We start from the raw sequence: 57671 nt of genomic DNA on the forward strand, positions 1-57671 counted from the left end.
GAATGTTATTTTTATTATTTATGATTATTTTGAATTGTCAGACTGGAATAAATCATGGCTGATTCAAACTTATCGAATCCAGGAAGAACAGATTTGTGTGCTTCCGTACAATTCACGAATTGGATGGCTCAGCGAGAAAGGACGATTAAAGCAGTACCTGAAAAGCCCCTGTGGAAATGGGATTTCAGAGTATTGCAGTGAGTTTTATTGGTCTTTCAAAGAAGCCTGCAGAAAAATTTATCAGGCACTGACAAGATCTTCCGGCAGCTTCATGTAGATTTTAATAATGCGGTTTTTATCTTTCATGGAAACCTGAAGGAAAACGCCGTTGGGGGCAGTAACAGATTCCCGCAGCTTTGGCAGATGATCCAGCAGACCGATCATATACCCTGCGATGGAGTCATAGTCATCAGATTCAAAATTTACTCCCAGCATATCGCTTAAATCTTCCAAATTCATAGAGCCTTCCACCAGATATTCTGCGGGAGATATTTTTACAACAGGATTGTCATCTTCCTCATCGTATTCATCCTGAATATCTCCTACAATTTCTTCTAACAGATCTTCCATTGTAATAAGGCCGGAGGTAACCCCGTATTCATCTAGAACAATAGCAATATTAATAGAAGAGCTTCTCATTTCTACAAGCAATTCAGCAGTATTTTTCTGCTCGTAAGTAAAATATGGTTTTCTCAGTATATTCCGCAGAGAGAATGCGTCTTTGTCTTCACATAAAAGAAGATCTTTGACATTTAAAATTCCTGTGATGTCATCAGGACTTTCTTCATAAACCGGAATTCTGGTGAATTTATCCTGGCGGAAAATTGCAAGCAGCTCCTCATATGAACTGTCTGCCTGGGCAAAGGTCATATCAATTTTAGGTACCATGATTTCCCTTGCCTGAGTGTCGCCGAAATCAAACATATTGTTGATCATTTCTTTTTCTTCTGTTTCAATGACGCCGGATTCATGGCCAACATCTACGATGGTGCGCAGTTCGCTTTCTGTCATAGTTTTTTGTGCTTCATCCGCCTGAACACCCAGAAGTCTTAAAAGGCCCATAGCCAATGCCTGAATAATAAAAATAACGGGCGTCATGATTTTCATGATAATCCATATAATTTTGGCAAACCGGAGGGAAATTTTTTCTGCACGGATAGTTGCCATTGTCTTAGGAGAAATTTCACCAAAAATCAATATTAAAACGGTCAGTATGCCGGTAGCAATACCGGCTCCTGCATTGCCAAACAGCTGAATGGCCAGTGTGGTTGCCAGAGAAGATGCAGAAATATTCACGATGTTATTTCCGATTAGAATTGCGCTGAGCATTTTTTGTGAGTTATCAGTTACTTTTAATACCATTTCCGCGCGTTTATCTCCTGCTTCGGCAAGAGAACGCATACGTATTTTATTAGAGGTTGTCAGCGCTGTTTCAGAAGATGAAAAAAATGCAGATAACGCAAGCAGTACAACCAGTATAATAAGCTGAAATAGAATGGCCGGATTCAAATAATCACCTCGTATTTAAAAATTTACATATATATCATGTACAAAAAGTAATATGTCTTTTCACTATATCGTAAAATGTAAAAAATGGCAAATGCAAAATAATTTCAATAATTGCATGAAAAGTATCATATATCCTGAAAGTCTGACATATATATAGTAACAGGAGGAATGATTATGGAAAAAACGATCAGACAGGAAGGGAAAGGTTTAAAAATTTTAAGCACGCTGTTATTGATGTACGTAATCACAGGAGTAATGCTGCTGGTGCTTGCTCTGCTTTTGTACAAGTTCCAGCTGAATGAAAAATTTGTATCAGCGGGTATTATTGCTGTATACATAATAACAGGGCTTATCGGAGGGCTTGTAATCGGAAAAAGAATGGGAAGACATAAGTTTTTATGGGGATTGTTTTCCGGGACCGTATATTTTCTGATTTTATTTGCCGGTTCTGCTGCCATGAATCATGGAGTGCCCGAAAATCTAGTAAGAATGGCTACTGTATGGGTGATGTGTGCCTGTGCCGGAATGCTGGGAGGAATGATCAGCAAAGGGGAACGTTAAGTTCAGGGTTTTTACTCTATAGGAAAGACTGTGTTGTGATAAAGCTGAAAAGTGCCGATTCCTATAGAGCAAAAAACGCTCCGCTGATGATCGCACTGCGGTGGAATGGAGTCATGCCGCAAAAGCGACCCGCCGCAGGCGGAGAATGTGCTTTGCACATTCTTTTTATGCAGAATCAATTTCAGAAAAATACTTTCTTTATAAAAAAAATTGTGTTATACTTCCAATAACTTATTTATGTATGAAAGGAGCTTTTGAATTATGAAGCATGTTAAAACATTAAATACAAAAAGATTACAGAAAACAGTAAAAAAAGGCGGATGCGGTGAATGTCAGACATCCTGTCAGTCAGCATGCAAGACTTCCTGTACAGTAGGAAATCAAAGCTGTGAGAGCCAGAAATAGCAGTGCAGAAGTAATTACATAAAACAAACAAAAGGGCCGTATGAGTGCATACGGTCTTTGTGCGTTTGGCAGAAACAATTTGAGAAAGTGAGGAACGAAAGTTTTGATTCACCAGTATAAAAACAATGGGTTTAACATTGTTTTGGATGTTAACAGCGGAGCCATTCATGTTGTGGATGATACTACCTATGACGTAATTGCTCTGTATGAAAAACATGATAAGGAAGGCATTGTCTGTAAGTTAAAGGACCGGTATCCTGAAAGGCTGATTGAAGAATGCTATGAGGAAGTAAAAGAACTGGCAGATTCACAGCAGTTGTTTACGGAAGATGAGTATGAAAATTATATCATGGATTTCAAAAAACGGCCCACGGTAGTAAAGGCACTGTGCCTGCATATTGCTCATGACTGTAATCTGGCCTGCCGGTACTGTTTTGCGGAGGAAGGCGAGTATCATGGCCGCAGAGATCTTATGAGTTTTGAAGTGGGAAAAGCCGCTTTGGACTTTTTGATTGCCAATTCCGGGAGCCGCCGGAACCTGGAAGTAGACTTCTTTGGCGGAGAGCCGCTGATGAATTTTCAGGTAGTCAAAGATCTGGTTGCCTATGGGCGGGAGCAGGAAAAAATTCATGATAAAAATTTCCGGTTTACCCTGACTACAAACGGAGTGTTGTTAAACGATGACGTTATGGAGTTTGCCAACCGTGAGATGGCCAATGTGGTTTTAAGTATTGACGGGCGTAAATCAGTACATGACTATATGCGTCCGTTTCGAAATGGTAAAGGAAGCTATGATCTGATTGTGCCTAAATTCCAGAAATTTGCAGAGAGCAGAAATCAGGACAGATATTATGTGAGAGGAACCTTTACCCATCACAACCTGGACTTTGCCGATGATGTGCTGCATTTGGCAGATCTGGGATTTCAGCAGATTTCTGTGGAGCCGGTAGTTGCCCCTGCCGATATGGATTATGCGATCCGGGAGGAAGACCTTGAAACTTTATTTCATGAGTATGATAAACTGGCCGCCGAAATGGTGCAGCGCAAAAAAGAAGGAAAAGATTTTAATTTCTTTCATTTTATGATTGATCTGGAAGGGGGGCCCTGTGTGGCCAAGCGGTTATCTGGCTGCGGTTCGGGGACAGAGTATCTGGCGGTTACTCCCTGGGGAGATCTTTATCCGTGTCATCAGTTTGTTGGAAATGAAGAATTTAAAATGGGAACGGTTTTTGAGGGAGTTAGAAATACCGAACTTAGAGACGAGTTTAAGTGCTGCAATGTCTATGCAAAAGAAAAATGCAGAAACTGTTTCGCAAAATTTTACTGCAGCGGAGGCTGCGCGGCCAATTCTTATAATTTCCATGGAAGTATTAATGACGCATATGATATCGGCTGCGAACTGCAGAAAAAACGGATAGAATGCGCGATTATGATAAAAGCCGCTATGGCGGAGTAGTTACATAGAAAGGATCAAATAATATGAAGAAAAAGAAATCAGTCATAGTATTTGTCGTATTCCTTGCAATTGTGGCAGCGCTTGGCTATTATTCCTTTGGCATTGTTAAAGGAACCATGGCAAAAGACAGCGATGCAGGAGTGAAGCTGGGCCTTGATTTGTCCGGCGGCGTCAGCATTACCTATCAGGTAGTGGGAGATGAGAAACCTTCAGCAGAGGATATGAAAGATACTGTGTACAAGCTGCAGAAACGTGTGGAGGGATACAGTACAGAGGCAGAGGCCTATCAGGTTGGAGATAACCGGATTGCTGTGGAGATTCCGGGGGTTACAGATGCCAATGATATTTTAGAAGAGCTTGGACAGCCTGGCTCACTGGAATTTCAGACCAGCGACGGTGAGGCTTTTATGACCGGTGATATGATTGCAGATGCTCAGGCCGGAACTTATCAGGATCAGACAACCGGAGCCAAAGAGTACATTGTTTCACTGAAACTGACGGATGAAGGGAAAAAGGTATTTGGCGATGTTACCAGTGCCAACATCGGCAAGACCCTGCCAATTGTATTTGACGGGGAGACTATCAGCAATCCTACTGTTCAGAGCGCTATTACAGACGGTGAAGCTCAGATTACCGGTATGGCAAATTATGAGGAGGCTGAAAATCTGGCATCCACCATTCGGATTGGTTCTCTGTCACTGGAGCTTGAGGAGCTGCAGTCAGAGGTGGTTGGTGCAAAGCTTGGTTCGGAAGCCATTTCCACAAGTATTAAAGCAGCAGCAATTGGTCTGATTGTTGTCATGATTTTTATGATTGTGTTTTATCTGATTCCGGGGCTTGCAGCAGCAATTGCGCTGTTGATCTATACAGGAATCATTCTGGCAATTCTGCATTTATATGACATTACGCTGACACTGCCTGGTATAGCAGGTATTATACTATCTATTGGTATGGCTGTGGATGCAAACGTCATTATTTTTGCCAGAGTAAAGGAAGAGATTGCCGCTGGAAAAAGTGTTTCACAGTCCGTACAGACGGGGTTCCGCAAGGCGATGTCCGCAATTTTAGACGGAAATATTACAACACTGATTGCGGCGGCGGTGCTGGGACTTAGAGGCTCTGGAACAGTAAAAGGATTTGCCAGCACATTGGCTATCGGTATTATATTCTCCATGTTTACAGCATTGTTTATTACCCGCTGGATTTTAAAAGCGCTGTATGGCATGGGATTTCAGGATAAGAAATTCTATGGTGAGAAAAAAGACCGGAAACCCATCAATTTTCTTGGCAAACGCGGTTTGTTCTTTGTGATTTCCATTGCGGTAATTGTGATTGGATTTGCAGGCATGGGATACCATAAATCAGCAGATGGCAATATCTTAAACTATAGTCTTGAGTTTGTGGGAGGTACTTCCACTACCGTTACATTTAATGAAGATTATTCCATTGAAGAAATTGACGAAAAGATTGTTCCTGTTGTGGAAGATATTACAAAAGACGCGAATATTCAGACACAGAAGGTTCAGGACAGCAATGCTGTGATTATCAAGACAAGAGATCTGTCTTTAGATGAGAGGGAAGACTTTAATAAGGCGATGTCTGAAAACTTCGGGGTAGATGAAAAAGAGATTACATCTGCTAATGTCAGCTCAACAGTCAGTGATGAGATGAAGACAGATGCCCTATGGGCGGTGGGCATTGCCACTGTATGTATGCTGATTTATATCTGGTTCCGCTTTAAAGATCTCAGATTTGCCGGCAGTGCGGTTATTGCCCTGCTTCATGATGTGCTGATTGTATTTGCCTTTTATGTGCTGTCACGGACATCCGTGGGAAATACTTTCATTGCCTGCATGTTGACCATAGTAGGTTATTCAGTAAATGCTACCATTGTTATCTTTGACCGTATTCGTGAGCATCTTAAGGTGAAAGCGGCCAGAACAAAGGGCGAGCTGAAAGAGATAGTAAATGCAAGTATTACGCAGACATTATCTAGGAGTATCAATACGTCACTGACAACATTTATTATGGTATTTGTGCTCTTTATTTTCGGAGTTTCATCTATCCGCGAATTTGCCACACCGCTGATGGTGGGTATTGTCTGCGGCGCATATGCTTCGGTATGTATTACCGGCGCTTTATGGTATGTCTTTAAGACAAGATTTGGGAAGAACAGACTGCCGGATGAGATTGTGCCGGAGAGCGGAAAGAAAAAGAAGAAAAAATAAAAAGTATGTAAAAGAAACAATACAGTATGAAAGAATAAGGTTCTGTGTGAGAAATTGCACAGAGCCTTATTTGTTGTCAGGCAGGAGCCTGTTTCATGTTGTGAAATTGCTAGATATTTTTCAACACTCCTCCTGCAACTGTTGATTGATGGTCCGGTTCTGAGTACAGTATACTATTACCAGACAACAGGTTGTCCTGTTATGGAGGATAGATATATGGCGTATATAGAGTTTGATCATGTAATAAAAGAGTATCGGACAGGGGAGACATCCATTAAAGCTCTGGATGATGCTTCTTTTACTGTAGAAAAAGGAGAGCTGGCAGTGATTCTCGGCTCTTCGGGGGCTGGAAAGACGACGGCTTTGAATATTTTAGGCGGGATGGATACTGCTACTTCAGGGCGGGTGCTGGTAGACGGGTGTAATATCGCTGAATACAGCACAAAGCAGCTGATCGGATACCGGCGGACCGATATCGGGTTTGTTTTTCAGTTTTATAATCTGGTTCCCAATCTGACGGCTCTTGAAAATGTGGAGCTGGCCTCACAGATCTGTGGGGATTCTCTGGATGCAGTAGAGACATTAAAAAAAGTAGGGCTTACCGAAAGAATGGATAACTTTCCGGCACAGCTTTCCGGAGGAGAGCAGCAGCGCGTCTCCATTGCACGGGCCATTGCCAAGAATCCAAAGATACTGCTCTGTGATGAACCTACGGGAGCCCTGGATGATACCACCGGAAAACAGATTCTGCAGCTGCTGCAGGATACCTGCAGAAAAGAAAAAATAACAGTCCTTATTATTACTCATAATTCGGCGCTGGCGCCTATGGCGGACCGGCTGATTCGTTTTAAAAGCGGAAAAATTGTAGAAATAACCTGCAATGAGCATCCGGTGCCCATTGCGGAGATTGAGTGGTGATTCCTATGAAGAAGGCATATAGGAAAGATATCTGGCGTACTGTAAAAAATGAAAAAAAGAGATTTCTTTCGATTCTGCTGATTACTATGCTGGGCGTCACTACCCTGACCGGTGTGACGGCGGCCTGTGCGGATCTTCGTTATTCTGCTGACCGGTTTTATGATACTCAGAATCTATATGACATCAGTGTGGTTTCCACACTGGGTCTGACAGAGGATGATGTAGATGTACTTTCCCGGATGGATGGGGTAAAAGCGGCGGAAGGCTCCTACAGTGAAACGGTAGATACACAGACGGATGGCCTGCACAGAAGTGCTGAAGTTAAAGTGCTAAGCAGTCAGGGGATGAATGAACCATATGTGCTGGAGGGAAGACTTCCGGTGAAAAAGGATGAGATTGCGGTTACGGAGAATTACATCAGTGAAACCGGTAAGTCAGTGGGGGATACGGTGGAATTTTCGCAGCGGGAAGTGGAGGATGCCCAAGCAGAGCCGGTATTTGAACATCTTTCATATACAATTACTGGTGTTGTCATTGATGCTGCCAATGTAAACAGTGCGGAAGGTTCAGCGTCTTTTCGGGCGTCTTCATCTGCAGATTATACTTTTTTTGTTCCCGCAGGCGCTGTCAGCAGTGAAGTTTATACAGCCGTTTATCTAACACTGTCTGATACAAAGGATTACCAGTGCTATTCGGAACAGTATCAGAATCGGGTGGATGAGGTTGTCCAAAAGATTGAAACAGAAATTAAATCTCAAAGAGAACAGGCAAGGTATGATTCTGTAACAGGCGAAGCAAATGCAAAAGCAGATGATGCCCAGCAGGAAATGGATGATGAATTTAGTAAGGCAGAAAAAGAGATCAAAGAGGCCTGGAATGAAATATCAGATGGACGCCAGGCGCTGACCCATGGTCAGGAGCAGCTTCTTTTACAGGAGGAGCAGGCAAAGGAAGCGTTTGCAAAAGCGCGCCGGAAACTGGAGGATGGACTGGCTGAAATCAGAGAAAATGAGACAAAGCTGGAACAGTCAGAAGCAGAGTTAAAGCAGGGAGAGAGCCAGTTAAAATCAGCAGAGCTAGAGCTGGAAACGGAACAGAAATCCGCTGCAGAGCAGTTTGAACAGGCTGCCGGGGAGCTTCTTTTGCAGGCCGAGCAGACAAAGCAGGCATACAATACGCTGTCTGAACAGGCCGGCCAGGCTGCCGGAATGCTGGGGCCGCTGTGGCCAAAAAAGGAATGGCAGGCGTATTTGACGGCAGTAAAAACGGGAGACGGAGAGAAAGAAAAGGAACAGTTTTTAGAAAGCCTGCAGTCCAAGACAGACCTTATGGTATATCAGCTTGAGGAACAGATAGCAGGCTTAAACCCAGAGGCTTCCGATTATCAGGAACAGTTAGAGGCTTTCAATGCGAAGAAGCAGGAGCTGGAAAAACTGCCCACGTCTATGGATGCATTGGTCTTGGGAATAGGACAGCTTCAGATGGTCTCACGACAGATTGAGGACGGCCAGAAACAGCTGGAAAAACAGCAGGAAGCGGCAGATGCACAGTTTTTTGAGGCATGGGAAACCATAAAGGAACAAAAAGCAGAGCTTGCGGATGGAAAAGCGGCGCTTAAGGAAGGCCGCCGGCAGCTTGAAGAGGGGAAGCGGCAGCTAAAAGACGGGGAAGATGAGCTTAAGATTCAGGAAGAAAAGGCGGAAGATCAGATAGCAGATGGGAAAAAGCAGCTGGAAGATAGTGAAAAGGAGCTAAAAGACGGCGAGGCAGAGTTAAAGGAGCAGGAAGCAGAGTTTTATGATAAGAAGCAGGAGGCGGAGACAGAAATTGCTGAGGCACGCAGAGAGATTGCGGATATTGATATGGCTCAGTGGTATGTGCAGGACCGCAGTTCCTTAAGCGGCTACAGCAATATTCAAAGCGACTCCGGTTCCATAGAGGCCCTTGGAACTGCATTTCCGGTAGTGTTTTTAATTGTAGCGGTATTGATCGGGCTGACAACCATTACCCGTATGGTGGAGGAAGAAAGAGGGCTTATCGGCACATATAAAGCTCTTGGATTTTCCAGTGGTGAAATCCGCCGGAAATATATTGTTTATGCGGTGGCAGCCTGTCTGCTAGGAGGCATTATCGGAGATCTGTGCGGATTTATTCTGCTGCCGAAGATCATTTTTATTATATTTGATACCATGTATCTGCTGCCGGAGTATTTCCTTCGGTTTCATCTGTTTTACGGCCTTGGAGGTCTGCTGCTGTTTTTGCTTGGAATAGCGGGAGCAGCGGTTTATGCCTGCCGGATGGAGTTAAAACAGATGCCTGCGGTGTTAATGAGACCAAAGGCGCCTCACGCAGGTTCTAAAGTATTCTTGGAGAGAATGCCGTTTTTGTGGAAGCGTTTTTCCTTTTTAAATAAAGTAACGGCGCGGAATCTGTTTCGGTATAAGAAACGTCTTGTTATGACAGTTTCCGGAATTATGGGCTGTACTGCGCTGGTGATCTGCGGGTTTACTATTAAAGATACCGTATCAGATCTTTTGCCAAAGCAGTATGAGCAGATTTATCAGTACGATCTTTTAGCCGCCGCTGCGGCGGATGATAATGAAAAACTGCTGTCCTATCTGGATTCAGAGGGAGAGGTGGAAGATTATATAAATGTGCTGACGGATTCCGTAAAAGTGAAAAATCAGCAGGGGAAAGAAGAAAAGCTCCAGCTGATTGCAGTGCCAAAGGGAGAATCTCTGGATACGTATATCAGGCTGGAAAGTCTGGCAGGTGAAAAGCTAAAGCTCAAAGACGGGGAGATTTATATTACCCAGAATGCATCCAGAGTACTTGACTTTGACCGTTCAGATACGGTTTATATTCAGACTTCCGGGCTGGAACAGGCAGGCGTGCAGGTGACCCAGATTGTTCAGAATTATCTGGGAAATACAGTTTATATGACCCAGAAGACCTATGAGGATCTGTTTGATGAATATAAACCGAACGGAGTTTTAGCGCATTTTTCAGAGGCATGTAAGGATCAGACAGCTTATACTGAGAATTTAAGCCGGTTAGACGGGATTGTATCAGCAGTCAGCACTGAGGAGATGAAAACGGATTTTTCCGCAGCATTTTATCTTGTGAATATGGTAGTTTATGTGATTTTGATTCTTGCGGCAGGACTGGCATTTGTAGTATTGTTTACGCTGTCCACAACAAATATTTCGGAGCGGATCCGGGAGCTTGCCACGATAAAAGTACTTGGTTTTTATGACAGAGAAGTGCATTCTTATGTAAACAAAGAGACATTAATACTGACGGCTATGGGAATTTGTCTTGGGCTGCCCCTGGGGCATGTACTTGGCAATGTCCTTGCAGGGGTGCTGAATATGCCGTCTATTCAGTTTGCAGCATCTATACATCCTGTCAGTTATGTAATTGCAGCAGTGGTTTCTTTTTGCTTTGCGCTGATTGTAGATCTTGTTACAAACCGGATTCTGGACCGAATTAATATGGTGGAGGCATTAAAGAGTATTGAATAACACAGAATGGTTTTATTTTGGAAGGGACAGTTTTATAATGGCAGCGGGAATCTATCTGCTGGCAGTTAATTTTGCAGGTTTTATTCTGATGGGAGCAGATAAACGCCGGGCCAGGCACGGCAGATGGAGAATTTCGGAAAAAACTTTTTTTATTGTCAGCCTGCTGTTTGGCAGTCTGGGAACCTGGGCGGGGATGTATGCATTCCGGCATAAAACAAAACATCTGAAATTTGTTATTGGCATTCCGGTTATACTGGTCCTTCAGATCTTGCTGCTTTCCTGGATTATGTGCTGAGGCAGCAGCGCAAAAGGAGAAACTGAATTGCGAATGTCTGCTTTACATTGGCTTTCAGATTGCTTATAATGAGACAGAATAGGCAAAAATAAGTAAAAATATGCGAGGCTGCCATGCAGCCGCCTGCATGAGAATAAACGGAGGAAATAACAATGTATTCACTTGAAGAAGTTAAAGCAGTGGATGTGGATGTGTACAATGCCATCCAGGATGAGATGGACAGACAGAACAGCCATATTGAATTAATTGCTTCTGAAAACTGGGTAAGTCCTGCAGTAATGGCTGCTATGGGCAGTATTATGACAAATAAATATGCGGAAGGGTATCCAGGAAAAAGATATTACGGAGGCTGCGGCTGTGTGGATGTAGTAGAGGAGCTTGCCATAGAGCGTGCGAAAAAGCTGTATGGAGCAGAGTATGTCAATGTGCAGCCACATTCCGGCGCTCAGGCAAATATGGCGGTACAGTTTTCACTGCTGAAGCCCGGAGATACCGTTATGGGTATGAATCTGGATCACGGCGGACATCTGACACACGGAAGTCCTGTGAATTTTTCAGGTGTTTATTTTAATATTGTTCCTTACGGCGTCAATGATGAAGGATTTCTTGATTACGAAGAAGTTATGAAAACTGCCATGGAATGCAGGCCAAAAATGATTATTGCTGGGGCAAGCGCATATGCAAGAACCATTGATTTTAAAAAGTTTCGTGAGATAGCCGATGCATGCGGTGCATATCTGATGGTAGATATGGCTCACATTGCGGGACTGGTTGCAGCGGGGCTGCATCCAAATCCAATGCCTTATGCGGATGTTGTGACTACTACAACACATAAGACTCTGCGGGGCCCAAGAGGCGGCATGATTCTTGCTTCCAAAGAATCTATGGAAAAGAATAATTTTAATTTCAATAAAGCTGTTTTTCCGGGGATTCAGGGAGGTCCTCTGATGCATGTTATTGCCGCAAAGGCAGTATGCTTTAAGGAGGCGTTAGACGACAGTTTTAAAGTTTATCAGCAGAATATTCTTGATAATGCCCAGGCTCTGGCAAAAGGACTGATGGACAGAGGAATTAAGATTGTTTCCGGGGGAACGGACAATCATTTGATGCTTGTAGATCTGACAACTTTTGACCTCACCGGAAAAGCAGTGGAAAAGCTGCTGGATGAAGCACATATTACTGCTAATAAAAATACAATTCCGAATGATCCAAAATCTCCGTTTGTAACAAGTGGTCTTCGTCTTGGGACACCTGCGGTAACATCCCGGGGATTAAATACGGAGGATATGGATACTGTGGCAGAGGCCATTGCCCTGGTAATTAAAGAGGGTGAAGCCGGTGTAGAAAAAGCCCAGGCTCTTGTAAAAAGTCTGACAGACAAGTATCCGTTAAAATAAGCAGGAAGGAAAAGAGCTCTGTGAAGGGAAGACAGAGTGGGAAAATATTATGATAGATATTAGATTTTTAAGAGAAAATCCCGAAATTGTAAAACAGAACATTAAAAATAAATTTCAGGACAGAAAACTGCCTCTGGTGGATGAAGTCATTGAACTGGATGAAAAAGCCCGCGCCGTACAGCAGGAAGCTGATAATCTGCGTGCCAACAGAAATAAGATCTCCAAACAGATCGGAGCTTTGATGGCTCAGGGAAAGAAAGAAGAAGCTATGGCCTTAAAGGAGCAGGTTGCTAAGGATGCCAAAAAGCTGGAAGAGCTGGAGGAGCAGGAAGCACAGCTGCAGGAAAAAATCAGACAGGATATGATGGCAATTCCAAATATCATTGACCCTTCTGTTCCAATCGGAAAAGACGACAGTGAAAATGTGGAGGTGCAAAAGTACGGGGAGCCCGTGGTTCCTGATTTTGAGATTCCGTATCATACGGAAATCATGGAAAAATTTGATGGAATTGACCTGGATGCGGCAAGAAAGGTTGCAGGAAATGGTTTCTATTATCTCCAAGGAGATATCGCAAGACTGCATTCTGCAATGACGGCCTATGCCAGAGATTTTATGATTGACCGGGGATTTACCTACTGTATCCCGCCGTTTATGATTCGAAGCAACGTGGTAACCGGTGTTATGAGCTTTGAAGAGATGGATGCCATGATGTATAAGATTGAAGGCGAGGATCTGTACCTTATCGGTACTTCTGAGCATTCCATGATCGGTAAGTTTATAGATACAATTATAGAAGAAGAAGCTCTGCCCAAAACCCTTACAAGCTATTCTCCATGTTTCAGAAAGGAAAAAGGTGCTCACGGAATTGAGGAGAGAGGTGTATACCGGATTCATCAGTTTGAAAAACAGGAGATGATCGTTGTATGTAAGCCTGAGGAATCACCCATGTGGTTTGATAAGCTGTGGCAGAATACAGTAGATTTGTTCCGCTCTCTGGATATTCCGGTACGTACGCTGGAATGCTGTTCCGGAGATCTGGCAGACCTGAAAGTAAAATCAATTGATGTGGAAGCATGGTCGCCCCGCCAGAAAAAATATTTTGAAGTGGGAAGCTGTTCCAATCTTGGAGATGCTCAGGCAAGACGTCTGAAAATCCGTGTTAAAGGAAAAGGCGGGAAATATTTTGCACATACACTGAACAATACCGTTGTAGCTCCTCCAAGAATGCTGATTGCCTTTTTGGAAAACAACCTGAATGAAGACGGTACTGTGAATATCCCGGAAGCGCTTCAGCCGTATATGGGCGGAAAAACAAAAATTCAGTAGTACAGTAAGAAAAAGAAAAAACACGCCGGAATGCAGGGCATTTGGGCGTGTTTTTTTACTCCATAGGAAATACTGTGTTGTGATAAAGCTGAAAAGTACCGATTCCTATAGAGCAAAAAAACGCTCCGCTGAGGATCGCACTGCGGCGGAATGGAATCATGTCGCAAAAGCGACCCGCCGCAGGCGGAGAATGTGCTTTGCACATTCTTTTATACCAAATGCAAGATATTCGTTATATATTAAATCCCCTGCCAATCAGATTTTTGTTATAATAGACAATAATACAAAAATAAAACTGGAAGGGCAGGCTGATCAGATTTACCGGTTGTCAGGATAGTCAGAAGAAGCAGAAAGAAGGAGGGTACAGGATGTTTCGATTAATAGATATGGAACATTGGGAGCGGAGAGAGCATTATCAGTATTATGATGAAAAATTAAAATGTGTGTACAGTATTACGGCTGATCTGGATGTGACTGCATTACAAAAGAAGGTGAAAGAAAAACATCTGAAGTTCTATCCCGCTTTTGTGTACTGCGCGGCAAGAGCTGTAAATGCAGCCAGAGAATTCCGGATGGGTACGGATGCAGAAGGCAATCCGGGATTCTGGGATGTGATGCATCCTAGTTACACGATTTTTCATGAAGATGATCATACCTTTTCTGATTTGTGGACCTTTTATGACGAATCCTTTTCTGCTTTTTATCAGTCAATGACAGCGGATATGGCTTTGTATGGAAAGAAAAAAGGGGTTAAGGTAAAAGCAGGGCAGCCACAGAATTTTTTCTGCATTTCCTGTGTCCCGTGGCTGAATTATTCCGGTTATCATACAGCCTGCGTAGATTCGCGGCCGAATTTATTTCCCATTCTGACCTTTGGCCGGTATCAGGAAGAGGGCGGGCGTATGAAAATGCCTTTTACGGTAACGATTGCCCACGCAGCGGCTGACGGCTATCATACATCAAAGTTTATACAGGATCTGCAAAAGATCATTGATGAGGCAGTTTTCTGACAGAGAGGAAATGATATATGGAAAATAGAACAGAGCATAATCCGGATATTACAATGCAGATTCAGTTTATGCATGATGAACAGCTGTGTACGATTATAAATATAGATTTCAAACATAAACAAATATATATTGAGAATCAAACAGACAGGGTTTTATGGAAGGCATTTGGAGTTGTAGAGAAGCCTGACTGGGAACAGTTTGAATATTTTTTAGAAAGCCGTTGTTTTCCAAGAACCCGGGCCAATGCAAAAGAGATGCTAAAGGAGCTTGGCATAGATTCCTATGATCCGCTTCAGATTATAGAAAAAACAAAAGGGCGCATGGCGGAAGATCATCATTGGTTAAAAATTCTTTATAAAAAAGATTTTGGAGGCGCAGAATGGAAAAAGTGACAGTCACATCGAATCCTCAGATGGCGGTGTTGGGAGGCTCTTCTAAAGGAGACCAGATGAAGTGGCAGCAGGATGGAATCTGGTATAAAGCTGATCATATGGGATATGAAGCGCTGGCAGAAGTTATAGTTTCAAGGATGTTGGAAAGATCTAATGCAGATCTGTATGTAACATATGATCCTGTAGAAATAATTTTTAAGAATGAGAGATTTTTAGGATGCAAAAGTAAAAGCTTTCTTCAGAAAAATGAAGAACTGGTGACCATGGAACATTTGCATCGTCAGTATACAGGAGAAAGTCTCGCACAAAAGCTGGCCGGTTTTGCCCTGGTGGAAGAAAGGATACAATATGTTGTATCTCTGGTTGAAGAGATCTGCCATATTAATAATTTTGGCAGTTACTTAGCAGAAGAATTGACAATAGATGGATTTTTCCTGAATGAAGACAGGCACACAAATAATATGGCAGTAATATATGACAGCAAGCAGGATTGCTATCGTTTATGTCCATATTTTGATAATGGCCTTTCTCTGCTGGCGGATACAAGGATGGATTTTTCCATTGATATACCAATCGAAAGATGTATGGAAAAAATACAGGCCAAGCCATTTAGTATAGATTTTGATAAACAACTGGATGCAGCCGAAGAGCTGTATGGGACAAAATTAGAGTTTTATTATGATTTAAAATTTGCAAGACAGGAATTAGACAAATTTTCTGGTTATTATGACCAGCGTATTTTAGATCGGGTTTTTGAATTATTGCGTATGCAAAAAAGGAAATATCAATATTTATTTAAGTAAAAGTGAGGATAAAAAGTGGGAAAAGTTTTAGTAATTGCGGAGAAACCGTCAGTGGGCCGCGATGTTGCAAGAGTTTTAAAGTGTTTAAAGAAGCTGGAGGGAGCCTTAGAGGGTGACCGATATATTGTAACCTGGGGGCTTGGCCATCTGGTTACCCTGGCGGATCCGGAGCATTATGATAAAAAATATAAAGACTGGAAGATGGAAGATCTGCCCATGATGCCAAAGCAGCTGGATACAGAGGTGATCCGCCAGACTGCAAAACAGTACCGGGCGGTGAAGAGCCAGCTTCACAGAAAAGATGTGTCAGGAATCGTAATTGCCACAGATGCCGGCCGGGAGGGAGAGCTGGTAGCACGCTGGATCTTAAAGGCGGCAGGCAGCCACAAGCCCTGCAGACGTCTGTGGATTTCTTCTGTGACAGATAAAGCGATCCGGCAGGGATTTGACAGGCTGAAAGATGCCAGGGAGTATGATAATCTGTACCATGCGGCTGTCTGCCGGGCGGAGGCTGACTGGCTGGTGGGGTTAAACGCCACCCGGGCGCTGACCTGTAAGCACAATGCCCAGCTGTCCTGCGGAAGAGTACAGACTCCCACACTGGCAATGATCGCCAAACGGGAAGAGGAGATCAGAAAGTTTATACCAAAGTCCTATTACGGCCTGTCTGTGCTGGCAGAGGGAATCAGCTTTACCTGGAGAGATGAAAAGAGCGGAAGCTACCGGACCTTTCAAAAGGAACGGGTTCTGGAGATTGAGAAAAAAATCAGCGGAAAGAAACTAAAGCTTGTAAAGACAGATGCCAAAAAGAAAAAGAAACCGGCGCCTCTGTTATATGATCTTACTGAGCTGCAGCGGGAGGCGAATCGGAAATTCGGATTTTCCGCAAAAGAAACTTTGAATATTATGCAGCGGCTGTATGAAAATCATAAGGTGTTAACTTATCCAAGAACAGATTCCCGTTATCTGACGTCGGATGTAGTGGGAACTATAAAAGAACGGCTTCAGGCTGTTAATTCCGGCGCTTACCGGGCGTTTGTGGCTCCGCTGTTAAAGCAGGAGATAAAAAAGAGCGCATCTTTTGTAAATGACAGTAAAGTCAGCGACCATCATGCTATTATTCCCACGGAGCAGGCGCCCTCCTATCTGCATATGAGCAACGAAGAAAAGAAAATTTACGATCTGGTTGTCCGCAGATTTTTAGCTGTGCTGTACCCGCCTTATGAGTATGAGGAGACGACGCTGGAAGGAGAAATTGCAGGAGAAAGCTTTTGGGCCAGAGGAAACAGGACGCTTTTCGCCGGATGGAAAAGCGTTTATGAAAATCCTTCTGAGGATGATGAGGAAGAGGAATTAAAAAAACAGGATCTGCCTGCCGTTACAAAGGGGCAGGAACTGCTGGTTTCCAATATCCGCCGGACAGAAGGCAAGACAAAGCCTCCTGCCAGATTTAATGAGGCGACACTTTTATCCGCCATGGAAAATCCGGTGAAATATATGGAGAGCGGAGATAAACAGATGGCAAAGACACTAGGCGAGACCGGCGGTCTTGGAACTGTTGCCACCAGAGCGGATATTATTGAAAAACTGTTTTCCGGTTTTCTCCTTGAGAAAAAAGGCGAAGAAATATATACCACAGCTAAAGCAAGACAGCTGCTTGAACTGGTTCCGGAGGATTTAAGAAAGCCGGAGCTGACAGCCCAGTGGGAGATGAAGCTTTCTGATATTGCAGCCGGAAGGCTGTCTGATCGGAAGTTTATGAATGATATCAGAACTTATACGGTGGAACTGGTAGATGAAATCAAAAAAGGCCAGGGGACTTTCCGGCATGATAATCTGACAAATAAAATCTGCCCAGACTGTGGAAAACGTCTGCTGGCCGTGAATGGAAAAAACAGCCGTCTGCTTGTGTGTCAGGACAGAAACTGCGGATACCGGCAGACTGTCTCTAAAGTCACTAATGCCCGCTGTCCTCAGTGCCACAAAAAAATGGAGATGGTTGGAAGCGGGGAGGCCTCAACCTTTGTCTGCGCCTGCGGATACAAGGAGCGCTTAAGCAAATTCCAGGAGCGCCGGAAAAAAGAAGGAGCCGGAGTTTCTAAACGGGATGTGCAGAACTATTTGAAAAAGCAGCAGAAAGAAGCAAAAGAGCCGGTAAATAATGCCTTTGCAGAAGCTTTTAAAAATATAAAACTTTAAGGCGGAAGGAAGAATTCGCCAGGCCGCAGAAGAATAAAAGGCCCGGACGGATAAAAAGACAGTTTTAGTGTAGTGATATAATCGTTATTAAAATGCAGAAAAAATTGAGTCAGGTTATTGAAAAAGAAAAAAAAGTGTGATAAACTCTATTCAATTTGGGCATCTGTAATCCGGGTGCCCAGGAAAAAAAGAGATCACTCTTTTTTTTTGCTCATTAACAGGTAGATTCACAGAAAGGGCAAGGAGAGAAAAGATGAAAGCATTTCTTATTCTGGAAGATGGCACAGTTTTTACGGGAACTAGTATCGGCTCCGCAAAAGAAGTCATCAGTGAGATTGTATTTAACACGTCTATGACAGGTTATTTAGAAGTATTAACCGATCCGTCCTATGCGGGACAGGCGGTTGTTATGACTTATCCTTTAATTGGAAATTATGGAATTACTCCGGATATGGAATCAGAAAAACCATGGCCCGACGGATATATTGTGCGGGAGTTATCAAGGCTTCCAAGCAACTTCAGATGCCAGGGAACCATTCAGGATTTTCTGTTAAAATACGATATTCCCGGAATCGCCGGTATAGATACCAGAGCTCTTACAAAGATTTTAAGAGAAAAAGGTACCATGAACGGCATGATAACCACCAATGAAGCTTTTAATGTAAGTGAAATTATTCCGAAACTGAAAGTTTACAGTACTGGTAAAGTGGTAGAAAAAGTTACCTGCAGCAAAAAAACAGTAACAGGAAAGGGCAGTTACAAAGTAGCTCTGATGGATTTTGGGGCAAAGAAAAACATTGCAGAGTCTTTAGTAAAAAGAGGATGTGAGGTGACTATTTATCCGGCTCACACTCCTGCAGATGAAATTCTGGCTGATCAGCCTGACGGCATCATGCTGTCAAACGGACCCGGGGACCCGAAAGAGTGCCGGGGTATTGTCGAAGAATTAAAGAAATTATACGCATCCGATATACCGATTTTTGCAATTTGTCTTGGTCATCAGCTGATGGCGTTAGCAAACGGAGCAGATACCCACAAATTAAAATACGGGCATCGCGGGGGAAACCATCCGGTGAAAGATCTTGCAGATAATCGTGTCTATATCTCATCACAAAATCATGGTTATGTAGTAGATACTGAAAACTTAGATCCTTCTGTAGCTGTGCCGGCATTTGTTAATGTCAACGACGGTACAAATGAAGGCTTAAAATATACAGGAAAAAATATTTTTACGGTGCAGTTTCACCCGGAGGCTTGTCCGGGCCCCCAGGACAGCAGTTACCTGTTTGACAGATTTATTGAAATGATGGGAGGAAACAAAAATGCCTAAAAATCCGGATATAAAAAAAGTACTGGTTATCGGCTCGGGGCCAATTGTCATCGGGCAGGCGGCTGAATTTGACTATGCGGGGACCCAGGCATGCCGGTCTCTGAAAGAGGAAGGTATTGAAGTCTGCCTGGTTAATTCTAATCCGGCAACGATTATGACGGATAAAGAGATTGCAGATCAGGTTTACATAGAGCCTTTAACTGTGGATGTTTTAAAACAAATTATTTTAAAAGAAAAGCCGGACAGCGTTCTGCCTACTCTGGGAGGACAGGCCGGTCTGAATCTGGGAATGGAGCTGGCAGAATCTGGTTTCCTGGCAGAACAGGGTGTCAGACTTATCGGAACTACAGCGGAAACCATTAGAAAAGCAGAAGACCGTCAGGAATTTAAAGATACTATGGGAAAAATCGGCGAGCCATGTGCGGCCTCCCTGGTTGTAAAAAATGTAGAAGACGGAATCCGTTTTACTAATACCATCGGTTATCCTGTTGTACTGCGTCCGGCTTATACGCTGGGTGGAAGCGGCGGCGGAATTGCCCATAATGAAACAGAGCTTGTGGAAATTCTTTCCAACGGCCTTCGCTTAAGCCGTGTGGGAGAGGTTTTGGTGGAGCGCTGTATTGCAGGATGGAAGGAAATTGAGTACGAAGTAATGCGGGACGCCAACGGCAACTGTATTACTGTCTGCAATATGGAAAATCTGGATCCGGTAGGGGTTCACACCGGCGACAGTATTGTTGTAGCTCCCTCTCAGACATTAAGCGATAAAGAATACCAGATGCTCCGTACCTCAGCGCTGAATATTATCAGCGAGCTGAAAATCACCGGAGGCTGTAATGTGCAGTATGCTCTGCATCCGGACAGCTTTGAATATTGTGTCATTGAGGTAAATCCACGTGTCAGCCGTTCTTCTGCTCTGGCCTCCAAAGCAACAGGGTATCCCATTGCAAAAGTGGCCGCAAAGATTGCCCTGGGGTATACACTGGACGAAATCAAAAATGCCATTACCGGAAAGACTTACGCAAGCTTTGAGCCTATGCTTGATTACTGCGTTGTAAAAATTCCAAGACTTCCTTTTGATAAATTTATTACAGCAAAGCGGACGCTGACTACACAGATGAAAGCCACCGGAGAGGTTATGAGCATCTGTACCAACTTTGAAGGGGCTTTGATGAAAGCCATTCGTTCTCTGGAACAGCATGTGGACAGTCTGGTGACAGACGAATATCTGCATTTGTCTTATGATGAGCTGATAGAACGGATGAGACTGGTAGATGACAGACGGATCTGGGTCATCGCCGAAGCCTGCCGCCGGGGCGTTTCCTATGAAACTATCCATGATATTACAAAGGTAGATATCTGGTTTATTGATAAGATTGCCATTCTGGTGGAGATGGAGAGCCGTTTAAGAAGCGAAGCTCTTACCGTTGAACTTTTAAGAGAAGCAAAGCGCATTGAATTTCCGGACAATGTCATTGCAAAGCTTACTGGAAAGCCGGAAGAATATATCAAACAGATGCGGTATGAAAATAAAATTACAGCAGCATTTAAAATGGTAGATACCTGTGCGGCGGAATTTGCAGCTTCCACTCCATACTATTATTCCTGTTTTGACGGAGAAAATGAAGCTTGGGAGACACACCCGAAAAAGAAGGTGCTGGTTCTTGGGTCCGGCCCTATCCGCATCGGTCAGGGGGTAGAGTTTGATTTCTGTTCGGTACACTGTACCTGGGCTTTTGCAAGACAAGGGTATGAGACTGTTATTATTAACAATAATCCGGAGACGGTATCCACAGACTTTGATGTGGCAGATAAACTGTATTTTGAGCCGCTGACACCGGAAGATGTGGAAAATATTGTAAACATTGAAAAACCGGACGGAGCGGTGGTGCAGTTCGGCGGCCAGACAGCTATCAAACTGACAGAGAGCCTTATGAAAATGGGTGTTCCTATTCTTGGAACGAAAGCGGAAGATGTAGATGCCGCAGAGGACAGAGAGCTCTTTGATAAGATTCTGGAAGAAACCAGGATTCCGCGGGCGGCAGGAGATACCGTATATACGGCGGCAGAAGCAAAAGATGCCGCAAACAGGATTGGATACCCGGTGCTGGTGCGTCCTTCCTATGTGCTGGGCGGTCAGGGAATGCAGATTGCATTTAATGATGAAGAGATCGAAGAGTTTATGGCGGTGATCAACCGGTATGCCCAGGATCATCCGATTCTGGTTGACAAGTACCTGATGGGCAAAGAGATTGAAGTAGATGCAGTCTGCGACGGTACCGATATTCTGATTCCGGGGATTATGGAGCATATTGAGAGAACCGGCGTGCATTCCGGGGACAGTATCTCTGTTTATCCGGCACCAAGCATCAGTGAGAATGTAAAAGACACCATTGTGGAATATACAAAACGTCTGGCAAAAGCGCTTCATGTGGTGGGAATGATCAATATTCAGTTTATTGCCATGGGTGAAGAGGTATATGTTATCGAGGTAAATCCAAGATCCTCAAGAACCGTTCCGTATATCAGCAAGGTAACAGGTATTCCGATTGTAGATCTGGCTGCAAGAGTGATCATCGGCGAGACCATAAGGGGGATGGGATATGAGCCCGGGCTTGCGCCGGAAGCTGATTATATAGCAATTAAAATGCCGGTATTCTCCTTTGAAAAGCTCCGGGGGGCGGAGATCAGCCTTGGACCGGAGATGAAATCCACCGGAGAATGCCTTGGCATTGCAAAAAATTTCAATGAAGCATTATATAAGGCATTTTTAGGTGCAGGCATCCAGCTGCCAAAATATAAACAGATGATTATGACAGTAAAAGATGCAGATAAAGAAGAGGCAGTAGGTGTTGCCAGACGGTTTGAAGCTCTTGGATATAAGATCTATGCCACAAGAAGTACGGCCAGATATCTTCAGGAGCATGGAGTAAAAGCGTTGCGGGTGAATAAAATTTCCCAGGAATCACCGAATGTTATGGATCTGATTCTGGGGCATAAAATTGACCTTGTGATTGATACTCCAACTCAGGGCCGGGATAAGTCAAGGGACGGATTTTTGATCCGGAGAAATGCTATTGAGACCGGCGTGCACTGTCTGACATCCATGGATACAGCAAATGCACTGGCGTTAAGTCTTGAGACAGCCAGTGATGAGCTTACCATGGTGGATATTGCGAAAGTGAAAAATATATAAAATTATCAGGGAAGGAGGCAGACGTAAAAAATGACAACGCAACAGATGGATATTTTTCTGCGTCTGTCTGAAAGCCTGAATTTCAGGAAAGTTGCAGAAGAACTGTACACAACGCAGCCTACCATCAGCAGGCAGCTGCGGCTGATGGAAGAGGAATGGGGATTTCCGTTGTTTGTAAGAAATAATAAAGAAGTACGGCTGACGCCGGAAGGGGTGATTATGACAGAGTATGTCAAAAAATCTTTAAACCTGCTGGCGGAAGGGCATCAGAAAGTTAAGATGCAAAAGGACGGTATATCCGGAAAGATCAGAATTGGAATACCGGAGTCTATGGATTCTGGGGGAACGGTTATGACGGCTATCTCTGATTTTAGCGAGCGGTATGCGGATGTGGAAATTAATCTGAAAAAATGCAGTTTTTCAGAGCTGAGGGAGAGACTTTCCGGCGATGAGCTGGATTTAGTCTTCACTCTGGAATTTGATCTGAAAAATTACCGGGGGATTGTATGTGATATTCTGGATACTGCTGTTTCCGGTTTTATCGCAGCAAAAAATTATCCTGTTACAAAATACCATGAGATTACCGGGAAGGCGTTTTCCGGAGAAACTTTTATTTTGCCGGCTGAAACTGACTCTCCGGGAAGAAAAGAAGATTTGTATATGATTTTTGACAGGCTTGGGATTAGCGGGGAACATATTATTTATGCGCCAAGCACAGAGGCAGTTATGATTAAAGTGAGGGCCGGACAGGGAATTGCCTGTTCTGACACAAGCGCCGCTGCCGTACATGACACGGAATCCTTCCGTTTTTATCCTTTTCCGGAGGACTTAAGGAATGTATCTATTCTTTATGTCTGGAAGAAAAGTAATCTGAATCCGGTACTGGCTCTTTTATCGAATTTTTTAATTGAATACAGTCTTTAAGGACCTGAATATAATTTGCGTATCGTTTGATATAAAATTGCAATTATACAGGTCCTTTTTTCATTGTTATAATTAAATTATCAATGATTACGAGGAGGATTTAGCAATGTATAATGTAAACAAATGTGTGGATGTGCAATTAAATGTACAGCTTGTGTATGTAGCCCTGATTCATGAATATCCATATGAAGGGCCCTGCAGATTCGGCCCCTGGGAGACTCTTACTACAGAGTTTGACGAACTTAATCAGGCCGAGATTTTTAAAATGTGGTCTTCGGGATATGGGGGAGCCATCGCCTCAGAGCCGGGTATTCATCTGCTGGAACCGTTGTATATCCGGATGTCCGATGAATTTTTTATTACGGATGAAGAGGAACAGAAAATGGCGGACCGGATTCCTCAGGCGGATATTTTCATCTTTACCGGAATGAGAGGCGAAGGAATTGCCAGAGATTTTGCTATGCGTTATCATGTTCCGGTAGCCTGTGAAGGGATGTTTGGTTCTACCGTATTAAATAGTGTACTGACAAACAGGGGATTTGAAAGCTATGCGGTTTTAGATATACCGGATGCTGTGCGGCTGCTTCGGGCACTGCGGACAAGAAAGGCTTTGAGGACGGTAAAAGTGCTGGCTGTTAACCGCAATAATTCACAGACCTCTATGGGAGCGCAGGATGCTTTTTTAAGCAATGATGAGGCTATGAAGCGTTTGGGCGTGCGTTTTCAATATTTCAGCTTCCATGAGTTTATGGATATGATGCATGTGAATGAGCATGGAAAAAACCCTTCACTTCCGGGGAGAAATGTTTATAATCTCACTGAGGCGGATGCAGAAGAAGCCGGGCGCTGGGCAGATGAGCTGATTGCAGATTCTGTTGAGACGGATATGAATCGGGATTATGTTGTCAATTCTGTAAAAGCAGCTGTTCTGATACAGAAACTGTGCGGACATTTCGGCTGTAATGCGTTTACAGCAGTATGTCCGGATGGCTGTGCAACACGCAGAATGAATGAGGAGCAGTTTACCTTCTGTTTCAGTCATTCTCTGTTAAATGAAAAAGGAATCCCTTCCGGCTGTGAATATGATCTTTTAGCTACCCTTTCTATTGCTGCTTTGGCAGCCCTTACAGGAAAAGCTCCCTATCAGGGGAATACCCAGCCTATGGTATGGTATGGAAAACGGGTAGAAGGAGAGTATACCGGTGTTGGTTATATTGAGGATATGGAACGTACTCAGAATATATATTACAGCGGTCATGCCACACCAAATCGTCTGATGCATGGATTTGATAAAGAAAAAAGCGCATATGCCCTGCGGTCATTTACAAACAGCGGCTGGGGTGCCACTATGCGGATTGATTTTAATCAAAATAAAGGGGAAACGATTACGCTGATGCGTTTTAATCCTCAGTGTAATAAAATTCTGGCTGCAAAGGGGACCTGCATTGGGGGATTTGGATACCATGCAACCGGCTGCAGCGAGGGAATCTATTTTGAGGTAGAGGATAAGTACGATTATTTCCACAAACAGGCGGAATTTGGTCTTCATATGCCTCTGGTTTTTGGGGATCATATAGACGATATTAAAATGCTGGGAAAAGTTCTTGGAATGGAAGTTGTGATTGTTTGATCAGAAAAAATATAAAGATGCGTATTCTGGAAGGACGGAATGCGGCAGAGTGGTATGCAGAGGAAATTCTCAGTACGCCGGATATTGATGTAACACAGTTTCGAAGCAGTTTTTTAAACTATCTGTGTTCTAAATTTCTGTTAAAGCCCTCTGAGATCACTACAGATAATTTTTATGAAATCTGTCAGATATCGGTAAAAAAAGCGGTCAAAATGCCCTCTGGAGCACTGGATGCAGCGGAAACTGCATCCAAATGCGGCGGGGCCACCACTGCTATGAATAAAAAAGTGCTGTTTATCATGGCAGTGAAGCGTGAATTTGGAATTAATATTTCGCCCGGGGAGAGCGCCTCTTTGGAAACCTTTACAGCGTTATGCGATTGTGTATATAATAAAATAAAAAAGAAAAACGCAGGCGGGAAGGAAGAGGACTAGGGAGTATGGAAGGGAGACTTAAGACACGGGATACGGGTTTTTGCGCCGAAAAGCTGCGGAGTGAATTTGCTATTCTGCAGCAGACATATCAGGAACAGCCACTGATTTACCTGGATAATGCAGCCACCATGCAGATGCCGGATGCCGTAAAAAGACGGATTGTTCAACATTATGAGCGGGATAATGGAAATGTCCACCGGGGGATACATGTTCTGAGCACAAGAACTACGGAGGCCTATGAAAATGCAAGAACCCTGATAGCAGAGCAGCTTGGTGCCAAAAACAGGGAACAGCTGATTTTTACTGCCGGGACTACAGATGCAATTAATCAGGTATGCAGTATGACAGCGCCTTTCCTGATGCCCGGAGACGAGATTATGGTTACTCAGATGGAGCATCACTCAAATTTTCTTCCCTGGATGCAGCTTGCAAAACAAAGTCAGGCAAAGCTTGTGGTCATTCCGGTACTGGAAGATGGAAAACTGGATTTGGAGCAGTTTTACAGGAAAATGTCCCACAGAACTAAAATTGCGGCTTTTACCCAGCTGTCCAATGTAACCGGCGTGAAAAATCCTGTTGAGAAAATGTCTTCTTATATCAGAAACCATACGGATGCGCTTATTTTAGTGGACGGTGCACAGGGCATTGTACATATGGGCTATGGAATGCCTGATTGTGATTTTTACTGCTTTTCCGGTCATAAGCTTGGGGCGCTGACCGGAATCGGCGTGCTCTGTATGAGTGAACGGGCACAAAAAATCTGCAGACCGGCAAGGTTTGGCGGCGGAACGGTCTATCAGGTATCTGAGACGGAGATGCTGCTAAAAGACGGTGCAGAACGGTTTGAAGCCGGAACACCTAATTACGCCGGAGCTGTCAGCCTGGCAGAAGCCTGTATGTTCTGGAAGCAATATCCGGGCAGGGCAGTAAGAGAACATGAGACAAGGCTGTTAACGGTATTAGAACAGGAGCTTTGTAACATACCTTCTGTGCGGATTCTTGCAAAAGGTCAGGAGAAGACAGGATGTCTTTCTTTTGTATCTTCTGTGGCAGGCGCCTATGACCTGTGTACTCATTTTAACCGGTACGGACTGGCGGTGCGCAGCGGACACCACTGTGCGCAGCCGTATCTGAATGCCCTTGGAATACAGAGTGCCGTCCGCGTTTCTGTGGCGCCTTACAATACAATGGCGGAGATACAAAGGGCTGCAGAGATTATACGGGAAACAATTACATATTTTGAAAGGATTTTAGAAAATGGACCCCATGAGCATGGCAGAGGTAGAAGACGATATAAAAAATGATATTGCGGAATTAAAGGAAGAGATCAGCCAGTATACATTTCTGGTGGAATGCGGCGCAGACCTGCCGGAGTATCCTGACAGATACAGAAAAAATAAGTATCTGATACCGGAATGCCAGGTGCGTACCTGGGTGTATGCAGAATGGAAAAACAGCAGACTGTATATCCGGGCTGACAGTGAGTCCCTGCCGGTAAGAGGGGCATTGTCCTTTCTTCTTGAAATTTATCAGGACAGAAGTGTACAGGAAATTGCGGAATATTCCTGCACACTTCTGCAGTTTGAGCCCTTTACAAAGCATTATACAAAGGAGCAGTTAGATGGCCTAAAAAAGGTGCTGGGACAGTTTAAAAGTTTCCGGGCCGAAAATCAGGGGTCGTCCCGGTAAAAAAAGAAAACTAAAGATGGTATAAAGTATGATAAAAGGAGTACAGCAGGTAGAAACGTTCCTGTGCATCCTCCAGATTCAGCTGCCAGAGAGTCTGTATTTTTGACAGCCGCATAAACAATGTATTGCGGTGAATATAAAGCTCACTGGCAGTTTTTTGATGGTTCCGTTCATTTTTTAAAAAACAGAACAGCGTATCATAAAAGGCTGTGTGATAGGTTTTATCGTAAGAGCGGATAAGCGCCGGAACCGGATGCAGGATATTACCGGAGGTATGTTTATTTACAATATCGGTGATATATTTTACTGCGTTATCCCTGCAGTAAAAGAGCCGGCCTTTTTTGGGGGATGCCTGAGACAGAGCAGAAAGTACCTGGTGGTAGGCTTCTGCAATATGGCAGACGTCCTGAAAGGGAAAACTAGCGGCGCCGTAATAATTATTTTTTTCCATTAAAAATATCAGCCGTTTTACAAAGTCTTCCGGTTTTATCAGATCACAATTTAATAAAACTACTATTCTTTTCTGATATGGGATTGCATAAACTCCGGAAGAATCATCAGAGAGCATTCGGCTTAAATGGGCATCAAAGTGGAACTGTTCTGACAGAGCGGTAATCACATAAATCTGTTTTTGGCAGTTTTCTTTCCAGCCAAATAAGGTCAGCCGGTGTAAAAGAGGAGCCAGTGCATTTTCATTTCCGTCCAGTGAACGGGCGAAAAAAGAAACAAAGTGATAAGAAGAATCTTCCGAGATATTTGACTGTATCCAGCTGGCTGCATGGGCGGCAAACAGCTCCAGCAGATGCGGCAGATGATCGGGGGGACATTCTTCATCAAGAAGCACAATCAGTGTGGCCATGCGCTCATCATCTAAAAAAATATGTCTGCAGCAGGAAGGATGGGGAAAAAAGTCTGCCGGAAGAAGAAAAACAGATTTTTTATAAAAGGAATCCTGATGAGCCTGATTAAACTGCATCAGAATATCGGCAGGAGCACTTTGGAGGCCGTCATTGTTTTTCCAGATGTCTTCAAATGGCATTTGTGCGGCAGAAGATGACTGAGCAATTAAATATTGTGAGGAGTCCACAATAATAATGGGACGGTGCAGCATGGCTTCACCAAGATTCAGAAGCTGGGAGAGCGTACAGCCGCTCTGAATGTTTTGTGCGCAGGTTTCTGACCAGCGGCTGTAATTAGCAAAGGTTTTTAAAATATCATTGAATACGGCAGTGATATTGTCTGTGTTTAAAAAAAGATAATCAGAATCGTTTTTGCAGACAACGAGATTCGAACCGTCCTGGAAAAAGGCGTCAGAAGTGCCTGCATATAAAATATGAGATTCTGTATTTTGCGGGATATGGGCATCTGCGTTATACAAACGCAGTTCTTCTATGGGAATGGAAGTCCTGGCGCATTGAATTCTGGGAGAATAGTGTGCCAGCGCATGTTTGAGGATAAAAAGACTAAGCTTCATAATTGCTCCCTTCTTGAAAAATATAAATTTTTAATGACAGAATTATTATAGCTGAGCTGTAAAAAGAAAACAAGAAAATGTGCAGAGTGAACAGCACATAATTTAATTATTAAAAAATACTGTTTTTGATGTACATGGAAATGTGAAAAATGCACAGTTATAATGATTATATTAAAATATGATCTGAGAGATCAGTACATATCAGGAGGAGGATACGATGATTCGTAAATGTATGGATGTAAAATTGAATGTGAAGCCGGTGTTTGTAATGTTTGCGCATAAATATTATTATGAGGGACCCTGCCGTATGACTGGTGGAGATTCTCTGCAGCCGGGGTTTGATTCTATTGTGAACGGTGCGATTTTTCAGGGGACTATGGAAGGAATTAAGCATGTAATGCCGGAATGCGTTCATATTATGGAACCGGTATTTCTGGAAACAAGCTGTGACTGGGAGGTGAAAGAAGAATATTTTGAAACTCTGCTGAAAGATCAGCATGAAGTGGATGTATATCTGGCGGCAGGAGCCTTTGGAGCGGATACCGTATTTAACGAGTTTGCACAAAAATGCGGAAAACCTTTTGCAATACAGCCGGATATCTGGGGGCCTGCCAGAGCAGGCGGACTGTACAATCTGGGGGTAGATGTTATCTGCGAAATGACCTGGGAGGATCTGGTGCGGCATTTTATCGTTCTGCGGGCGAAAAAAGCCATTGCAAAGGCGAATCTTTTGCTGGTGGCAAGGTTTAACCATGACCTGCCTGTGGCCGGTGCCACAGACAGCTTTGTGAATCTTAAGGCCGTAACAGATCTGATGGGGGTTCATTTTCGGACCGTAAATGCACATGAATTAATTGATCAGATGAAACCGCTGACACCGGAAGGAAATTACACAACACCGGGGCGGATTACACCGAATATTACAAAAGAAGAGATTGGAGAGCTGGAAATACTGGCAGATGAGCTTTTGTCAGGAGCGGAAAATACAGCAATTGAAAAAGAAAAGCTAATGAAGTCTCTGATCGCCTATAAAGTAGTTCAGAAAAATATGGACCTGTACGATTGCAGCGGAGCTGTAATTCCATGTCCGGATATCTGTTCCACAAGAAGATTTAATGAGGAGCAGTTTACCTTCTGTCTGGCACACTCTTTAAATCTGGAGCAGGGCATTGCCTCGGCCTGTGAGTATGATGTGGCTTCCGCTGTAACCATGCTGGCTGAAATGAGTGTGTCCGGCAGGGCTCCGTATATGGGAAATACACTTCCTATCGTTTCTACAGACGGTCGGGGATTAAATATGCAGATTTTAAAAATGATTTCGCCGGAGGATGTAAAAGAGGTGGAAGGGCTGGACAATCTGTATGTTGTATATCATTCCACTCCCCACAGAAAATTGAAAGGGATTCATGAACCGGATGGAACATATGCACTGCGCCATTTTGCCTATGATCAGAAATTCGGTGCAGTTATGCGCCATAATTTTGACGAGGATAAGGGACAGGTAATTACTTTTGCAAAATTCAGCGGAGATTTAAAGAGGCTGTTGATTGGAAAGGGGACTATTATCAAAACGGTAGGCTATGATTTGGATAACTGCAACGGCGGTTTTATTTTCCAGGTGGAAGATCAGAAAAAGGTATATAAAGAACAGTGCCGTGCAGGCTTACATATGCCATTAATTTTCGGGGATTATTCAGAGGAATTAAAAATGCTGGCAGAAAGCTATGGTATGGAAGCAGTTATGGTATAAAGCATGAGAAAGGATATTAAGGAGCGGATATTAAAGCAGAATATCCGGGCTTTAGAACAGGCACAGCAGGTGGTGCAGACACCGGAACTTTCTGAGACGTCAGTCAAAGAATGCGTGCATTTATATATTTGTTTTAAACTTTATCTGGAACCGGAGGAATGCCGGGGAATGATGCTGTTTCAAATGGCGGTAAAAAGCATTGAGCAGTCCATAGCTATGAAACTGCCTCTTGTGCGGGAGGGAGAGACGGCAGTTACATGCGGCGCTGCATCCAGTGAAGCTATGAAGATTGCGCTTTTGCTGACTGCTCTGCAGAAAGATTTCCGGGTCAGACTGGACTCTAAAAAACTGGGATTTGCAAGAGATACGGAGACAGTGGGCTGTATGGTATGGGATGCGCGAAAGAAAGGGAGAAGGACAGATGGTACCGTAAAATCTTTACAATAAAAGGTATTTTCTTTGCATGTTTTATATTTTGATTTCATTTTAGCAGAAATGGGAATTGCAGGTATTGGAATTCTTGTGCTGACACAAAGAAAAAAGAATGCAAAATAACATAAAAAGGATTTACAAAAGATGACATAGGGAATCGGATTGTTGATTTGTGGCAGCCGTCTTAACTTTTCAGAAGGTTAGGGCGGCTGCTTTTTATGTAAAAAAGTCCTGTGATTGGTTAGAATAAAATTGCTTAAAATAAATTTGTAAAATTTTTGTATATTCAGGGTTTTATTTGTAGTTTTTATATGGATTTCTGTAAAAAACACAAAAACTTTGACTTGTAAGTTGTGAAATATTATAATAAAAATCAATAATTTACGTCCTGAAATCAAAAAATCATTGAAAATCAGGAAGATAAGAGGAATTACTAAGAAAATAAGTTGTTATATGTTCTGCTTCATGAAAGCAGCTAAGAGGGAATCAGGTAGAAGGCCTGAGCGGTCCCGCCACTGTAGATGATAAGTTTTGCTCGCGGCTTTAGGCCGGCCACTGGGAAACCGGGAAGGAGAGCTAAAACGTTTGAGTCATAAGCCAGGAGACCTGCATATAACATATGACATGCTGGCGGAGAATCAAAATTGTCATAAATAAGAGAGAACGATGATAGAAACAGAAAAAACGGACTGTGGTATTTTGCCATGGTCTTTTTTTGTTTTTAAATACTTCAAAAATATGCTGTTACAGAGGATAACAAAGAAAATGCGATAGAAATTTGAGGGAGGAAATTTAAAAATATACCCGGCATTGCCGGTTGATGATAGATAGAAATAACATGAAAGGAGAAATCATGAAAAAGAGAACAGTAAAAAGAAAAATGTGGAAACACAAAATTGCCGCTGTCATATTGTCATTGGCAATGGTTATCCCAAGTACTGTATGGGCTGCTCCGGAAAACAGCAGCAAGTCTGCTGATATCACAGTGTATTTTACAACAGAAAAAATCACACTTGGACAGGGGCTGATTCAGGAACCGGTAAAGGTGGTTGTGCCCAAGGACAGTTCGGTTGCAGATGTAACCCAGGAGGTTCTTGGTGATGAGAAAACAGATGTAAAAACCGACAGTTTGCAGGGTGATTATTATCTTCGGTATGTAAAGGATGGCGGTGAGCCGGAAGGATGGGATAAAAGCAAGATCCCCGCTAAAATCATGGCTGCCCTTAATAATTCAAGCGAAAGTGATCCGGCCGGACAGACATCATATACCGGCTTGAGAAATAGCAAAGAATGGCTGGGAGAATTTGATTATAGCGGACAGTCCGGGTGGATGTTTACAAAAAATAACCAGGGAATAGAAAAAGGAGCAGATCAGATCAAGGTATCAGATGGTGATGTAGTCCGACTTCAGTTTTCAGTGTATGGCTATGGCGCGGATATTATGGACCAGTCAGACTGGGGAGCTGCGTCACTGGCAGATTATGCCAATAAGGATGAATTAATAAAGGAACTGGCAGACTGTACAGATAAGACATCCGATACTTTTAAAGCGGCTTTGGCTGTTTTAAATGACTGGGATGCAGCTCAGAGTGAAGTAGACAAAGCCGCAGAAAGTCTGACCAGTCCACAGGCAGATAAAAGCAGTTTAAAAGGGCTTCAGTTTGCTCTTGACAGTGAGGGAAAACAGCTTTTAGAGTTTACCCCGTCTTTTGCGTCTGATGTATTTAATTATACAGTGACACTGCCGGATTATATTACAAATATTTATGTGAATCCTTCCAGCGCTATAGCGGAAGATACACTGAACTCCTGGCCGGTGGCAGGCGGAAGCGTAAGGACAATGAAAAGCGATAACTGGAATCAGTTTTCTGCTTCTCAGGATATGTATATTCGAATCGTACCGGCAGCAGGCGGTGATGAAGTAAGCTATATGATTAGCTATAAGAAGGCAGCCAGCCTGAAATCTTTGACAGTAGATGATACAATGAAACCTGTCTTTGACAAGGAAGTAAAAGAATACAGGGCTTATATTCCTGCGGATTCTAAAACAGTATCTGTGACAGCGGAAGGGTATCGCTCTTCTTACAGTATTGAAGCCGGCGGCATCAAAGGTGACAGCGGCGAGGCGATTGAGGTTCCGGTAACATGGGATGCTAATGGAGAAATGAAGGTTCCTGTAAAAGCAGTGAGCAAAGATATGGATTCCATTGAATATACATTGACATTAACAAAAGAACCCCAGGAGAATGAACCGACAATTGTACTTCAGCCAAAGGCTGGACAAATATATGTTGATACAGATACAGAGCTTGACCCTATAAAGGTGCGGGCATCCGGAAACGGTGAAATTTCTTATCAGTGGTATGAGAATGACAAAAACAGCACAGAAGGCGGTAAAAAAATTGAAGGTGCAGCAGAAGCATCTTATACTCCGGTTCTCAGCGGAAAACAGGTTGAAAAGTCAGAGAATCATTACTATTATTGCGTGGTCAGCAATACAGTCGGCGGAAAGACATATACACAGAATTCAGAAGTTGTATATATAACGGTAAAACCGGATCCCACACCTTATAACATAAAGATAGCTCCGGTGGATGGAAGTGCAGTTCCGGCAGACGGTTATAAGTATAATGTAGGAGATGAGACCAAGGAGTTAAAAGTTACTTTTGATACAAGAGCAGAGGGCACCAAAGATACACTGGATATTGATTATGTATGGTCAACAGGTACAGAGGCCGGAAGCCCGTCGGGTGGTACTTATGGATCCGAGACTTATACATATAAGGCATCGGTAAACAGCAGAAGATATGTCAGTGTAAAACTGTATATTACACAGGATGGAAGGCGGTTTGGAGATAGTTACAGTAATGAGATCCTGTATACTGTTTCAGCAGAAGCGGATGATATTCAGGTTCCTGCTTTTGCATCTGAGTTTGCAGATAAAGAATATCTGACAGGTGCGGCAACAATACCATTTTCTTCCGCGATCCGCTATGGGTCCACACATCAGAATTCCACACAGACCTACCAGTGGTTCGAAAGTACAGATGGTGTGAAGTTTACACCTGTTGGAGAGGCTGAGACCTATAAAAGTACAGCTGTAAGCTATAAGCCGGAGAGCTCAGATGTTCCGGCGGTTAAATATTATAAATGTGTTGCCACAAATACGGTAAACAGTTTTAATGGAAAGACCTATGCCATAACCGGTGAATCTACAGTTGCTAAAGTTTCCTTTAAGACATTAGATCAGATGGTAGATGAAGAACTCTGGGACGGTAAAGGAACAGAAACGGATCCATATCAGCTGAATGATCTTGATGATCTGAAATTGATACAGACAATTGTCAATGAAAAGGGAATTGATCTTTCCGGAAGTCATTTTAAAATGATGAAAGATATTACGATTCCAGCTGACTGGGAACCAATAGGAACCGGAACTACAACAGGAAGCGGAAAAAATCTGAAGCCGTTTGCAGGTATTTTCGATGGAAATAACTGCACGTTAACAGTTGAAAAAGGCGGACAGACATTATTTGGTTATGTTCGCGGCGCCGTTATTAAAAATCTGAATATTTATGGTGAGCAGATTGAAGGTTACGGTGTAATTGCGAAATATTATGTAGATTACGGCCCGTCAGGAAATTACAGTGACTGGCTTGCTTCCGGCGGAGTAACTGCGACCATAGACCGGGTAACGCTGAAAGCTGGAACAAAAACATTAAAGGCAGGATTTTATGGCGGATATGCATCAGCCGCAAATATTGTAAATATCAGTAATTCTACCATAGAAAAAGGTGTTGTAATTGGATATGACAAAGAGCAGGTAAAAATAGGCTCTTTTACAGGAAATAACACGGGAACAATTAATAACTGCCACAGTTATGCAGAAGTTTATGGTAAAAATTATGTAGGCGGTATTGCTGGAGCAAAAGGTGAAGCAATGGGAACCAGCCGGGTTCTAAACAGTTCTTTCCAGGGTAAGATAGAGGCAAGCGGAAATTATGTGGGAGGAATCTATGGCTCCGGTTATACTTCCAGTTCTGCGCCGAATACCCCGTGTGTCAGCATAGAAAACTGTTTTGTATCAGCTGATATTACCGGCGCCACCTATGTTGGAGGTATTCTTGGCGGAGAACCTGTATCAAAACAGTGCTGGGCAAATGGAATCGGATATATCCGCAATAATCATTTTTACGGAACACTGAAAGGTGATGTAACCGGCGGTATTATCGGTTTTATGAAATCTCTGGACCGCTATAATATTATTTCCAATAATTATTATGTGGATACCTGTGGAACGGATAAAGGAATCGGACAGGTAGAAAGCATTGATACAAGTCAGAAAATTGAAAGAGAAGATGCTGTATATACTATGACAGAGAGTTACTGCCGTGATGACGATCCTCTTGGAAAGGATGCCCATAAGCTGGCGAAAGCCGCATCTGCAGAAGAATTTTCTGATGGAACAATCACAGATGCTTTAAATGCAGGTGAGGGAAGCAGTAAAAACTGGGGACAGGGTACCAAATATCCGGTATTTGAAAAGGAGATCACTGTTTATATTTCATCTTTGGAAGTAACAGATTATAAAGCCGAATATAAAGAGGGCGAAGAATTTACCTCAGAAGGAATCAAGGTAATTGCTCATATGAGTGACGGAACTTCTAAAGAAATTCCTGCAGATCAGGTAACGTTCTCCGGATTTGTCAATACACCGGGAACCTGGACCATTACAGCTTCTTACGAGGGAGCAACCAAAATGTTTACCGTAAAGGTAACAGCAATGACAGATGAAGATTATGCTAAGAAAGTTTCTGATGCAATCGCAGAAATCGGAACCGTAACCCTTGAGAGCAAAGAGGCAATCCAGGCAGCCAGAGAAGCATATGATCAGCTCAGCGAAGATCAGAAAGCACTGGTAGAAAATTACGAAGTGCTGACAGCAGCAGAAGAAACATATGCGAAGCTGCAGGAGGAAGCAGAAAAAGAAGAAGCAGATCAAAAAGCAGCGCGGGCAGTGGAAGATGCAATCGCAGAAATTGGAACCGTAACCCTTGAGAGCAAAGAGGCAATCCAGGCAGCCAGAGAAGCATACGATCAGCTCAGCGAAGATCAGAAAGCGCTGGTGAAAAACTACGAAGTGCTGACAGCGGCGGAAGAAACATATGCGAAGCTGCAGGAGGAAGCAGAAAAAGCAGAAGCAGATCAAAAAGCAGCACAGGCAGTGGAAAAGGCGATTGCAGAAATCGGGACAGTAACCCTTGAGAGCAAGGAAGCAATTCAGTCAGCCAGAGAAGCATACGATCAGCTTAGTGAAGATCAGAAGGCGCTGGTGAAAAACTACGAAGTGCTGACAGCGGCAGAAGAAACATATGCGAAGCTACAGGAGGAAGCGGAGAAACCAGAAAAGCCTGAAAAACCGCAGAATCCGGAAGAAACAGAGAAACCTGAAAAACCGCAGAATCCGGAAGAAACAGAGAAACCTGAAAAACCACAGAAACCGGAAAATCCGGAAAGTCCAACTGATCAAAAACCGGACGGAACTGATCAGGATCAGAATAAAGCTCCGGATAAAGAGCAGCAGGAAGATACCACAGATGTTGTAAAGACAGGTGACGCACAACATATAGTTCTCTGGTTTGGTGCAGCGGGAATTGCAGGTGTTGGAATTCTTGTGTTGACACAAAGAAAAAAGAATACAAAATAACATAAAAAAGATTTACAAAAGATGACATAGGGAATCGGATTGTTGATTTGTGGCAGCCGTCTTAACTTTTCAGAAGGTTAGGGCGGCTGCTTTTTCTAAGATATAAAGTGCAGGGGTATAGCAAGCACAATTTGTAAAAAAATTTGTTGAAAAAGTATTTTCTTTGGCGGTTTTGGGCTGTGGCATAAAAAAAGTACAAAAACTTTGACTTGCAAGTTGCAAAATATTATAATAAAAATCAGTAACTTACGTCTTGAAATTGAAAAAATCATTGAAAATTAGGAAGATAAGAGGAACTAATAAGAAAATAAGTTGTTATATGTTCTGCTTCATGAAAGCAGCTAAGAGGGAAGCAGGTTCAAGTCCTGCGCGGTCCCGCCACTGTAAGCGGTAAGTTTTGTCTGTGACGATAATAGTCAGCCACTGAATTTTTGGGAAGGTAAGATAAAGCGCTTGAACCGCAAGCCAGGAGACCTGCATATAACATATGGCATGCTGGCGGTGAATCAAAATTGCCATAAATAGAGTATATTTTAGTACAGGAAAACGGACTGTGATATATATCACAGTCCGTTTTCCTGTACTAAGTTAAGAGGACAATATGGTACTAACAGAAAAAGATCAGGGGTTATTAAAAAGGAAATTTGCCGGATTAGTAGTGAGCTGCGCCGGTGAAACGGAAAGGAATGAAGAGGAAAAAAAGAATAAAAAGTCCGTTTCCTGGCGTTATTTTTCCCTGAGTTCTAAAACAGGAAAGTTTTTATATCAGGCATTCCGGGATGAAGAATTGTTATTTATCCTGAGAAAAATAGCTGAAAAACTAAATCATTCTCCTTCGCAGAAGGAAGTTTTATGGGTATTCCGTGAATATATCAAAAAAAGATTTCAGAAATGGCCCTATGCGCTGGAGCGGGCAGGGTTATCCAAAGGAGCTGGAAAAGGAGGAAAAACACTGTCACAGGCACAGACAGAAGAACAAGAGAGGAAGGAAATTCTGGAAGAATTAAAAAATATGGCAGAGGTTAACGGTTATCTTCCACATCCTCATCAATGTCCAAAATTAACAGAGAAAATAAAAAAATATTATGATTCCTGGGGGAAGGCGCTGTTGGATGCAGGCATTCCATCAGTCAGATACAGTGAGAAAACGGTGTATTCAATACCGGATTTGAATCAGGAGGAATGGACGCTTCTTCACAAACTCAGCGGTATATCCCGCAGGCTGGGACGGGCCCCTATGCATCATGAAATAGATGAAGATGTAAAACGAAGGCTTCTGGAGCGCTGCGGTTCCTGGAGGAATGTGTTGTATCAGATTGGATTGGAACCGGTGGTAAGAATGAAGCCTTTTGACAAATGTTACCTGGATTATCGGCAAAATCAAAATAAATCAAGGCACAGCCGTAATCTTCGCAATTGCTATTACCGGGTTTTAAATATGGATGAGCCAGCCAGAGCAGATCTGGAAGCATTGAAAAAGAAAGCAGCCAAAGACGGAAAAATGCCTGAAAAAAATCAGGTGCCGGAGCCGGTTAGAAAACGTCTGCAGGATGCCTGCGGCTCCTGGGGAAATGTATTGTATCAGCTGAGAATTTAAAAGATTGGGAGTTATATAGCGGTAATGTTTGAGAATGAATTGGGAGAGAACTGTGAATTTGGATGTTATCATCCTGCAGTCACAGCATGTTATTACATATTGGTGATAGGGATTACGATGTTTTCAATGTCACCGTTCTTTTTATGTGCCACGTTTTTCTTTGCGTGGTTGTATGCCGTTTTAATGCGTGGCAGAAAAGTGATAAAAAAGAATCTGATTATGCTGCTGACCATTGTTGTGCTGATGACGGCAATCAATACCTTTTTTACCCATAATGGAGAAACGGTTTTATTTTATATCAATCGAAACCGGATTACTCTGGAAGCATTTGTTTATGGTCTCAGTGCTTCCGTAATGCTGATTTCGGTGATGATCTGGTTTGAGAGTTTTCAGGCTCTGATGTCATCGGATAAGCTGATTTTTCTGTTTGGGAAATTTATACCTGTGATTGGTCTGGTAATCTCTATGATTTTCAGGTTTGTTCCGTTGTTGAAAAACAGATATGAAGAGATTTCCATGGGACAAAAATGTATGGGAAGAGGCGGACAAAAGGGACTGACAGCCAGAGTACGGCAGCTGGCAAAAGAGGTATCTATTTTAATTGCGTGGTCTTTAGAAGCATCTATTGAAAGTGCGGATTCTATGTCTGCCAGAGGATATGGACTGCGTGGAAGAAGCAGCTTTCATTTGTTTAAAATGACCGGGCGGGATATCAGAATGCTGGTTTATATGGTCGCTGCCGGAGGAGTGGTCATTGCCGGAGGAGCCCTTGGAGAGACTACCATGGCATTCTATCCGAAGCTGATATGGAAGATACCCCATCCGGCAGTTTTTACAGCATTTCTGCTGCTACTGATACTGCCTCTTATCATTGATTTAGCAGGAGAGTATAAATGGAAAAAATCAATTTCAAAAATGTGACATTTCAATATCCGCTGGCAGAGAAGCCGGCGTTGAAACAGGTGTCTTTTCAGGTAAAGCCCTCTGAATTTATTGTTGTCTGCGGAAAATCCGGCTGTGGGAAGAGTACGCTGCTGCGTCATCTGAAGAAAAATCTGATGCCGTATGGCCAGCGGAGCGGGGAAATTTTGTATGAAGGAATTGCCATTGAACAGCTGGATGACAGAAGAAGTGCTTCCGAGATCGGTTTTGTACAGCAGAATCCCGATCATCAGCTGGTAACAGATAAGGTCTGGCATGAACTGGCATTTGGTCTGGAGAGTCTTGGACTGCCGGTAAAAGTAATAAAACGCAGAGTGGCTGAGATGACAAGCTATTTTGGAATACAGACCTGGTTCCGAAAAGATGTCAGCCAGCTTTCCGGAGGCCAGAAGCAGCTGTTGAATCTGGCATCTGTTATGGCCATGCAGCCTCAGATACTGATTCTGGATGAACCGGCTTCTCAGCTGGACCCAATAGCAGCCTCGGATTTTCTTCAGACAGTATATAAAATCAACCGGGATCTTGGGACAACTGTGATTATATCCGAGCATCGTCTGGAAGAAGTATTTCCTATGGCGGACCGGGTGATGGTTATGGATTCCGGAGAAATTGCGGCTTTTGATACACCGGGAAGAATCGGACATATTTTATCCGGTGACGGCAAGTCAGAACCGCATCCCATGTTTTTTGGCCTGCCGGCGGTTATGCGTATGTTTGAACCACTGGAACATATCAGGGAAAATACTCCGCTGACAATCCGGGAAGGACGGATTCATATGGAAGAGTTTTTAGCGAATCTTCCGGAAGAAAAAAAAGCAGAAACGGCAGATACCGGGGCAATTTGGACAAAAGAGACAAAAAGAAAAGAAAAGCAGGCAGGGAAAGCTCTGAGGGAGAGCCGTTTAAAAAATAAGACAGATGCGGCCATTGTGTTAAAGGATCTCTGGTTTCGATATGAGAAAAAGCTGCCGGATGTTTTGAGAGGTCTTTCTTTTGAGGTGAAAAAGGGAGAATGGTATTGTCTCCTTGGCGGAAACGGAACGGGGAAAAGTACGACTTTAAAAGCAATCTGCAATGCCATAACACCCCAGCGGGGCAGGATTACAGTAGATGGCATAACGGTGAAAAAAGAGACGGAGGCACAGCTGTTTGATCATCGACTGGCCATGGTTCCCCAGAATCCGCAGTCTTTGTTTACCGAGATTACAGTGGAAGAGGAACTGCTTGAAGGGATGGCATTTATCCCTTATGATGCGGAAACTAAGATAAAAAATGTGGAACGTATGCTTGATATGATGGGGATTGCGCATCTTAGAAAAGCAAATCCATATGATCTGTCAGGAGGAGAACAGCAGAGACTGGCCATCGGTAAAATTCTGCTGCTAAAACCCTCTGTCCTTCTGATGGATGAGCCAACCAAAGGACTGGACCCGTTTTTTAAAAGGAATCTTGCAAAAATACTTGGCCAGCTTAAAAGTCAGGGTGTGACCATCTTTATGGTCAGCCATGATATCGAATTCTGTGCAGCTTATGCAGATGTCTGTGCTATGTTTTTTGACGGCGAAATTGTAGCCCAGGCGCCTCCGGCAGAATTTTTTGCCGGAAATAATTTTTATACAACTACAGCCAATAAAATTGTCCGGAAGTGGCATCCGGAAATGGTAACGTGCGAGGAGGTAACCAGGTGGCTTCAGGAACTGATCTGACCCTGCGTCAGAAAATTGAAAAAAAGCGGCTTAAAGTGGCTGTAATTATGATATTTATTGCGATACCGTTGGTGATGTTTCTGGGTTTTTCATTTTTGCCGGAAAGCTGGTATATGGTCTTAAGTGCTGTGGTGCTGATTTTAACCATGGCGCCGTTTTTTATGGTATTTGAAAACCGGAAGCCCAGAGCAAGGGAAATTGTTTTGCTGGCCATGATGTGTGCGCTGACAGTAGTGTCACATATTTTCTGTCATATTGTTTTTCCCATTCAGATCGGTACGGCTATGATTATTATCGCCGGAATATCCTTAGGACCGGAAGCAGGATTTTTGATCGGCGCCATGTCAAGATTTGTCTGCAATTTCTACATGGGCCAGGGTCCCTGGACTCCCTGGCAGATGTTCTGCTGGGGACTGCTGGGATTTCTTGCCGGTCTTGCATTTAACAGAAATAATACAGAGTCTGTAAAATCCAGGAATTTTAAGGTGATTATGGGTCCTGTTCTGGCAATGGCTTTTGCTTTTGGAGCTGCGTATCTCAGTTATCTGATCTGGCCGGGGGAGGATGGGACATTTGTTGGATGGAGGCTGTATGTATTTGGCGCTGCAGGACTTTTGGCCGGAGTAATACTGCAGAAAAAACGTCTGCCTGTAGACGGACTGACCCTGGCGTTGTTTACATTTTTTACTACATTTGTCATCTATGGCGGGATTATGAATATCAGTAAGATGATATTATCCGTCAGTCAGCCCGGCGGAGAGGCCATGAGCTTGGATGCACTCCGGGTGCTGTATATTACGGGAGCGCCCTATGATTTTATGCATGCGGGAACAGCCACATTATGCGTATTTATATTTGGAAACAGTATGATTAAAAAGCTGGAGCGGATTAAAATCAAGTACGGAATTTATAAATAGTAAAACATGTGAATCAGAAAATATAGAAATAAAAATCTTTTAAAAAAGAGGCAGGTATGGATAAAGATTTTGAAAAAAAAGTAAAAGGAAAAAAAAGACGGAATATTGCACTGACAGCGGTAATACTGGCAGCAGCTGCTGTCTGTATTCTGGTGCCGCTGCTGCAGAAGGGAAGAGACGGAAGGCCTGTAGAAGTATCTCTGGAAATCCGATGCGATGAACTTTCTGAGGATATGTCAAAGCTGAAAGATAAGAATCTGACAGAGTATGTGCCGGAGGACGGAACGATTCTGAAGAAAGAAACAGTTCAGACAACATCCGGCTCAACGGTTCTGGATGTTCTGGATGAGGTCTGCAGAGAAAAGAATATTCAGATTGAATATTCCTATACACCCGGTTACGACTCCTATTATGTGGAAGGAATCAATTATCTGTATGAGTTTGACGGTGGAAGATTAAGCGGCTGGTCCTATACGGTGGATGGAGAATCGCCCCGGGTGGGGTGCTCCAAGTATCAGTTAAAAGGCGGCGAAGAGATTGTATGGAATTATACCTGCGGACTTCCCAAAGGTGCAGATGGAGGTAAATCAGATGAATAAGACACAGGTGAATGAAAAGCTTTATGCTGTTAAGAAAGAGGTTTCCAGGGCGGTTGTGGGAAAAGAGGAAATTGTAGAAAAGGTCCTGACAGCCATACTGGCGGGAGGGCATATTTTACTGGAGGATATTCCCGGAGTGGGAAAAACAACTCTTGCGCTGGCATTCAGCAGAGCTATGGGACTTCAGTTTCAGCGGGTACAGTTTACGCCGGATGTAGTTCCCTCTGATATTACAGGGTTTACTATGTATGATAAAGCAAGCGGAAGCTTTCAGTATCATCCGGGAGCTGCCATGTGTAATTTTTTCCTGGCGGATGAAATCAACCGTACTTCCAGCAAGACACAATCGTCATTGTTAGAGGTGATGCAGGAAGGAAAGGTTACTGTGGATGGAGAAACACATATTCTGCCCCGTCCGTTTGTGGTAATGGCAACACAAAATCCCATTGGTACTGCCGGAACCCAGATGCTGCCGGAGGCTCAGCTGGATCGGTTTATGATAAAGCTGTCCATGGGATATCCGGATTTTGAGGCACAGGTGCATATCCTGAAAGACAGAGAAAAAGAGGATCCTCTGACGCTTATAGAGCCGGTAATTTCCGGGGAAGAGGTCCTGGAGATGATAGAGCATGTCAAAAATATTTATGTGGATGACAAATTATATCACTATATTACCATGCTGGCAGAAGAGACAAGAAAGCATGAGTATGTAAAGCTTGGAGTCAGTCCCCGCGGGGCGATTTCCCTTTGCGGTATGGCAAAAGCAGGGGCCTGCGTTAAAGGGAGAGATTATGTGGTTCCTGAGGATATCAGCAGAGTATTTAAGGATGTCTGCAGACACCGCCTGATTCTGCATCCTAAGGCAGCACTGTCTGACATGGATGCAGACGGCATTTTGGATGAAATATTAGAGAAAACATCAGCGCCCAAGCTGGATCCCGGAGCCTGAAAATGAAAAAGACAAAGAATAAAAAGAGATATACCGGAAAACGGTCCTTTCTAATCTGGCTGATATTTCTTATTACTTCTGTTTTGCTGTATTTTATCACAGATTCTGATTTTCCGGGTTTTCTGATTGTATTGCTCCTGATCTATCTGGCAGCAGGAGTGCTGATGACAGCTGTTACCGGGAAAAAAATTTCCGTAAAGTTTGGCGGAGACGGTTCGGGAGGAAAGAATCAGACAGGACATCTTATACTGACCATTAAAAATGACAGTGTACTGCCCGTATTTTTGTGCAGGGCAGAGATTTTGACTGAGAATGTTCTTACCGGAACAGATCAGGTGACAGATTTGAAATTTTCTGTGATGCCGAAAGGGAAAAAGATAATTTCCTTTCACTGCGGCGATGGATATTGCGGCTGCCTGCATATTGATATACAGCGCATGGCAGTATCAGACCCTTTGATGCTTTTTGAAAAGAAGCGCAGCATTACAGGCAGCTGGGAATATTATGTACAGCCGTCTATGGGCGGAATGGATTTATCAAAGGAGGAGCTCAGCCAGTATGATATGGAAAGCTATCGTTACTCTTCTGATAAAAAAGGGGATGATCCCAGCGAGACATTTGATGTAAGGTCCTATCTTCCGGGAGACAGCATAAAAAGCATTCACTGGAAGCTGTCAGGAAAAATGGATGATATTGTGATCCGTGAACCGGGGCTGCCGGTGGAAAACAGCCTGATGATCCTTTTAGATAAACGAAAGATTGATGTGTCAGATCCTGATCCTGAACAGATTGATAAGACCACAGAGCTGTTTTTAAATCTTTCCTTTGCGGCAGTCTCACAGGGAATCGGTCATACGGTGGGATGGTTTAACTATGCAAAGGACTGCTTCGAAAGCAGAAAAATTAGTACGACAGAGGATGTGTTTCGGATGCTTCCCGGTCTGCTTAAGAGTCCGTGCCAAGTGGATGAGATAACTTTAGCAGACAGGTTTATGGCTGCAGATCTGGAAAAAAATTACGCCAGCTATCTGTATGTGACGGCGGGAGGTACCGATGCAGAGTCAGAGGTGGAAAGGCTGAGTTATTATGGAAAAGTTACTGTATACAGACCACAAAATATCTGATGGCAGAGTCCGCAGCGTAAAAGAAGCTGCTGCGGCAGCTTTGCTCAGTCTGGGCGTGTGCTTCTGTCTGGGAGATCTGTTTGAACTGTCCGGAGCCTTTGAAAGCCCGGGAACTGTTCTCGGAGGCCTGATACGCCTTTGGAATCAGGCGGTACAGGTTCTTGGCAGTTCTGATTATGTAATACTGCAAAATCTTGCGGGAGAGTCAAACGGAAGCGGACTATTTGTGTTCATCGCTTTTGCAGCTATTGCTTTTGCGGCGTTTTTCTTAATAAAAAGCCGTAAAAAATGGACGCTGTTGATTTTTGTGATTCCTGTCTGCCTGATCAATATATTTTTTTCTCTGAGAATTAGTGCTTTTGGAATTGCGCTGCTGGCAGCAGCGGCATTGCTGTATTTATCCTGTATGCAGTGGGAAGGCCAGGGATTCTGGTGGCAGCTGCTGCTGGCAGCGGCAGTGGTATTGATATCCGCAGCGGCAATGAAACTTCCGGGTATTTCAGGATTATTAAAAAAACCTCAGCAGGTAAAAGCGGTATCAGAATCAGTGTCAGAGTCCGTTAAGAATCTTTATTATGGAGAAAATCCTCTGGGCAGCGGAGATCTTACCAGAAGTGAGCGGATGGCGGGGGAAGAAACTGCACTGAAGATTCGCATGAGTGATCCGGAATCTCTGTATCTTCGGGGGTTTGTAGGTGAAATTTATACCGGTGACAGCTGGGATACGCTTTCAACCGGTACCTATTACGGTTCAGAAAATCTGATGTATTGGCTGAAAGAGCTGGGATTTAATACACTGGGTCAGCTGGGACAGGCTTTGGAGCTGACAACTGAGGAGGAAAAAGAAAATCATATACAGGTGGATGTGGAAAATGCTGACAGGCGTTATGCGTATATCCCTTATGAAATTTCGGAGTTGTCTGTTGACAAGAGCCGTAACTGGGGAGGAAGCTTTGTTACTTCCCGAAAGTTTGGCCGGCTTTCTTCTTATGATTACACAGCAGGTGAAAATGCGGTAAAGGACTGGACAAAGACAGCAGCAGTTATGTTTACAAATGCTGCAGACAAAGGCCGTGCAGATGAGATTACCTCTTATCTTACTTTTGAGAGTTATTACAATGAGCTGGTATATAAAAATGATACCTATCTGTCAGAAAGTGATAAGGAACTGATCAGTGAATATCTGGGTCCCAGCGGAGATCAGTCTAAAGGGCACATTGAGTATAAAGAGGCAATTAACAGAATCAAAACATATCTGAATGAGTCTTTTATATATACAGAATATCCGGGACCGCTTAACAGCAGCGGAGGAGCGCTGGAGAGCTTTTTATCATCCGGAAAAGGATCGGATGTACAGTATGCCACCGCAGCAGTTATGATGTTTCGCTATTACGGGATTCCGGCCCGGTATGTAGAAGGATATCTGGTAACACCGGAAGACGTGAAAGGCATAACATCGGAGGATACAATAGAAATTCCTCAGAGCCGTGCTCATGCCTGGGCAGAAATCTATGTGGACGGAATTGGTTTTGTACCGGTTGAGGTTTGTCCGGAGTATGAAGGGATTATGGAAGAGGCGGATATGACTGTTGGAATATCCAATAATACACTGATTCGCCCCTTTGAGGATACTTCTGACAATAGCCAGAACAGTCAGAATGAGCTGCGGGACGGCGGCGATGACGACAGGCAGCCAACGGATATTTATCTGATTTTGGCGGTTATTTTAATTGCCGCAGTAATTGTCTTTGTGCTAATTCTGCTTTTGAGAAACTTTTTTGGGAAGCTTAAGAAGGCATTGAAAAAAAGACGTTTAATCATAAAGGCGGAGCCGAAGACTGCGGTCAGTGCAATTTATGGATATATGGAGCAGGAAGGTTATCCGGTAAGTGAAGCAATACGGGCCCTTGGAAACCGGGCGGCATACAGCAGAGATGAGATCCGGGAAGAAGACCGTAAGTGGATGCTGGAAGAATATAAAAGATTAAAGAAGGAGAGGACAAAATGGGATATGCACAAAAAAAGTTCAAAACAGCTGCAGGGGTGAAGACGGGAGCTGCCGCTGCCGCTGCAGTGATTTTGACCGGAGCGCTCCTTCTGGGGGGATGCGCAGGAAAGGAAAGCGGTGATACGTTAGAAAGTACAGCCAGACACACGGCAGCGTATGTGCTGGAACAAACCCCGGCTCCGGGAGTAGCTTCTGTTGGCGGAGAATGGGCGGTGATTGGCTTAAAAGCAGGCGGACATGAGGTAAAGGAGCAGTATTATGACAGTTATTATGATACTGTACGGGCGGCGGTAAAGGCAAAAAAGGGAGAGCTTTCTGATACACACTATACGGAATATGCCAGAGTAAGCCTTGCATTATGTGCCATTGGAAAAGATCCCGGACAGGTGGAAGGGTACAATCTGGTGGAGCCTTTGGACAATTATGAAATGATTGATGAGCAGGGAATGAATGCAGCCGCTTTTGCACTGGTGGCTTCTAATGTATCCGGTATTCCACTGAAGCAGGAGGATGCTTATATTCAGCTGATTATAGATGCCCTGGAAGAAGATCAGATGTTTGAGAATAAGGATGCGGCTGATTATGTTGCCATTGCCCTGGAGGGACTTTCCTTTTACCAGTCTGATTCCCAGGTGAAAGCGGTGCTGGAAGAAGGTGTGCAGGCTCTTTCAGAATATCAGGAAAAGGATGGAAGCTATGGAAACTGTGAGACCACAGCAGAATGTATCATGGCTTTATCACAGCTTGGCATCGACGTACAGACGGATGAGCGTTTTATCAAGGACGGCAATACCATGTATGACGGTCTGATGGTTTACCAGATGAAAGACGGCGGATTCTGTCATGTAACGGAAAGAAAGAAAGCAGATGCCATGGCTGCGGAAAAAGCGCTGCTGGCTATGGATTCTATGATTTTGCTGAAAGATCATCAGACCTTATATAAAGGAGTGCTTTGATGAGAGAAAAAGCGGGTTTCAGAAAAAAAATACTTTTGCCGGTTACACTGGCGGGAATTGCTGCTGCATTGATTTTCACTGCTGTATTTTTGTCAACACGGCAGGCTGCGCCGGATGTAAATCCCATACAGGGCGTCAATGACGGCCGTTCCCGGGTGTTTGTTACGGGAGAAGGGTATTCTTTAAATTATGAGCAGGAACAGGAGTATATAAAGGAAAAACAGCAGAAGGAAAAACAGATTGAACAGGAAATCAAACAAAAGCCAGAGCAGAAGAAATTTTCCCAGGCAAAGGCCACAAAGGCTCCGCAAAATCAGGCAGTCACCAATCGTAAGGATGCAGAGCCGAACGATTTGGAAAAGCCTGCCGGTAATAACGGCAAAGATACAGAAACCGAATCTGAACAGCAGCCCGATACGGAAAGCCCGGATGAACCGGAGCAGCCAGGTGGCAGTAAGGATGAAGGAAGCGGTGATGAGGAAAATCCCGGAGATGAGGGCGGCGGAACCAACACAGATGAGGACGGGGATGATCAGACTTCCAAAATACCTGTCATTACCTGTAATCTGAAAGACGGAAAAGAAATCAGCGGAGATGAAGTTACTGTCACGGTAAAAGTACAGGATTATAAGAAAAATTATCTGAGTTCCTTTTATGTAGATGTATTAGTAAACGGAAATAAAGTTACCAGCTCCGGGACCACAAATCATGTTATTACATACCGGTGTCAGGAGCTAAAAGACGGCAGCAATGAGATCGTAATCAAAGCCAGAGATCAGGAAGGAAATACGGCTGAGAAGCGCTATACGGTTATCGCCGATGCAGATGCAGAGAAGAAAAAGGGGGGTACCGTTACCTTTACTATGCATGCCAATCAGCTGGGACTTGGGACTCTGGTCCATAAAACAGCAGAATTTTACGTGGGCGAGAGCATGGCGGATGTAATTAACCGGGAGTGTGAAGCTGCCGGATATCAGGTAGTGTCGGGAAAATCACCGGCACAGGGATTTTATATCAGCAGGATTAAAAAGAAAGGAATTACCGACGGATGGAGTATTTCTCAGGAAAAGCTTGATCAGCTTGGCATTACCGATACATCAGATCTGGTATATCAAAAAGATTCGCTGGGCGAGAAAGATTTCTATAAAGATTCCGGCTGGCTTTACTCTGTAAACGGAGAATATCTGGACGGAATGTCTGCGGTGACCGTTTACGACGGTGATGAGATTGTATTTTTCTTTTCCCTGGATTATCACTGATTAAAGTTATAACCGGCTGTCTGCGAAAAAATCGCAGAGGCTGTTATAAATAAACTTGTATAAAGCTTCAGGCAGAGTACAAAAATTTAAGCATCAAAAAGGAGGTAACAATGAAAAGGAAAGCAGCAGGAAAGCTCTTTTCGTTTCTGACTGCAGCAGTGATGGGAGTCTCTATGATACCAGCCACTGCGCTGGCAGCAGAAACAAAAAGTACAGATGTAGACCAGGAATGGTATAATTTCCGGAATAATCAGGAGAATAACGGTGTCACAGACCGTCCAACTCCCACCAGCGATCTGGAGGCTGCACAGAAGTGGGCTGTGAAGTATGGCAGCGGATGGAGTGCAGCTCCCACACCGCCATTAATTCTGGATGATTATCTGTATATTGGCGTAGGGAATAAAATAATAAAGATTGATAAAGCCACCGGAGAAAAGGTGGATGAAAGTGATGAGATGGCAGGAAATGTTGGTTATGCCATGAATCCGATTCTTTATGCAGACGGAAAACTGTTTGTGCAGATTGGCAGCGGAAGAATCCAGGCGGTTGATTATGATACTTTAACCTGTGCCTGGACCACAGAAGCTGTAGACAGCGGACAGACCGTATCTCCTATCAGCTATGCAGAAATAGACGGGGAAGGCTATATTTATACCGGCACCTGGACTGCAGAGAGCAGAGACGGAACGTTTTTCTGCGTATCCACGGATGATGACGGCGTGGTGAACGGCGTTAAAGAACCGGAGTGGAAGTTTGTTCCATCAGGCTCTACAAAAGATACAGATACTATCACCTATGATCCGGACTTGAATGCGACCCTGGATGATGAGGGCAGTGTTGCAAAAAGAGGATTTTACTGGGCCGGAGCCTATGCCACAGATAAATATGTAGCGGTTGGATCCGATGACGGAACCGGTGAAAACGATCCAACGGCAAATGGCGTGTTCTATACGTTAAATCCCAAAACAGGCGAGATTATTGATAAGATCTCCGGCATTAAGGGAGATATCCGTACAACTGTTGTATATGACAACGGACACCTGTATTTCTGTACCAAAGGCGGCTTAATGTATAAGGTAGATGTAGATGCCAGCGGAAACCTTTCCAATGAATCTTATATGGACCTTGGAAATCAGGTAACTGCAGCGCCCATTGTTTATAAAAACAAAATCTATGTGGGCGTCAGAGGCGACGGAGGTCAGTTTGATCCCGACGGCGGACATTTTTTCGCGGTAATTGACAACAGCGGCACGTTAAGTGCAGATTCCCTGATGTATAAGCTCCCGATAGCCGGCTACCCTCAGGCAGCGGCGCTTTTGTCCACCGCTAATGAAGATGTGGACTATGACCAAGACGGCAAGGCAGACGGACGTGTCTACCTGTATTTTACTTATAATGCACAGCCTGGCGGTATTTATTATACCTATGATACTCCGGATCAGAAGGAAGCATCTAAAGAAAGCAAAGAGCTGTTTGTCCCTGATGAGGCTCAGCAGCAGTATTGTATCAGTACAATCTGTGCAGACCGTGAGGGAACACTGTATTACAAAAATGACAGCGGTTATCTAATGGCAGTGGAAGCCAATGAAGCGTACTTGAACAATGCAGTTGTAACCTCAGAAGACGGAACAACGGCTGCATGGGATAAAGCCTTTGATTCCAGAAAATCAAATTATGAAGTAAAGCTTCCTACAGGGAGTAAACAGGCAGTTATCAAACTGGACCTCATTGAAGGATCTTCAGCCGCAGTAAATGGCACTGCATACAAGAATCAGGCAGTGGTTGCTCTTGGTGAGGATGGCACTGCAGAAGCGGCAGTGACTATAACAAAAGGCGAGGATTCCAGAACCTATACACTGAAAATTGCATGCCAGAGTGAAAATGCAGATCTTTCCGGGCTGGAAGTAAACAACAGTAATAGTGCAGGGGATGGAATTGTAGATTTGTCTCCGGAATTTGCTTCCGGAAACACAGAATATACAGCTGATATTACAGAATTAAATGGAATCGGAACCAGTGAATTCTGGAATGTATGGCCAACAGCGGCTGACAACAGTTCTTCTGTTACTGTATATCCGGTAGAAAATGTAGATGAGGACTGGCTGTTGGAAGATGGAACCGTTGAGGGAATCACCCGAAATGGCACAACACGGTATCCGGTATATCCAAAAGATCCTTCCAAAACCATTAAGGTACGTATTGATGTAACTTCTGAAAACGGAAAAGTTACAAAATCCTATCACCTGACACTGCTGAAAAAAGTGGATGTAACAGGAGTAGCCTTAAATCACACAGAATACACCATGGATCTTAAGGATACCTTGCAGCTGCAGGCAGAAATTACACCGGCGGACGCTACTTATCAGACGGTAAAATGGTATTCTTCTGATGAAGAAGTAGCTGTTGTGGATGAAAATGGTCTGGTAACACCTAAAAAAGCCGGAAAAACAACAATTACGGTAATTACAGATGACAAGAGTTTGACAGCAGCATGTGAAGTAACTGTTGAAAACAGAGATCTTTTAGCTGCCCAGGCAGTAGATGATAAAATTGATGCCATCGGAGAGGTGACTCTGGAAAGCAAAGCAGATATTGATGTTGCAAGAGCTGCATACGATGCCCTGACAGATGACCAAAAAGCGCTGGTAACTAAATATGATACGCTGACAGCAGCAGAAAAAACATATCAGGAATTAAAAGATGCAGCAGATAAAGAAGCAGCGGATACAGCGGCAGCTAAAGCAGTGGATGATAAGATCAGTGCCATCGGAGAAGTGACTCTGGAAAGCAAAGATGCCATTGAAGATGCAAGAACAGCATACGATGCCCTGACAGATGACCAGAAGGCGTTGGTAACAAATCTTGCAGATCTGGAAAAAGCAGAAGAGGCATATGGAGTGCTTGCACTGGCTCAGGCAAAAGAAGATGCCAAAGCGGAAATAGAAAATTATAAAGATATGGAAGATTACCGCCAGGCACAGCAGGAAGAGCTGAAAGAAATTATAAAAGAAGCACAGGCTGTAATTGATGAAGCAAAGGATCAGGATGCTGTGGCTCAGGCAGCTGCCGACGCCAAAGCAAAGATGGATCAGGTGAAAACAGACGCCCAGCTGGCAGAAGATGAAATAGCAGCGGCTGAAGCTAAAGCAGTTATGGACAAAATTGACGGAATCGGTGAAGTTACTTTAAAGAGTAAAACAGAAATCAATGCAGCAAGAATTGCCTATGACGGATTAAGTGACCTGGCAAAATCCAAAGTGACAAATTATGAAAAACTGACGGCTGCTGAAAGTAAATACGCTGCTCTTGTAAAGGAACAGAAGCCGGAAACCGTTGTAGATAAGGAAAGCGGTATTTCTGTAGAAGGAAAATTAATACCGGATTCAAAACTGGTAATTGAAGAACTGAAAGAGGCTGATGCCCCAGAGCTTTTAAAGGCATTTGAATCAGAAGATATTGCTGAGATTTTAGGCGCCTATGAGGTTTCTCTTGAAAACGGCGGTTTTAACGGCAGTCTGAAACTTATATTTACTGTTGGCGATGAGTATAACGGAAGAAAAGTAATCATCAAGCATTTAACCGGAGACGGGAGTATTGACACTTATACAGAAATCGTAAAAGATGGAAAAGTTTCTGTTACCGTTGATTCTCTGTCACCGTTTATGCTTGCCCTGGCAGATGACAACAGTACAGCGGATCCTGGAAAAACACCGGGAACTGATAACCAGACAAATCAGACAGATACAAATGGAAACAATACAGATCAAGACGGAAAAACAGAAAACCCGGATACATCTATAAGCCCGAAAACCGGCGATGAGCAGACACCAATGTTCTGGACGTTGTTTATATGTGCAGCAGGAGCAGGTATCCTGGTAATTGCCAGAGCAAAATACCGGAAAGAGACAAGATAAATTGAATTCATTATATGTTGCCACCTTCAGTGAAGGTGCACTGGATGCCATCAGGGAACACAAATTAAATATTGAATTTGATCATCTTTGTATTTCCGAAAATCTGGACCGGCCAGAACAGACGCTTCAGGAAATGAAAGAGGACTTTAGGACATCAGGGGCAAAAGCTGCAATTGTTCACGGTCCTTATACGGAGCTAAATGCTTCTTCTGTAGATCCAAAAGCAGCCGCGCTTACTATGGAGCGATATCATCAGACTTATAAAGTCTGCCGGGAACTTGGTATTCAGAGGATGATTCTGCATTCCGGTTATATTCCCATTCTGTATTACAAAGAATGGCATATTGAAAAATCTGTGGATTTCTGGAAGCGTTTTATACAGGATAAGGAAGAAAACTTTCATCTGTATATAGAGAATGTCTTTGAAGATGAACCCTATTGTCTGAAAGAAATTCTGGAAGGGATTCACGATTCACGGGTGGGCTTGTGTCTGGATGTGGGGCATGTAAACGCTTCCTCTGCTCCCCAATATGATGTATATCACTGGATAGAGGTTTTAAGCCCCTGGATTGGACATGTGCATCTGCATAATAATAATGGTATTAAAGATGAACATGCATCTATAAATCAGGGAACAATGGATATGAAAAAGGTGCTGGAACATATAAAAAAGCATCGCGGCCTGAATGTGACATATACCATTGAAAGCAGAACCTGTACAGAAAGTATTCAGTGGCTGAAAGAACAAAAAGTGTTGCTTCCGTAAAAGCAGGACTGTTGTTTCTGGAGAAAAATCTTCAGAGCAGCAGTCCTGCCTTTTCATATTGCAGAAAAACACAAAATTAACAGCAGAAAGACAAAATCTTTTCCTGAGGGGGGTAATCCGTGATATGATTTTAATTAAAGAGAAACTATTAATATTCGGTCAGATAAGATATGCAGGGGGAATGGCATGATAAAAGGATGGAAAGATTTATTCCGGGAACAGATTTTAGAACGGGGAAGAAATTATTTCTATGCTGGTGCAGTGACGAAGCTTCAGAAGACAGAGAATGGATATCAGGCTGTGGCAGAGGGAACGGCAGCATATGATGTGGCTATTGAGATAGAAGAAGACCGTATTTTGGATATGTACTGCGCTTGTCCTTATGCAGGTGACGGCAATTATTGTAAGCATATGGCGGCAGTTCTGTTTAAAATTGAAGAAATGTATGGAAACGGTGCTGAAAACGAAGAGTGCTGCATAACAGAGAGAATCAAAGAAAAGAAAGAATTAGAAGAAACAATTGATAAAATTCCGGAAAAGGAATTGCGTGTTCTTGTAAAAGAACTGGCTGTTTGTGATGATGAGATCCGAAATATGATTTTGATAAGATATGCGGTAAAGATAGAGGAAAAACAAATAAAGTGGTTAAAGCAGGAAGTAGATCAGCTGGTATATGAGTATGGGGACCGAAGCGGATTTATTGATTATCGGAATGCATGGGATTTTTCATCGGATTTGCAGGCCTTTTTAGATGAAAAGGTAGATATATTGATTGAAAAAGGCTGTTATTTACAGGCATTTGATTTGACAAACTATGTCTTTCAGACTATTGGAAGTACAGATATAGATGATTCTGACGGCGGAATTTCTATGGTTGCAGATTTGTGTTATGAGAAGTGGAAGGTGATTTTGGAGAACTGCAGTGAAGAAGAACAAAATAGAATGTTTTCATGGTTTGAAGATCATCATGGATGCGGGTATGTGGAGGATTATTTGGAAGAATATCTGGAAGAGTTTATGATGAATGAATTTCAAAACCGTGAAATGTTAATAAAAAAGCTGAAGTTTCTGGATGAGATGATAGAAAATCAGGAATTTTCCACAGATTGCGGGAGAATATGGAGCGTGCAGTATGGTTATGAGAATAACATATTGAAACGCTTGAAAATCATGGAAAAATTGAATTGTTCTAATGAAGAAATAAAAGAATATCGAAAGAAATACAGAAGGTTTTCAGCAGTAAGAGTACTGGAAATCGAAGAGAGCCTTGCGTCTGGGGATATAGACCAGGCAATTGAGGTGCTGCAGGAAAGCAAAAATTTAGATTGTGCATATATGGGGCTGGTTGCTGATTATAGTGAAAAGCTGATTGATTTATATGAAAAACAACTGAACGAGAAGGCATATAAAGATGAATTGCTATTTTATGTTTTCAAGTGCCAGCAGAATGATCTGGAATATGTAAATAAATTAAAAGCTATTTGTACGGATAAAGAATGGGAACAATATCGGGAACAGATTTTGGAAAACAGGAAGTGTTTATTTATACAATATCCGCTTATGGAAGCCGAGGGACTGTATGAGCGGCTGCTTGAAGCTTTGAAACAGGAAGTGTTTATCTATAGAATTGATGAATATGAGCGGATATTAAAAGAAAAGTTTCCGGAGCAGGTAAGGGATATTTATATTATGTATCTTCATAAAGAAGCGGGAAAATCTACTGACAGAAAGCAATACAGACATTTAATGAAGTATTTGAAAAAAATTAAAGAATATCCAGGTGGAAAAGAAAAAACAGGGGAAATTGCCAATGAATGGAAGGTTAAGTACCGCCGCAGGAGCGCTATGATGAATGAACTGCAAAAGGCCGGATTTTAGAGAGATTCTTTAAAGATATGCCGGCAGATTTAAGCCGGATTCTTTTTTGGATAATAGGTCTTGCATTATCTTTTCATTGTGATATACTGTTGGTAGATTAAAAGGATACCTTTGGTATACCAAAAAAATAAAACACAACATTCACATGATATATTTCAGAAAGGATAAGCTATGAGCGATAAGGTTTCAATCTCGAATATGGACTTTCTGGCAGCCACCAATGTAGATGGGCTTGATGCGGCTGTAGGAAGCCTGAAGCTGTTAAAGAAGTCTGTTGGAACGAAAAAGAAAGAAAAAGATGAGATTCGTAAAGTGAAAACCTGCTGCCGTGCCTGTATTGCAAACTGCGGTGTGATTGCAACTGTGAAAAACGGCCGGGTGATTAAACTAGAAGGCAATCCGGAAGACCGTATGAGTAAAGGCCGTATGTGTGCCAAAGGCCTGTCAGGCATTCAGGCTCTGTACCATCCAAATCGGAATAAATATCCCATGATGCGGGTGGGCAAAAGAGGTGAAAACAAATGGCGCCGGATTTCCTGGGAGAAAGCCATTGATATTATTGCAAGAAAACTGGTGGAAACAAAAGAAAAATACGGTGCGGAAACAGTATTTTGTTCCACCGGAGGAGGCGGCAACCCGGAGATCTGGAGTATTGCGCGTTTCTGCAATATCTTCGGTACTCCCAACTGGTTCGAACCGGGCTGCGCTCAGTGCTATCTGCCCCGTGTACTTGCCTATACCATGATGTACGGCGGCGTGGATCCAAGTATTGCGGATTCCAATGCTCTGGAAATATATGATACAGAAAATACGCCTATTCAGTCTTTGGTGCTCTGGGGTACGGATCCGTCCTATTCCTGTCCTGCCAGCGGCGGAGGAGCAGTGGCAGATCTCCGGGCAAAAGGTGTAAAGACTGTTGTAATTGATCCGAGACTGACACCGGATGCGGCAAAGGCTGACGTTTGGCTTCCAATCCGTCCGGGAACTGATGTTGCACTGATGCTTGCCTGGATCCGCTATATTATGGAGCACAAACTTTATGATGAAGAGTTTGTGATGAAATGGACCAATCTGCCCTATCTGGTGGATGCAGAAAGCAAAATGCTTCTGCGCGCAGAAAAAAGTGAGGATCCAAATATTCCGGATACATTTATGGTGTGGGACGCAAAAACAAATGCTCCGAAACCTCTGACCTATCCCTGGGATGATTCCCTGGATCCTGTGCTGGACGGATGTTTTGAGGCTGATGGAAAAGTATACAAAACAGGTTTTAGAATGCTCTGGGAGCAGGCAGAACAGTATACACTGGAGTATGCAGGGGATATCTGTGAGCTGGACCCGGAAAAGATAAAAGAGGCTATTTTAGTTTACGCGGAAAACACACCAGGCGGTATTGCCCTTGGAGTAAGTACTGATCAGACGCCAAACTCTGTGCAGGCAGCTATGTCCACAGCTGTTTTAGATCTTTTGATGGGCAATGTAGAACGCCCGGGCTCTCTGCTTCAGAGATTTCAAACAAGCGGAGTTTTTGATATGCCAAACTATCCGGTTCCCATTGCGGCGGACCGTCTCCCGGATGAACAGTTAAAGAAACGTCTGGGGGGAATTGAACATAAGGGGCTGCACATCTGGTATGCGGGCCATATTACAAGTATTTTTGATGCGGTTTTAACGGGAAAACCCTATAAGCCCAGAGTATGGATTGACCGTTCCGGAAATAAACTAGCGGCTGTGGCGGATAGTCAGAAGGTAAAAAAAGTCATTGATGAGCTGGACTTCATTGTACATATGTATATGTATCCAACCTCATTTTCCGCTTATGCAGATATTCTGCTGCCAACGGAAGAGTGGTTAGAGACCAATATGATTGTGGAGACCTGCAATACTCTCTGTGCCCGCCAGCAGGTAACTCATTTGTGGGAAACTATGGATGAGACGCTGATCTGGTCAAAGATTGCTAAGCGATGCGGAGAACTGGGAGATGAAGGCTGTAAGAAAGCTTTTGATGCGGAATATATGGGAAAAGATCTGCCTTACTGGGATAATGTAACAGATTTGTGGGATCATTTTCTGGGCCGTATAGGACTTACCTTTGAGGATTTAAAGAAGCAGACCCCTTATGAATATATGCCGAAAGATGAATGGAAAGATTATTATGTTTATAAAAAAGAGGATCCGGAGACGAAGCTTCCTCAGGGATTTGCCACACCTTCTAAAAAATGTGAGATTTACCTGGAAAGCATGATTACTCTGGGGCGCACCGGAAAGCCCTTCAGCAAATGTGAACTGCCTCCGGCATCCAAAGACTATGAGCCCCTTCCTTATTATCTGGAACCGGCGGAAAGTCCCAGAAATGATTCCAGGGAAGCCAAAGAGTTCCCTCTGGTGCTTACCAGCGGAAGGGTTCCTTTTTATCATCACGGTACACTGCGCAACATTCCGTGGCTGCGTGAAATCTATCCGGTG

The 57671-nt window shown here is 43.4% G+C and carries 40 protein-coding genes and 2 riboswitches (2 of these 42 cut by a window edge); of the genes, 38 read left to right on the forward strand and 2 right to left on the reverse strand.

The annotated features are described in order from the left end of the window. Positions 1-277, forward strand: partial view of a hypothetical protein gene (locus OCV88_RS09615; RefSeq protein ID WP_158425291.1) — the 3' portion only. 242 nt of this gene lie to the left of the window's left edge; the window shows 277 of its 519 coding nt (coding positions 243-519); the start codon falls outside the window, past its left edge; its stop codon occupies positions 275-277. Here OCV88_RS09615 and OCV88_RS09620 read toward each other — a convergent pair. Further along, positions 241-1509: an HlyC/CorC family transporter gene (locus tag OCV88_RS09620; RefSeq protein WP_158425292.1), complete on the reverse strand. Its 1269-nt coding sequence runs from the start codon at positions 1507-1509 to the stop codon at positions 241-243. The two genes, OCV88_RS09615 and OCV88_RS09620, sit on opposite strands and share 37 nt — an antisense overlap. Before the next feature lie 174 nt (positions 1510-1683). On the opposite strand from OCV88_RS09620, the gene OCV88_RS09625 reads away from it, so the two are divergent. The 20 genes from OCV88_RS09625 (at position 1684) to OCV88_RS09720 (ending at position 27227) form a co-directional block, all read left to right on the forward strand. Further along, the gene (locus OCV88_RS09625; protein ID WP_262591116.1) at positions 1684-2070 is read left to right on the forward strand and encodes a TIGR04086 family membrane protein; all 387 of its coding nucleotides are present in this window, start codon (positions 1684-1686) and stop codon (positions 2068-2070) included. 261 nt (positions 2071-2331) lie between these two features. Beyond that, positions 2332-2475 (forward strand): six-cysteine ranthipeptide SCIFF, encoded by a 144-nt coding sequence (gene scfA, locus OCV88_RS09630; RefSeq protein ID WP_158425294.1) that lies wholly within the window; start codon positions 2332-2334, stop codon positions 2473-2475. Between the two features lie 103 nt (positions 2476-2578). Continuing rightward, the gene (scfB, locus tag OCV88_RS09635; protein ID WP_158425295.1) at positions 2579-3931 is read left to right on the forward strand and encodes a thioether cross-link-forming SCIFF peptide maturase; all 1353 of its coding nucleotides are present in this window, start codon (positions 2579-2581) and stop codon (positions 3929-3931) included. Between the two features lie 23 nt (positions 3932-3954). Then, positions 3955-6159 carry a protein translocase subunit SecD gene (gene secD, locus OCV88_RS09640; protein ID WP_158425296.1) on the forward strand — a complete coding sequence of 735 codons (2205 nt, stop codon included), beginning with the start codon at positions 3955-3957 and terminating at the stop codon, positions 6157-6159. A 216-nt stretch (positions 6160-6375) separates the two neighbouring features. After that, positions 6376-7077: an ABC transporter ATP-binding protein gene (locus tag OCV88_RS09645; RefSeq protein ID WP_158425297.1), complete on the forward strand. Its 702-nt coding sequence runs from the start codon at positions 6376-6378 to the stop codon at positions 7075-7077. 5 nt (positions 7078-7082) lie between these two features. Further along, positions 7083-10601 carry an FtsX-like permease family protein gene (locus OCV88_RS09650; protein ID WP_158425298.1) on the forward strand — a complete coding sequence of 1173 codons (3519 nt, stop codon included), beginning with the start codon at positions 7083-7085 and terminating at the stop codon, positions 10599-10601. Beyond that, complete coding sequence (locus OCV88_RS09655; protein ID WP_317258616.1) at positions 10594-10896, forward strand: DUF1294 domain-containing protein; 303 nt, start codon at positions 10594-10596, stop codon at positions 10894-10896. The genes OCV88_RS09650 and OCV88_RS09655 overlap by 8 nt, the downstream gene beginning before the upstream one ends. A gap of 152 nt (positions 10897-11048) precedes the next feature. After that, the gene (gene glyA / locus OCV88_RS09660; protein ID WP_158425299.1) at positions 11049-12293 is read left to right on the forward strand and encodes a serine hydroxymethyltransferase; all 1245 of its coding nucleotides are present in this window, start codon (positions 11049-11051) and stop codon (positions 12291-12293) included. 49 nt (positions 12294-12342) lie between these two features. After that, entirely contained in the window at positions 12343-13620 is a 1278-nt protein-coding gene (serS, locus tag OCV88_RS09665) for a serine--tRNA ligase (RefSeq protein WP_158425300.1), read from the forward strand. Positions 13621-13988: 368 nt separating this feature from the next. Continuing rightward, positions 13989-14630 (forward strand): chloramphenicol acetyltransferase, encoded by a 642-nt coding sequence (locus OCV88_RS09670; protein ID WP_158425302.1) that lies wholly within the window; start codon positions 13989-13991, stop codon positions 14628-14630. 17 nt (positions 14631-14647) lie between these two features. Further along, on the forward strand, positions 14648-15022 hold the full coding sequence (locus tag OCV88_RS09675; RefSeq protein WP_158425303.1) for a hypothetical protein: 375 nt from the start codon (positions 14648-14650) through the stop codon (positions 15020-15022). Continuing rightward, on the forward strand, positions 15010-15825 hold the full coding sequence (locus OCV88_RS09680) for a HipA domain-containing protein (protein WP_158425304.1): 816 nt from the start codon (positions 15010-15012) through the stop codon (positions 15823-15825). Before OCV88_RS09675 ends, OCV88_RS09680 begins: the two co-directional genes overlap by 13 nt. 15 nt (positions 15826-15840) lie before the next feature. Next, positions 15841-18024 (forward strand): DNA topoisomerase III, encoded by a 2184-nt coding sequence (locus OCV88_RS09685; RefSeq protein WP_158425305.1) that lies wholly within the window; start codon positions 15841-15843, stop codon positions 18022-18024. A 253-nt stretch (positions 18025-18277) separates the two neighbouring features. Continuing rightward, positions 18278-19354 carry a carbamoyl phosphate synthase small subunit gene (locus OCV88_RS09690; RefSeq protein ID WP_158425306.1) on the forward strand — a complete coding sequence of 359 codons (1077 nt, stop codon included), beginning with the start codon at positions 18278-18280 and terminating at the stop codon, positions 19352-19354. Continuing rightward, entirely contained in the window at positions 19347-22550 is a 3204-nt protein-coding gene (gene carB / locus OCV88_RS09695; protein ID WP_158425307.1) for a carbamoyl-phosphate synthase large subunit, read from the forward strand. The genes OCV88_RS09690 and carB overlap by 8 nt, the downstream gene beginning before the upstream one ends. Before the next feature lie 30 nt (positions 22551-22580). Beyond that, a complete protein-coding gene (locus tag OCV88_RS09700) occupies positions 22581-23474 on the forward strand; it encodes a LysR family transcriptional regulator (RefSeq protein WP_158425308.1) in 894 nt (297 codons plus the stop codon). A gap of 106 nt (positions 23475-23580) precedes the next feature. Further along, a complete protein-coding gene (locus tag OCV88_RS09705; RefSeq protein ID WP_158425309.1) occupies positions 23581-25104 on the forward strand; it encodes a hypothetical protein in 1524 nt (507 codons plus the stop codon). Then, positions 25101-25538, forward strand: coding sequence for a hypothetical protein (locus tag OCV88_RS09710; protein ID WP_158425310.1), 438 nt, complete (start codon positions 25101-25103; stop codon positions 25536-25538). Before OCV88_RS09705 ends, OCV88_RS09710 begins: the two co-directional genes overlap by 4 nt. Before the next feature lie 5 nt (positions 25539-25543). After that, positions 25544-26842, forward strand: coding sequence for an aminotransferase class V-fold PLP-dependent enzyme (locus OCV88_RS09715; RefSeq protein ID WP_158425311.1), 1299 nt, complete (start codon positions 25544-25546; stop codon positions 26840-26842). Beyond that, positions 26811-27227: a SufE family protein gene (locus OCV88_RS09720; protein WP_262591122.1), complete on the forward strand. Its 417-nt coding sequence runs from the start codon at positions 26811-26813 to the stop codon at positions 27225-27227. Before OCV88_RS09715 ends, OCV88_RS09720 begins: the two co-directional genes overlap by 32 nt. A gap of 10 nt (positions 27228-27237) precedes the next feature. Here the strand turns inward: OCV88_RS09720 and OCV88_RS09725 are convergent, their stop codons facing one another. Next, positions 27238-28701 carry a PucR family transcriptional regulator gene (locus OCV88_RS09725; protein WP_158425313.1) on the reverse strand — a complete coding sequence of 488 codons (1464 nt, stop codon included), beginning with the start codon at positions 28699-28701 and terminating at the stop codon, positions 27238-27240. A 217-nt stretch (positions 28702-28918) separates the two neighbouring features. Between OCV88_RS09725 and OCV88_RS09730 the strand changes: the two genes are divergently transcribed. The 17 genes from OCV88_RS09730 to OCV88_RS09810 all read left to right on the forward strand — a co-directional run. Beyond that, positions 28919-30451, forward strand: coding sequence for a fucose isomerase (locus OCV88_RS09730; protein ID WP_158425314.1), 1533 nt, complete (start codon positions 28919-28921; stop codon positions 30449-30451). A gap of 3 nt (positions 30452-30454) precedes the next feature. Continuing rightward, positions 30455-30898: a hypothetical protein gene (locus tag OCV88_RS09735; protein ID WP_158425315.1), complete on the forward strand. Its 444-nt coding sequence runs from the start codon at positions 30455-30457 to the stop codon at positions 30896-30898. Positions 30899-31319: 421 nt separating this feature from the next. Then, a riboswitch (cobalamin riboswitch) is annotated at positions 31320-31511 on the forward strand. A gap of 225 nt (positions 31512-31736) precedes the next feature. Then, on the forward strand, positions 31737-36590 hold the full coding sequence (locus OCV88_RS09740; protein WP_262591125.1) for a bacterial Ig-like domain-containing protein: 4854 nt from the start codon (positions 31737-31739) through the stop codon (positions 36588-36590). Positions 36591-36892: 302 nt separating this feature from the next. Further along, positions 36893-37086, forward strand: a riboswitch (cobalamin riboswitch). Positions 37087-37191: 105 nt separating this feature from the next. Then, on the forward strand, positions 37192-38187 hold the full coding sequence (locus OCV88_RS09745) for a homing endonuclease associated repeat-containing protein (protein WP_158425317.1): 996 nt from the start codon (positions 37192-37194) through the stop codon (positions 38185-38187). Positions 38188-38211: 24 nt separating this feature from the next. Continuing rightward, positions 38212-39108: an energy-coupling factor transporter transmembrane component T gene (locus OCV88_RS09750; protein WP_158425318.1), complete on the forward strand. Its 897-nt coding sequence runs from the start codon at positions 38212-38214 to the stop codon at positions 39106-39108. After that, positions 39081-40835 (forward strand): ABC transporter ATP-binding protein, encoded by a 1755-nt coding sequence (locus OCV88_RS09755; RefSeq protein WP_158425319.1) that lies wholly within the window; start codon positions 39081-39083, stop codon positions 40833-40835. Before OCV88_RS09750 ends, OCV88_RS09755 begins: the two co-directional genes overlap by 28 nt. Then, positions 40814-41752 carry an ECF transporter S component gene (locus OCV88_RS09760; RefSeq protein WP_262591127.1) on the forward strand — a complete coding sequence of 313 codons (939 nt, stop codon included), beginning with the start codon at positions 40814-40816 and terminating at the stop codon, positions 41750-41752. The genes OCV88_RS09755 and OCV88_RS09760 overlap by 22 nt, the downstream gene beginning before the upstream one ends. Before the next feature lie 56 nt (positions 41753-41808). Then, positions 41809-42351 (forward strand): DUF4430 domain-containing protein, encoded by a 543-nt coding sequence (locus OCV88_RS09765; protein ID WP_158425320.1) that lies wholly within the window; start codon positions 41809-41811, stop codon positions 42349-42351. Continuing rightward, the gene (locus OCV88_RS09770) at positions 42344-43300 is read left to right on the forward strand and encodes an AAA family ATPase (protein ID WP_262591129.1); all 957 of its coding nucleotides are present in this window, start codon (positions 42344-42346) and stop codon (positions 43298-43300) included. Before OCV88_RS09765 ends, OCV88_RS09770 begins: the two co-directional genes overlap by 8 nt. A gap of 2 nt (positions 43301-43302) precedes the next feature. Further along, the gene (locus OCV88_RS09775; protein ID WP_158425321.1) at positions 43303-44424 is read left to right on the forward strand and encodes a DUF58 domain-containing protein; all 1122 of its coding nucleotides are present in this window, start codon (positions 43303-43305) and stop codon (positions 44422-44424) included. Then, complete coding sequence (locus tag OCV88_RS09780) at positions 44387-46471, forward strand: transglutaminase-like domain-containing protein (RefSeq protein ID WP_158425322.1); 2085 nt, start codon at positions 44387-44389, stop codon at positions 46469-46471. The genes OCV88_RS09775 and OCV88_RS09780 overlap by 38 nt, the downstream gene beginning before the upstream one ends. Further along, positions 46429-47388 (forward strand): hypothetical protein, encoded by a 960-nt coding sequence (locus OCV88_RS09785; RefSeq protein ID WP_158425323.1) that lies wholly within the window; start codon positions 46429-46431, stop codon positions 47386-47388. The genes OCV88_RS09780 and OCV88_RS09785 overlap by 43 nt, the downstream gene beginning before the upstream one ends. After that, positions 47388-48647: a DUF4430 domain-containing protein gene (locus tag OCV88_RS09790; protein ID WP_158425324.1), complete on the forward strand. Its 1260-nt coding sequence runs from the start codon at positions 47388-47390 to the stop codon at positions 48645-48647. The genes OCV88_RS09785 and OCV88_RS09790 overlap by 1 nt, the downstream gene beginning before the upstream one ends. A 110-nt stretch (positions 48648-48757) precedes the next feature. Continuing rightward, positions 48758-52561 (forward strand): Ig-like domain-containing protein, encoded by a 3804-nt coding sequence (locus OCV88_RS09795; protein WP_158425325.1) that lies wholly within the window; start codon positions 48758-48760, stop codon positions 52559-52561. A gap of 1 nt (position 52562) precedes the next feature. Next, positions 52563-53327, forward strand: a complete 765-nt coding sequence (locus tag OCV88_RS09800; protein WP_158425326.1) for a sugar phosphate isomerase/epimerase family protein — start codon at positions 52563-52565, stop codon at positions 53325-53327. Between the two features lie 186 nt (positions 53328-53513). Next, the gene (locus OCV88_RS09805) at positions 53514-55205 is read left to right on the forward strand and encodes an SWIM zinc finger family protein (RefSeq protein WP_158425327.1); all 1692 of its coding nucleotides are present in this window, start codon (positions 53514-53516) and stop codon (positions 55203-55205) included. A 171-nt stretch (positions 55206-55376) separates the two neighbouring features. Then, positions 55377-57671, forward strand: partial view of a molybdopterin-containing oxidoreductase family protein gene (locus OCV88_RS09810; RefSeq protein ID WP_262591130.1) — the 5' portion only. The gene runs 384 nt beyond the window's last position; 2295 of the gene's 2679 nt are visible here — the first part of the coding sequence; its start codon is at positions 55377-55379; its stop codon lies beyond the right edge, outside the window.

Origin of the sequence: Brotonthovivens ammoniilytica (assembly GCF_025566885.1) — a bacterium.
Taxonomy (GTDB): Bacteria; Bacillota; Clostridia; order Lachnospirales; family Lachnospiraceae; genus Brotonthovivens; species Brotonthovivens ammoniilytica.

Coding starts and splice junctions, on each gene's coding strand:
- OCV88_RS09625 (WP_262591116.1), top strand. CDS start 1,684: ATGGAAAAAACGATCAGACAGGAAGGGAAAGGTTTAAAAATTTTAAGC.
- scfA (WP_158425294.1), top strand. CDS start 2,332: ATGAAGCATGTTAAAACATTAAATACAAAAAGATTACAGAAAACAGTA.
- secD (WP_158425296.1), top strand. CDS start 3,955: ATGAAGAAAAAGAAATCAGTCATAGTATTTGTCGTATTCCTTGCAATT.
- OCV88_RS09645 (WP_158425297.1), top strand. CDS start 6,376: ATGGCGTATATAGAGTTTGATCATGTAATAAAAGAGTATCGGACAGGG.
- OCV88_RS09650 (WP_158425298.1), top strand. CDS start 7,083: ATGAAGAAGGCATATAGGAAAGATATCTGGCGTACTGTAAAAAATGAA.
- glyA (WP_158425299.1), top strand. CDS start 11,049: ATGTATTCACTTGAAGAAGTTAAAGCAGTGGATGTGGATGTGTACAAT.
- serS (WP_158425300.1), top strand. CDS start 12,343: ATGATAGATATTAGATTTTTAAGAGAAAATCCCGAAATTGTAAAACAG.
- OCV88_RS09670 (WP_158425302.1), top strand. CDS start 13,989: ATGTTTCGATTAATAGATATGGAACATTGGGAGCGGAGAGAGCATTAT.
- OCV88_RS09675 (WP_158425303.1), top strand. CDS start 14,648: ATGGAAAATAGAACAGAGCATAATCCGGATATTACAATGCAGATTCAG.
- OCV88_RS09680 (WP_158425304.1), top strand. CDS start 15,010: ATGGAAAAAGTGACAGTCACATCGAATCCTCAGATGGCGGTGTTGGGA.
- OCV88_RS09690 (WP_158425306.1), top strand. CDS start 18,278: ATGAAAGCATTTCTTATTCTGGAAGATGGCACAGTTTTTACGGGAACT.
- carB (WP_158425307.1), top strand. CDS start 19,347: ATGCCTAAAAATCCGGATATAAAAAAAGTACTGGTTATCGGCTCGGGG.
- OCV88_RS09700 (WP_158425308.1), top strand. CDS start 22,581: ATGACAACGCAACAGATGGATATTTTTCTGCGTCTGTCTGAAAGCCTG.
- OCV88_RS09705 (WP_158425309.1), top strand. CDS start 23,581: ATGTATAATGTAAACAAATGTGTGGATGTGCAATTAAATGTACAGCTT.
- OCV88_RS09715 (WP_158425311.1), top strand. CDS start 25,544: ATGGAAGGGAGACTTAAGACACGGGATACGGGTTTTTGCGCCGAAAAG.
- OCV88_RS09720 (WP_262591122.1), top strand. CDS start 26,811: ATGGCAGAGGTAGAAGACGATATAAAAAATGATATTGCGGAATTAAAG.
- OCV88_RS09725 (WP_158425313.1), bottom strand. CDS start 28,701: ATGAAGCTTAGTCTTTTTATCCTCAAACATGCGCTGGCACACTATTCT.
- OCV88_RS09730 (WP_158425314.1), top strand. CDS start 28,919: ATGATTCGTAAATGTATGGATGTAAAATTGAATGTGAAGCCGGTGTTT.
- OCV88_RS09735 (WP_158425315.1), top strand. CDS start 30,455: ATGAGAAAGGATATTAAGGAGCGGATATTAAAGCAGAATATCCGGGCT.
- OCV88_RS09740 (WP_262591125.1), top strand. CDS start 31,737: ATGAAAAAGAGAACAGTAAAAAGAAAAATGTGGAAACACAAAATTGCC.
- OCV88_RS09745 (WP_158425317.1), top strand. CDS start 37,192: ATGGTACTAACAGAAAAAGATCAGGGGTTATTAAAAAGGAAATTTGCC.
- OCV88_RS09750 (WP_158425318.1), top strand. CDS start 38,212: ATGTTTGAGAATGAATTGGGAGAGAACTGTGAATTTGGATGTTATCAT.
- OCV88_RS09755 (WP_158425319.1), top strand. CDS start 39,081: ATGGAAAAAATCAATTTCAAAAATGTGACATTTCAATATCCGCTGGCA.
- OCV88_RS09765 (WP_158425320.1), top strand. CDS start 41,809: ATGGATAAAGATTTTGAAAAAAAAGTAAAAGGAAAAAAAAGACGGAAT.
- OCV88_RS09770 (WP_262591129.1), top strand. CDS start 42,344: ATGAATAAGACACAGGTGAATGAAAAGCTTTATGCTGTTAAGAAAGAG.
- OCV88_RS09775 (WP_158425321.1), top strand. CDS start 43,303: ATGAAAAAGACAAAGAATAAAAAGAGATATACCGGAAAACGGTCCTTT.
- OCV88_RS09780 (WP_158425322.1), top strand. CDS start 44,387: ATGGAAAAGTTACTGTATACAGACCACAAAATATCTGATGGCAGAGTC.
- OCV88_RS09785 (WP_158425323.1), top strand. CDS start 46,429: ATGGGATATGCACAAAAAAAGTTCAAAACAGCTGCAGGGGTGAAGACG.
- OCV88_RS09790 (WP_158425324.1), top strand. CDS start 47,388: ATGAGAGAAAAAGCGGGTTTCAGAAAAAAAATACTTTTGCCGGTTACA.
- OCV88_RS09795 (WP_158425325.1), top strand. CDS start 48,758: ATGAAAAGGAAAGCAGCAGGAAAGCTCTTTTCGTTTCTGACTGCAGCA.
- OCV88_RS09805 (WP_158425327.1), top strand. CDS start 53,514: ATGATAAAAGGATGGAAAGATTTATTCCGGGAACAGATTTTAGAACGG.